We start from the raw sequence: 51,960 nt of genomic DNA on the forward strand, positions 1-51,960 counted from the left end.
GACCGCGTGGGTGGACGTGGCACCGAACAGGTGCGTCGGCAGTGGGTCTCGGCTCGCGTCGAACCGGCATACGGTCCCCGGTCTCCTGCCGCTGCGGACGGCGTCGATCACCACGACAGTCTCCGCGCCAGCGCAGCACTCCAGGATCTCCATGGGGTCGCCCTCGACCCGCACGACGCGGGTGCCTTCCGGCACACAGCCGCGCAGCCGCCGGGCGACGGTCAGCCCGACAGCGTCGTCCCGCCGGAAGAGGTTGCCGATACCGATCACGACCAGACCCATTCACGTGCGCTCCACGTCCACGCGCAGGAAGTGAGTGGCGCACGAGATGCAGGGGTCGTAGTTGCGAACGGCCTGCTCACACTGCCAGGTCAGAGCGTCGTGCGGAAGATCGAGGCGTGCCTGCACGAATCCGCGGAGATCCTCCTCGATGGACTTCTGATTCTGAGATGTCGGAGGCACGATCTTCGCGTCGAGGATCGTACCCGCGTCATCGATCGTGTAGCGGTGGTACAGAATGCCCCGCGGCGCCTCGGTGCATCCGTGGCCGGTAGCCGCCCGCGGCGGGACGTCCACCGCCGGGCGATCCGGTGGTTCGTAGCGGTCGATGAGCCGCAGCGCCTCGTCACATGCGTAGACGAGTTCCGCGGCGCGCACGACGATACTCTGAAAGGGGTTCCGGCAGACGGGCCCCAACCCGGCCTCCCGTGCCGCCTCCTGCGCGAGCGGCGAGAGGCGATCGAAGTTCAGAGCGTAGCGGGCCATCGGGCCCACGAGGTACGGACCGCGGCCCCGGATGGTCGCGTGCAGTGCGTTGGAGTGCGGGACCTGTTCTTCGACGACGTAGTCTCCGAACTCGCGAACAGCAGCGTCCAACCCCCGGGTGCTGGCCAGCCGCCCCTCGGTGATCGCATACTCATCGGGGTGACGCAGCGCCACCATCTCGTAGTCGCGCTCGAAGTCGGGAAACGGAAAGCCGGCCACCCAACGCACCGTCTCGACTGCGGCATCCCGCGCCCACTTCAACGGCTCCGCCAGGGCTCTCATTTCGGACTTGGTCGGGACGCGGTAGAATCCCCCCAACCGGACGTTGATCGGGTGAACCTCACGGCCGCCCAGCATCGTCATGACGGCGTTCCCGGCCTTCTTCAGCCGCAGGCCGCGCCGTACGGTCGACGCGTCATCCCGCGCCATGTGCACCGCGCTCTCGTAGCCCAAAAAGTCCGGCGCGTGCAGCAGATAGACGTGCAGGGCATGACTCTGGATCCACTCGCCGCAGTACAGGAGGCGTCGCAAATCACGCAAGGGCCCGTCCACCCGCACCCCGCAGGCGTCTTCCATCGCGTTCGTCGCGCTCATCTGGTAGGCAACGGGGCAGATGCCGCAGATGCGTGCGGTGATGTCCACCGCTTCGGTGAAGTGGCGACCTCGCAACAACGCCTCGAAGAAGCGCGGCGGCTCGTAGATCCTCAGCTGTACGTCCGCCACCCGATCGCCCACGACGCGCACGTACATCGCGCCCTCGCCCTCGACGCGAGCCAGGGCGTCGACCCGGATCGTCTTCGTACTGGGCTCAGGATTCATGGCTCTCCGCAGCCGCGCGGAATGCAGGCGCGCCGGCGTTGAAGGTGCGAAACACCCGCACCAGACTGGCGTCGGCCATCCCGAGCCTCCCCAACCACGTCGCGAGCGAAGCGGTGTTGGGAGTCTCCATCGGACCGAAACAGCCGTAGCAGCCGCGCGCGTGGCCCGGACAGAGGGCGCCGCAGCCGGCCTGCGTCACCGGACCCAGGCAGGGCACGCCCCGCGCCACCATCACGCAGACCACCCCGCGGCGCTTGCACTCCATGCAGACGCTGTGCGCAGGGACGTTGGGCCTCCGTCCGTGCAAAAACGCCGTCAGCACCTCCAGGAGCTGTCTGCGATCGATCGGGCAGCCTTGCAGTTCGAAGTCGACGCGCACGTGATTTGAGATCGGCGTCGACTGCGAAAGGGTCTCGATGTACTCGGGCTTTGCGTACACAATCGAGACGAACTCCCGCACGTCCTTGAAGTTGCGCAGCGCCTGGATCCCGCCCGCGGTGGCGCAGGCTCCGATCGTGACCAAGTAGCGGGACCGCTCCCGAATGCGCCGAATCCGCCGTGCGTCGTGAGGTGTGGTGATCGAGCCCTCCACCAGGGAAACGTCGTAGGGACCCCGCACCGTGGCCCGTGAGGCCTCCAGGAAGTGGGCGATCTCCACCGCACCGGCCAGCGCCAACAGTTCGTCCTCCAGGTTGAGCACGGTCAGCTGGCAGCCGTCGCAGGACGCGAACTTCCAGACGGCCAGCTTGGGCTTGCGTCTCCGGGAGCGCCGCATTATACCTCCTTGATCGTGAGCCATCGCTGGACGTCGGGGTACCGGAAGACCGGTCCCTCCCGGCAGAGGAGGTACGGCCCGTACTGACAGTGGCCGCACAGCCCCACCGCGCACTTCATGTTGCGTTCCATCGACAACGTGATGCGCTCTGCCGCCACGCGGAGCCTGAGCAGCTCGGCCACAGCGAAGCGCATCATGACCTCCGGCCCGCAGACCCATGCCACGCACTCCGCAAAGTCCACGGGCGCAGACTGGATCAGCGCCGTCACCACCCCCACCCCCCCGTTCCATCCCAGGACCGGAGCGTCCACGGTGACAGCCACGTGCAGGTCGAAGCGTCCGCGCCATCGTTCCAGGTCGCGGCGGAACAGGAGGTCGTGGGGCGTGCGCGCCCCGTACAGGAGGGCCACCCGGCCGTAGCGTTCCCGGTTCGCAAGGACGTGAAGCATCGCGGGCCTCAGCGGCGCCAGTCCGACGCCGCCGGCCACGATCAGGACGTCCATCCCCTCCGCCGCCTCGACCGGCCAGCTGCTGCCAAACGGCCCACGCAGACCCACGACGTCCCCCCGCCGCAGACCGCGGATCGCAGTCGTGATCGCGCCGACCGCGCGCACGGTGTGCGAGATGGGGACCGGTCGCTGCGGATTCCCACTGATCGAAATCGGCACTTCACCGATACCGAAGACGTACACCATGTTGAACTGGCCGGGCCGGAAGGAGAACCCCTGGCCGCGCGGGGAATCCAGATCGACCGTGCAGGTGTCCCGTGTCTGCCGGCGCACCCGACGGACGACGGCCGGCACCGGCACCATGGCATCACGCCCGAGTGTGTGCATGCCGCCCGGCCACGACCCCGTACACATCGAGCAGCTGCAGGCGGGTGGCCTGCAGACGACTGACGATGACCGGAACCAGTCGCATCAGCATCACGTATCCGAACGCCGGGTCCTGGTCGCACTTCTGCCGGATGCACGCGGCTTCGAACTCCACGGCGCGCACGAGTTCGACCGCGCGGGCATCGAAGATCCACCGGTACGGCGGAAACAACCACGACCACCCCACGACGTCATCCGCGCCGATCGTCTGGATCGTCACCGGTCCGTGCCCTGGCACGTGGGTTTCCAGGGCCACCCGGCCGTGACGGATGAGCAGGAACCGGATCGCCTCGTCGCCCTCGTGGAAGAGGTACTCTCCGGCGTTGAACCGAACGTTGCGTGCGCACCCTGCCAGGAAGGCGATCCACCGAGGATCCATCCCGCGGAAGAACGGCTGCCGTGCCAGCAGGGCCTCAAGGTCCTCCATGGCCACCTCCTCCTTCGGGCAGACCCGAGGCGGCGTCGCTGTGGCGGATCGCCCGAACCTCCTCGGTGATGTCGATGCCGACAGGGCACCAGGTGATGCAGCGCCCGCACCCGACGCACCCGGACGTACCGAACTGGTCGATCCAGGTCGCCAGCTTGTGGGTCATCCACTGCCGGTAGCGGGACCTCGCCGAGGCCCGCACGCTGCCCCCGTGGATGTAGGAGAAGTCCATGGTGAAACAGGAGTCCCACCGACGCCAGCGCTCCGCGTGGTCGCCGGTCAGGTCAGTGGTGTCCTCGACCGTCGAGCAGAAGCACGTGGGGCACACCATCGTGCAGTTTCCGCAGGTCAGACACCGCGCCGCGACCTCGTCCCAGCGCGGGTGTTCGTAGTTTCGGTACAGCAGATCCTTGATGCCGGCGACCTCCATCGTACGCCCCATCTGGGCCGCGGCGCGGGCGACGGTGCGCTCGGCGGCCTGAAGCGCCCTAGGTTCCGCGGGACGGCGCCGAACTTCGCTCAATACGGCCGCACCGACCTGGCTAGCGGCCTGCGCGACGAAGTAGTGCTCCTTCCCCTCGATGACCTCGGTCAGAGCCAGATCGTACCCCGAGGTGGCCTTCGGACCAGTGCCCATCGAGACACAGAAGCACGTCCCTCCGGCCTGCCCGCAGTTGACGGCGACGATGAAGCAGCGCTCCCGCACCGCCCTGTAGGTGGGGTCGGGATGAGGCCCCTCGAGGAAGACGCGATCCTGGATCGCGATGGCGTGCAGCTCACACGACCGCACCCCAACGAACGCGTACTGCGGGACGTCTGTGGCCTCGGGCTGAACGCAGAGGCCGCCGGAGCGCGTCGCCGTCCACAGACGCAGCTGGGGAGGAAACAGAAACTTCTTCCACGAATGGGGGCCGACCGCGTATCCGAACAGGGCGCCGTCGTTACGGTGCCGCAGGCGGTAGGTTCCACCGTCCTGCTCGTCGGTCCATCCGGCGGGCAGATCCGCGACCGACTCGACCCGATCGTACACGATGGCCCCGTCCCGCAGGACGGGGCCTACGATCGTGTAACCGCGGCGGCCGAACGCTTCGAAGAGGTCCTGGAGGTGGGCGACCTCCACAACGAACGAAACACCCACTTCGGCTGCCGGCATCGGTACCTCGCGGCACCTTCTCGCTCCTGGTGGGCAGTCTTCTTGCGCGCAGACTGCAAATCCTCTACGCGCGTAGCCCTATGCGGCCCGCCGGCGGCGGCTCTCGATCAGGTCCACCAGATCCAGCAGCCACCGGTTGGCCTCCAGAGCCTCTTTGTGCAGCCGGCGGTCGTGTGCGAGATCGTCGTGGATCCTCTCGATGACCGCGTGGTGCTGACTGGCCTCCGCATGCAGGCGAGCCCGCCGTTCCCGATCGCGCGCCCGCTCCCGCTCGAGCGCATCGCGGTGCTCGTGCGGCGCACGCCGATTCGTCTCCAGCGTTTCGGCTGCCGACCTTCTGGCCTTACGCAACGAGTTTCGGTGTTCGGGCTCGAGGGGCATGCTCATCGCCTCCTTCCGCGCGTTCGTCGGCCGGGCCGCGTCGATCGGCCCGATCCCAACGCCGGCATCCGCCGAGCACCCCGGCCTCCATACCGCACAAATCGCTGCAGGTGCCCCAGCAGGACCTCGTCGCCCAGCTCGAGCAGCGCACTGTGGATCTGTTCCGGGCGCAGGGCGTGACGGTCGCTGTTGTGCACGAGGTGGTACCAGACGACCTGCGCGTGCACGCTCAGCGCCCGGTAACGCGGGTCCTGCCACAACCGCGGATCGATCTGCGGGCAGCCCGCCGGCGTCCGGTCCGATCTGGCCATCCCCTCTCCCTCCGGCACCGGTAGCCTGCGGTCCGTCAGCTGGCCTTCGCCAGTTCGTCCACCAGGCCGAGGTACGCCCGCACGATGTCGCTCGCACTGACGATCCCAACGACGCGCCTGCCGCGCGTGATCGGGACGCGGCGCACCATCTCGTCGATCATCGTCTGCGCGAGCTCCGGCAGCGGCGTGTCTTCCATCGCGGAGATCGGGTCGGGCGTCATGATCTCGCGCACCGTTCCGCCGGGCTTGCCGACCAGGTCCACGAGGCTCACCATCCCGATCAGCCCGCCGTCCTCGCCGACTACCGGCGCTCCGTGGATGCGGTAGCGAACCAATACGTCCGCCGCCTCGCCGACCGTCATGTCGGGTGTCAGCGTGATGACTTCCTGGGTCATGACGTCGCGCGCTTCCATCCGCAGCCTCCTTCTGCCTGCTGCGCCCTACGCGGCCAACAGGCGGGACATCACCTTCAATCCGGCCTCCATCCATTTCCAGGCAAGGCCCGCGTGGAACGGCTCACCCGCGCCGAACCGCCACGGCAGGTACACACCCAGCAGCTTCTTGCCCAGCCGCCAGACCCGAGAAGAGCCCACGCGGTACAGATGCGGCGCCTCGCTGCGCACCTCGATCGGTCTTTCGGGCACGCCGGTCACCTGCAGGGGGACCTGGGCGAACGTCGCCTTGTCGAACTGCTCCATCACGCACATGCTCACCGGGTCGAACCGCACCGCCGGCTGCGTACCCAGGATCTCGGCTGCGACGTGCTCGGCGGCCGCATCCGCCTGCAGGAACGCCAGAAACGCCTGCTTGACGGGGAAGTCGCCGGTGTCGCCCACCGCGTAGATCCGTGGCGTGCCGACGACCTGCCGACTCGCCAGCTCGGTCCGGACGAAGCCGCGCTCGTCGGACGGCAGGTTCGCAAACGGCGTCGACGCGACGTATGGTGGGAAGGAGATCAGCACGTCGAACGGAAGGCGCTGGCCGTCCACCGCGAACGCTTCCCCGTGGCGGACGCGTTCCACCACGAAGCCGGTGTGTCCGTCGATCTTCCGCCTGCGGAACTCCCCGCTGACGACCTCGTGCAGCCTGGGGCCGAACGCCTGGATGTAGGTCTGCTCGTAGGTCGCCCAGGTGATCTGGACACCGTCCCTCGCCCCCACGCGGCGCAACCACGTATCGAGCATGAAGACCATCTCGTACAGAGGCCCCGAGCACTTGTTGTTCGGCGGCACCAAGAACAGCACGCGCTGGCGCTTGGCCGGGCCGCGCGCCAGGAACTCGAAGGTCGACCGCAGCCGCAGCATGTCCTCCGGCGTCCAGATCGTCTCCGCGTGCTCCGCCAGCCCCGGGATCTCCTCGGGTCGCATCCCTGCACCGGTGGCGAGGACCAGAAAGTCGTAGGAGATCACCGTCCCGTCGGTGTAGACGTGGCGCGTGATCGGGTCGACGTCGCGCACCCTCGCCTGGACGAACTCGATCCCCTTGCGGCGCGCAGGTACGGCCAGGGGGATCTTCAGGCTGTCGGGGTCGAGTCCGAACGGGATGTAGATCGTGTTCGGCTTGAACAGGAAATGGTCTTGATCGGACAGCAACGTGATCTGCGCCCGGTCACGCAGGCGCATCCTTAGGTAGAACGCCGCCTCCAGGCCGCCGAATCCACCTCCGATCACCGCGATCTTGGGCCCGCCGTCCCTCATGACACACCTCCGGGCGCGTCCCCCTCCAAGGGTAGGCGCGGGATGCGGGACGGGGCATCGGGCCGACACCCGATTTTGGTTGCCTACATCAGGCGGCAAGCAGACCGACGCCGGTGCCCAGCGAGTACAGCAGGAACGAGAGGAGGGTCTGCGCCTGGGCGGGGACGATCCGGGGGGTGTGCGTCGGAGCGGCCAGCAGCCGGCGTGCCGCCGTCGCCGCGGGCACCACGCCGAGCAGTCCGGCCAGGACGGTGGGTGGAGCGCCGGTCGCCGGGAGCGACGCCGCGATCGCGAAGGCGGCTGCGAGGATCGCAGCGAACACGTGCGCCGCGCGCTCGCGTCCGAGCCGTACGACCAGCGTCCGCTTGCCCGCTGCCAGGTCGGCGTCAAAGTCGGGGAACTCGTTGATCCACAGGAAGGCCGCGATCAGCAAACCGAGAGGAACGGACAGCAATGCGACGTGCAAGTCGAGTGCCTGCCGCTGTACCAGGTACGTCCCCGAGGCGATCAGCGGGCCGTAGGCCAATCCGACGGCGATCTCTCCCAGACCCCGGTAGGAAAGCCGAAGCGGCGCACCATGGTAGAAGTAGGCGAGGCCCACCCCGACGAGGCCGATCCACAGGACGCGTGGCTCCCTGGCGACGGCGACCCACAGGCCGGCGCCGGCCCCGAGCAGGTAGCTCGCCGCAGCGATCGCCGCAGTCTGTCGGCGGGTCAGCAGGCCGTCGACGAGCACCCGCTTGCCTCCTGAGAACGGGCTGCGGTCTCGGACGCCCACTCGGAGGTCGGCGCCCGAGTCGAAGTCCACGATCTCCCCCGATGCGTTCTTGGCCACCTCGATCGCGAAGACACCCCCGACCGTGAGCGAAAGCCATCCCCAATCGATGGGGCCGACGCGTGCGGCCGCCGCCGCACCGAGCAAGATCGAAGCCATCGAGGCCAAAGAAATCTTGGGATCCGCCAGCCGCCACAACCCCATCCACCACAGTCGGCGCATCTCGAACCTCCAGCCGGCCACGTCACCTGCGGGCCGGCAATGCCGATCCCCTCCGGCCGCGGTCTGGGCACCCCATACGGTACGGCCCGGGCGCGTCGCGCACGATCAGGCGCAGACCCGATACGCTTTCACTCCAACCCGGGCTACGCTGTGAGTGGAGGTGAGCGCGATGCGAAGCTTGGCGGATCGGCGCGTCTCGCACATGTGTCCGCGCTGTGGCCAGGTGTTCGTGCCCGCCAGAGGGAACGGTTGTCCTCGGTGCGGCTTCGGATTGACCGACGCGCTCCGATGCGAGGATCGCACCCGCCAGGTGCGGCGCGTCCGAGATGGCGCGGGGCGGCGCGCGCGGCCCCCCGGTTCGCCGTCGGCTGACGGAGGGGGGAGGTGGTGAGCCCGGAGTCGGCGCGAATCGCCGAGCGTGTCGCCCGCGCCTACACGCGCGCACACGGGTTGGCGGCCGTGCTGGAGGGCGCGACGGCCACGGAGGCCGGATGGCGCCCCGTGTCCGGGCAACCGACGATCGCAGAGATCGTCGGCGAGGTCGTCGATCGCTGCGCGTGGCTGACGCGCGCGCTGGCCCCGCCGGCTCATCTCGCCGGTCCACCCTTACCGACGGGGCCGTTGACCGCGCAGGCATGGGAGGAGTTGAGGACCGAACTCGCGCGCGCATTCGCCGCCTGCGCCGAAGCCGTGCGCGGTACCGACGTCTCCCGGTGGGACGAACCCGTCCCCGGACGCCCAGACCGGACATGGCGAGAGCTGGTGGACGATCTCGTGGTCGACGCCGCGCACGGTGCCGGTCAGATCACCGTGCTGCGCCGCTGGTACGCGACCCAGGACCTCGCGGTCTGAAGGCCGCGCGGCGGTTCACACGGAGCGGGCAGTCGATCCTCTCCACCGATCCGGCGCCCTGAACCCTAGACGTCACGCGCGGTCTCGCCCAGCGCTGCCTGCGCCGCGGCCAGACGCGCGATCGGCACCCGGTACGGCGAGCAGGAGACGTAGTCCAGACCGACCTCGTGGCAGAACCGGACGCTGATCGGCTCGCCCCCGTGCTCACCGCAGATCCCGACCTTGAGGTCCGCGCGTGCGGCGCGGCCGCGCTCGGTCCCCACACGTACCAGTTCGCCGACGCCATCGCGGTCCAGCACTTGGAAGGGGTCCTCGGGCAGGATCTTCTGATCCAGGTAGCGCGGCAGGAACCGTCCCGCGTCGTCGCGGCTCATGCCGAACACGAACTGCGTCAGGTCGTTGGTGCCGAAACTGAAGAACTCGGCAGCCTCCGCGATCTGCCCGGCCAGCACTGCGGCCCGCGGCACCTCGATCATCGTGCCGACGCGGTACCGGATCTGCTGGCCGGTCTTCTGCTGCACCTCCGCGGCCACCCGTCGGACGATGTCTGCCTGCAGCTGCAGCTCCTTGGGGTCGGACACCAGCGGGATCATCACCTCCGGCTCGACGCGGATGCCTTCCGCCTGGCAGGCGGCCGCCGCCTGGAAGATCGCACGCGCCTGCATCTCCGTGATCTCCGGATACAGGATGCCCAGCCGGCATCCGCGCAGACCCATCATCGGATTGAACTCGCGCAGCGCGCTGACCTTGTGCCGGAACACCTCCGGGGAGACCCCGATCCGCTTGGCCGTCTCCTCGATCGCTTCCTCGTCGGGAGGCAGAAACTCGTGCAGCGGCGGATCGAGCGTGCGGATCGTCACGGGGAAGCCGTCCATGACCCGGAAGATCTCGCTGAAGTCCTGACGCTGTAGGGGCTCGATCTTCGCCAGGGCGGTGCGCCGCTCTTCGGCCGTGGCGGCGACGATCATCTCCCGCATCGCGTAGATTCGATCGCCCTCGAAGAACATGTGCTCGGTACGGCACAGCCCGATGCCCTCCGCCCCGAACGCGCGCGCCACCCGCGCATCGCTCGGCGTGTCGGCGTTGGCCCGTACTCCCATCTTCCGGTAGGCGTCGGCCCAGCTCATGAACGTGGCGAACTCGCCCGCCAGCGCCGGTTCGCGCGTCGGCAGGACGCCGACGAAGACCTCGCCGGCGGTACCGTCCACGGTGACCCACTCACCGACCCGCACGGTGCGCCCGTCCACGCCCATCGTCCCGGCCTCCGCCTCGATGACCAGCGCTCCGGCACCGACGACGCACGGCTTGCCCATCCCGCGTGCGACGACCGCAGCGTGCGAGGTCATGCCGCCGCGCGCGGTCAGGATCGCCCGCGCTGCCACCATGCCGTGGAAGTCTTCGGGCGACGTCTCCATGCGCGCGAGGATCACCGGCTCACCCTCGGCGGACTGGCGCTGTGCCTCGTCCGGGTCGAAGACCAGGCGCCCGCTGGCCGCCCCCGGCGACGCCGGCAGACCGCTGGTGAGGTACCGCCCTTCCTCGCGCGCCCGGCGCTTGGCCTCGTCGTCCACCGTGGGGTGAAGAAGCTGGATCAGCAGGCTCGGGTCCACCCTCCGCACGGCCGTCTGAGTGTCGATCAAGCCTTCTCCGACCATGTCCACGGCGATCCGTACCGCAGCCGCGCCGGTCCGCTTGGCGGCGCGGGTCTGCAGCAGCCAAAGCCGCCCGCGCTCCACTGTGAATTCCACGTCCTGGACGTCCCGGTAGTGAAGCTCCAGCTGCTTTGCCACGGACGCCAACTCCGCGTAGACGTCCGGCATCTGCTGCGCGAGTTCGGACAGCGGTCTGGGTGTGCGGGTTCCGGCCACCACGTCCTCGCCCTGGGCTTCCGTGAGGTACTCCCCGTACAGTTCCGGTTGGCCCGTGGCCGGGTTGCGGGTGAACGCCACACCGGTCGCCGAGTCCGGGCCGAGGTTGCCGAACACCATCGCCTGGACGTTGACGGCCGTCCCGAGCGTGTCGGGGATCCGATGCACGCGCCGGTAGTCCACCGCGCGCCGCCCCATCCAGGAGTCGAACACCGCGGCGATCGCCATCTGCAACTGCTCCCAGGGATCGTCGGGGAACGGGCGGTCGCTGTGACCCCGGATCATCGCCTTGAAGCGGCCGCAGATCTCGCGCAACTCGTCGGCGCCGAGATCGGTGTCCTGCCGTCCCGGCCCACCCCGCTGCTTGGTCTCCTCGAGGACCTGCTCGAACGGCTCGGCAGGAAGGCGAAGGACAATCTTGCCGAACAGCTGCAGCAACCGGCGATACGCGTCGTAGGCGAACCGGGCGTTGCCGGTGGTGCGCGCGAGACCTTCTGTGATTCGGTCGTTGAGGCCCAGGTTCAGCACGGTGTCCATCATCCCGGGCATCGAGAACTTGGCGCCGGACCGCACCGACAGTAGCAGCGGGTTACCGGGATCGCCGAACCGCTTGCCGATGCGGTCCTCCAGGTCGCGCAACGCCTCGGCCACCTGCTCCCACAAGCCCTCCGGGAACCGCCTGCCCGCCTCGTAGTAGGCGTTGCACGCCTCGGTCGTGATCACGAATCCCGGCGGGACCGGCAGGCCGATGCGCGTCATCTCCGCGATGCCCGCGCCCTTCCCGCCCAGCAGGTCGCGCATGGCGGCGTTCCCCTCGGAGAACGCGTACACCCACTTCCGGTTCATTGGTCTCCTCCTGCGTCGAACCCAGAGTATGCCCGCGCGTATCGGTGTGCCATCCGGTGCTGCGAGCAGCCCGGGATCGGTTGCGCACCCGATGCCTGCCCGGGGGTGGCCGCTGTAAGCTCGACCCGAAGGCCGCCCCGCGCGCCCCGTTTACAGCAGAGTGTAGCGCCGGCGGCGGGCCGGTCGGAATCCACGACAGAGAATCGGAGGTCCCCGTGGAGTCTCCAAGCGTCCAAGGCCCGCACCGCGTCGAGCGCATCCTGGCTCCGACGGACTTCTCGGCTTCCGCCGCCCGCGCGGCCCGGTGGGCGTCGGTCATCGCCGGACGGCTGGGGGCCGAACTCGTCCTCCTCCACGTCGTGGAAGCCAACCCCTCTGCGCTCATGGGTCCTCCCAGCGCGGTCGTCGACGTCTACGACCTGCTGCGCCGCGACGTCACGGACGCGGCGCACAAGGCGATGGCGGATTTCGCGGCGCCGTTTGCCGGCGCCCGCACGGAGATCCGCGAGGGGTCTGCGAGATTCGAGATCGTCCAAGCGGCGGCAGCCCTGGACGCCGACCTCATCGTGATGGGGACCCATGGCCGCACCGGCCTGCCGCGGATCTGGTTCGGCAGCGTCGCCGAGCACGTGGTCCGCCACAGCCCCATACCGGTGATGACCGTGCGTCACCGGGAAGGCGACGACCGCGGTCCGTCGATCGACCATGTGCTCGCGCCCGTGGACTTCTCCGACGCCTCGCGCGCCGCGCTTTCGTGGGCCCACCTGTTGGCCGGGGCGTTCGGTGCCCGCCTCACGTTGCTGCACGTGCTGGAGATCACCCGCGAGGCGCTGTTCGATCTCCCGTGGGAGGTCGGATCGGCGGCGACAGGAGAGCTGATCCAAGCCTACCTGGAGCGGAGGGCACGCCTTGAACTGGATGCGCTGGCGACCGAATTCCCGGGGTGTGAGACGGTTCTGCGGGCCGACCTGTCTTGCGGCCTGGCGCGGGAGGAAATCCTGCGCGCCGGCGCCGAGCTGGGCGCCAGCGTGATCGTCATGGGAACCCACGGGCGCACCGGCCTGTTGCGCATCGCGTTCGGCAGCGTGGCCGAACACGTCGTTCGGCACAGCCCCATCCCCGTCCTCACGGTGCGCCAGCCGGCACAGCGGTGAGGCCCCCGACCATCGCCCGAACCGGTGCGCGCGAGGCGCTCGCCGACGCCCTGGCGCTTTTGCTGTTCGCGGTGCTGGGGGCCCGCTTCCACTCGCTGCCGCTGGCAGCCGACGTGGTGTTGCGCACCGCGCTGCCGCTGTGGGTCACCTGGTTCTTCGCGGCGACGTGGCTGCGGACTTACCGGATGCGAAGCGGGCGCACCTGGCTGGTCAACTGGGCGCTGGCGGTCCCCGCGGGTCTGCTGTTGCGGCAGGTGCTGCTCGGGCGGGGCCTGGACGCGGCGACGGGCGTCTTCGTCGGCGTGGGCACGTTGGCGACGCTTCTGCTCCTCGTCGCGGTCCGCGCCCTCGCCGCCTTGTTCCCTCGCTGACGCGCCCGCGGCGAAGCAGTGACCGCGCCGCCTTCAACGCCGGCGGCCGATACGGGGGGCAGGCGTGTACGGTTCCACGCGTACGCGGGCGTCGACGATCGAAGCCCCCTGTCGGTGCACGATCACCGGGTTGCAGTCCATCTCCGCGATCTGCGGAATGTCCTCCACCAGTGCGCCGACGCGCAGCACCACGTCGCGCAGCGCCGCGAGGTCGTACACCTCCCTGCCCCGATAACCCGTGAGCAGGGGATAGGTCCGCAGGCCCTCGATCATCTCGGAGGCCTCGGCCTCCGTCAGCGGTGCGATCCTAACCGAGACGTCGTGCAGCAGCTCCACCAGCACGCCTCCCGCCCCGCAGGCGACGACCGGACCGAACTGCCGGTCCCACACCACGCCGACGATCATCTCGACGCCTGGGGGAGCCATCCGCTGCACGAGAAACGACACCTCCGGGTATCCCGCGGACCGGACGCGCTCGGCCATCTCCGCCGCCGCGGCTGCGACGGCCCGTCGGCCGGCCAGGTGCAGTCGTACGCCACCCACCTCGGTTTTGTGGAGCAGGCCCGGGGCGACCGCCTTCAGAGCCACCTCGTCGGCGATCTCCTCCGCGGCCTGACCCGCCTGTTCCGGGTCGGCCGCGGTACGCTGCGGGAGCACCGGCAGGCCGTAGCAGGACAGCAGCATCTGGACCTCGTCTGCGGTCAGCCACCCCTCGCCGCGCTGGAGCGCCGCGGCCACGACCGCGGCGGCCTGGTCGCGGCGGATGTCCGGCAGCTGCGGCGGGGCAGACATCGGGCGGGCGCGCCACTCCCCGTAGCGCGCCGCGCGCGCCAGGGCGATCGCAGCGGCCTCAGGAAAGGCATAGGAGGGGATGCGGACGCCCGCCGCCCCCAGTTCGGGGGGGACGCCGCGCGCCGACATGAACACCGCTAGCACCGGCTTGTGCCCGGCCAGAGATCGCGCGCCTTCCACGATCGCCCGCGCTACGTCCTCCGGACGCGTCGCCAGGGGCGGGATGAAGATGACGACGAGCGCATCCACGTTCGCGTCCTCACCGACCAGCTCGATCGCCGCCCGGTAGTGGTCGGCGGTCGCCGACGCGATCATGTCCACCGGGTTGGCGACGCTCGCCTCCGGCGGGAGCAGAGCGCGGAGCCGGGACCGCGTCGACTCCTCGAGCACCGGAACCTGCAGTCCCTCGGCCTCGCAGGCGTCGGCGCACAGGATACCTGGGCCCCCGGCGTTGGTCACGATGCCGACGCGGCGGCCCCTCGGTGGCGGCTGGTTCGCCAGCAGCGCGGCCACGTCAAACATCTCCTCCAGCGTATCCGTGCGGATCACGCCGGCCTGCCGGAACAGAGCATCGACTGTGACATCGGAAGCGGCCACGAGCGCACCGGTATGGGACGAAGTTGCCCGCGCCCCGGCGGACGAGCGCCCGCTCTTCACCGCGACGATCGGCTTGCTGCGTCCCACGCGCCGGGCGATCCGTGAGAACTTGCGCGGGTTGCCGAACGACTCCAAATACAGGAGGATCACATCCGTCCGCTCGTCCGTCTCCCAGTACTGCAGCAAGTCGTTGCCGGAGATGTCGGCCTTGTTGCCGACCGAGACGAACGTCGACAGCCCCAGCCCCAGCGCGCTTGCGTAGTCCATCACCGCCAGACCCAGTGCGCCGCTTTGTGACATGAATCCCACCCGCCCCGGCGGCGGGGGGACCGGCGCGAAGGTCGCGTTCAGCCGCACGCGAGGATCGGTGTTGACGATCCCCATGCAGTTCGGCCCGATCAGACGCATGCCGGCCCCGCGGCAGACCGCCAGCAGTTCGTCCTGCAGGGCCCGTCCGTCGTCGCCCACCTCTGCGAAGCCCGACGAGATCACGACCAGGGCCCGGATGCCCTTGCGGGCACACTGGCGTGCCACGTCGACGACCTGTGCGGCGGGCACGACGACCACCGCCAGGTCGACCGGCCCCGGGATCGCCTCCACCGTCGGATACGCGACCACACCCTGAACGTAGGGGGCGGCGGGGTTCACGGGATAGACCGGGCCCTCGAACCCGTAGCTGAGCAAATTGCGGAACACCTCGCCGCCGATCGTGCCGCGCCGCCGCGAGGCCCCGATCACGGCCACCCCGCGCGGCGCGAAGAACGTCCGCATCGCGTTCGCCGCGGCAACCTGCTCGCGTTGCTCGTAGCGGCGCAGGGCTTCATCTCCCATCTCGGTCGGGAACTCCACGTGCAGCTGCCCGACGGTCGCGCGCACCGTCACCACGAACCCGGAGTCGCGGAAGACGTCGATCATGCGGTGGTTAGCGGGAAGGACCTCTGCTTCGAACACGCGGATGCCGTTGGCTGAGGCCACCTCCGCGAGCTGACCGAGGAGGATGGTTCCCAGCCCCCGACCCTGGTAGTCGTCGGCGATCGCGAACGCCACCTCCGCGCGGTCGCCGTCGGTGGCTGCGTACATCGCGTGCGCGACGATGCGCTCGTCCGCTCCGGCCGTGGCGACCATGCCGAAGTCACGTACGTAGTCCACCTGGACCAGCCGCCCTGCTTCCTCGGCCAAGAAGTGGTCGGTCACCGGAGCGAAGAAGCGCATGGCCAGCGAATCGGCCGATAGGGCGCGGAAGAAGGCCACGAGATCCCCTTCGTCGTCTGGCCGTACAGGGCGGATCCGAACCGTGGAGCCATCGCGCAGCACGACGTCCGCTTCGAGGTGCGACGGGTAGTGCGGTGACGTCTGAGGGATGTGCACGGTCTTGTTCCTCCGTCTTCGCGCCAACCGCCCGGCAGTCGGATGGATGTCAGGGGCGGCGCGCGGTCTGCCCGTTGCATCGGGCGCAGTCGGGTTCGCAGGGCTCGACGTGGATGGTGACGTCGCTGCCGGGTAGGGTCTCCCGGATGTGCGATTCCAGGCGGTCCGCCAAGTCGTGTGCTGTGCCGACGGACACCGTCCGGTGCACCACCAGGTGGACGTCCACGAACCGATCGCGACCGGCTCGCCGCGTCCTCAACGCATGGTAGTCTACGAACGAATCGCGGTGTGCGTCGAAGACCGCTCGGATCGTGCGCTCCTCCGTCTCAGGGAGGCGGATGTCCATCAGCCCCTGGAGTGCGTCTCGGTATACGCGCCATCCCATCGCGACGATGTACAGACCCAGCAAGCCGCCGATCAGGGGATCGAGCCACAGCTGTCCCGTCGCATGCTGCAGCCCCACGCCGGCGAGCACGGCCACAGAGGTTGCCACGTCCGCGTAGAGGTGTTGCGCGTCGGCCGCCAGTGCGGGCGATCGATGTTCGCGGGCCACGTGCTGCAGGAAGCGAGCCGCGAGCAGGTTGGCGGCCGCTGCGACGGCCACGAGCAGGAGGCCGAGCGGCACATGGTCCAGGGGTGTGGGCCGAAGGAGCCGGCGTGCCGCGTACACGGTCACCAGGGCTCCGGCGACCATGATCATGGCGCCCTCGGTCGCACCGCTGAGGTGCTCTGCCTTGCCGTGACCGTACTGGTGGAGGTCGTCCGGCGGCCGAGCGGCCACGGCTAGGCCGACGAGGGCGACGTTGGCGGCGACGACGTTCACCACCGACTCCGCCGCATCCGACAGGATCGCCGCCGATCCCGTGACGGCGTAGGCTATCCCCTTGAGCCCGAGCAGCCCCACACCGGTGACCACCGAAACCATGGCGGCGCGCACCGTGACGCGGGCGGCCTGTTGCTCACTCGTCATCTTCGTCCGACGAACCTGTGTAGACACCGCGGCAGGAACCCTACGTCCCGCCGCCCGTGGGGGTGCTCTCGTCGTCACGAGCGCGCTCGTGTTCCGACGCGGACCCGTCACGGTCCGAGGACGTCTGGATGCCGCGCAACAGACGGATCACGCGCCGTCCTGCATCGGTCAGTTCCCGCGGCGCCGTGGCGATGTTGTCCTTCAGCGCCTCCAGCGAAGCTGAGGCGACAGACTCCGCCCTGGGCATGAGGGCCGCCAGCAGCAGATAGAGCAGAATCCCCGCGCCGCTGCCGAAGGCGAGCAGGATGAACACGACGCGGAACACCAGCGGGTCGACGTTGAAGTACTCCCCCAAACCGCCGGCCACGCCCAACAGCAACCGGTTGGTCCCGCTCTTTCGGAGTCGCCGTGCCACAGGGACACCTCCCAGACCGTGTTGCGGCTCACACCGCGACCGCCCCTTCAATATAGACCTCCAGCCCTTCGGCCACACGGCGGACCTGCGTGCCGAGGGCCGCGCACCGGGCTGCCATGCGTGCGCAGATCGCCTCGAAGGTCGGTCCGCGGGCCAGGGCGACACGTGCGAACTCGAGCTGGACGGGCACCATCCGCATGCGCTGCAATCCCTGCAGGGGATGGACGTCCACGAGGAACACGAACGACCAGTCATTCCGCAGGTGTGGATCCACCGCGTAGTCGTCCAGGAAGTCACCAGTGTCGTAGAGGATCAGGCCGCCGCCATACACCTCCACTCCGTGAAACACGTGCGCGGAGTGGCCATAGATCATCTCGACGCCCCCGTCCACGGCCGCGCGCGCGAACCTCCGGAACGCCCGCGGCGGGGCGGTGGTCATGTTCGGGCCCCAGTGCAGAGACAGGACGATCGGGAACGCCCCCGCCTCCCGCAGCGCCCTCACCCGGTACCCGATGCGCCCTGCGGCCTGAGGGTCCCGCTCGATGTCGAGATAGTGCGTGCCGGGGCGGCACGGCCCGGCCGCGAAGGGCGGCTCGTTGTCCGTGGCTGCGAGCACCGCACATCGCAGCCCCGCCACCTCCACGAAAGCGGCAGCGGCGGCTTCCTCTTCGTCCCGGCCGGCACCGGCATGCGCGATGCCCGCCTCATCGAGATGGCGCAGCGTATCCAGCAGCCCTTCCTCTTCGAAGTCCAAGACGTGGTTGTTGGCCAGGCTCACGAATCGGACGTTCGCCGCGCGGAGGACGTCCACGGCTTGTGGGTTGGCCCGGAAGTGGAAGACCTTAGGCGTCCGCGTCCAGGGTCGGCGGTGGCGGGTGATCGCGCACTCGAGGTTGGCGAACACCGCGCCCGCCGACCGAAGTACCGGTAGGACGTCTCCCCAAAACCATTCGGGGGGGTGCCGTCCGATCTGCTCGTTCACCCCCCGGCCCAGCATCACATCGCCGACGAACGCCAGCGTGACCATCCCGATTCCCATTTTGACGCCGTCCGCCGGCCGGGCGTAGCGGGCGGAAACTTTTACAGCGGAGAAGGGGATCGCGGTCCGAGCCATGAACTCTAAAGGTTTTGTGGACGCAACCATCGAACTCGTCGCTGCGGCAACCATCCTGCTCCTGGTCCTGGTCCTCCCTCTTCTGTCGCACCGCATCGAGTACAACCTGGAGATCTTCCTGTTCGTCATGGGGGTTCTGGCGGCGGCGGCATCCGGCGTCTTGCGGCAGCCGCTGCTGCGCGAGGCCCTCACGCACCCCGTGCCCATCACCCTGGCGGTGCTGGTGGCGGGGTTGCTCTTCAAGTCCTTCCGTGACCGGATCGACGACGCGGTCGTACGGCTGCGCCTGCTGCTGCCGATGAAGGCGGTCATCGCTATCCTGATCGTCGTCCTGGGGCTGCTCAGCAGCGTCATCACCGCGATCATCGCCTCGCTCGTGCTCGTCGAGGTCATCAGCGCGATGAGCTTTCGCCGGCAGGACGAGACACGGATCGTCGTGATCGCGTGCATGGCGATCGGCTTGGGGGCGGCCCTGACCCCCATCGGAGAGCCGCTGGCCACGATCGCCACGGGTAAGCTGCGGGCCGACTTCTGGTTCCTGGGGCGCCTGCTGGGGCCGTGGCTGGTCCCGGCGATCCTGGCGCTGGGCGTGTGGGGAGCCGTCCAACCCCTGCGCTACGAGGGCGAGACGCTGGCCGGCCCGACGCAGCTGGAGACGTACCGCGGCGTGGCCGAGCGGGCCGCCCGGGTCTACGTCTTCGTGGCCGGCCTCACCCTGCTGGGCGCCGGATTCGAACCGGTCGTCAACCGGTTCGTCGTTCCGCTCGACCCCAGGCTGTTGTACTGGGTGAACACGGTGTCGGCCGTCCTCGACAACGCTACGCTCACGGCTGCCGAGGTCAGCCCTCGGATGAACGCCGATCAGCTCCGCAGCGTCCTGATCGCGCTGCTGATCAGCGGGGGGGCGCTGGTGCCCGGCAACATCCCCAACATCATCGCCTCAGGGCGCCTGCGAATCGGCAGCCGCGAGTGGGCACGCACCGGGGTGCCTCTCGCGCTGGTGATGCTGGCGGTGTACTTCGTGCTGCTGTTCGGGTGGTAGCGGCGCGGGCGGGCACGCAAGACGGCCCGCGCCGACCTATCCCACCCGCACCGACCTCTCGCCGACCGCTAACGGAGCAGGATCTGGCCTCGGATCTCCCCCGCCGGGAACGCGGTCGTGTGCAGGTTCACGTAGGTGTTCATGTTGCGCATCTGCGTGATGAGGGCGCTCAGCGGTTGCCCCTGCAACGGCCCCATCAGGTTGGCGGCCGTGATCGTGCCACCGGCGAGCTGACCGCTAAAGACGCCCGGCCTCAGCACCGGGGGCGGGGCCGGCGGGTACAGCCAGACCACGATGGGCCCGTTCGCCCCGGGTGCCGCCAGGTGGATGTGGCCCATCTGCACGTTGTTGAGGTTGTTAACGGTCAGCTCGTAGCGGATGCTGTTACCGTCGGCGCTGACCACGAACGTCGCGACGCCCGTTGCCCGTGTGGGGTTCGTCGGCACGACCTCGCGTCCCCACAGGTGCGCCACGAACGTGACCTCCTGCTGCGCACCGACCTGCGCTCCGGCCGCCGCCAGGATCGCCAGCAGCGCGACCAGCGTGAGCACGATCCAGCTCCTTCGCATCGGTGAAGCCTCCCGAGTAGGGGATGGGATCTGCCCAAAGGGTGAAGGGTCTACGTCACGGCGCGGTAACGGAGCCCGTGCGGCCGGGTCTGCCCAAAACGCAGCGGGAGCCCCGGCCATCGCCGGGGCCCCCAACCGGACCTGGTAGCGGGGGCAGGATTTGAACCTGCGACCTTCGGGTTATGAGCCCGACGAGCTACCTGGCTGCTCCACCCCGCGTCGCAACCCACAGTATACCACAGCCGGCAAGGCACCTTCGGCAGGTCCGTCGCGCAGAGGGCCTTCCACACAGTCCCCACACCCCACAGCGGGGGAACAGATCGATGGCGTGCAGATTTTCCGGATTGCGCAGCCGTCGATTTGCTGCTAGCGTGGATGTCGCCGGCGGGAACGCGGCACCGAGACGGAAGGAGGCGCCCCGCAAGGGGTGGCCCCGGTCTGACTCGGAGCGAGCGGCCCGCTGGTTTTTTGCCCCGCAACGTCGCTGTTGCCTACGGCATTGTCCGGTGCAGTGAGCTCATCGCCAGCCGCTCATGCACGCGGGCATCCTTCTCCCCCCACCCGGCGCCGTCGACGACCGGGGTGACGGGATCCAGCGCCGGAGCCGGCATCCCGTGGTCGGTCTTCAACCACTCCACCTGACCGGTCACGATGCTGCGGACGTAGCGCGCCACCGCCCACGGCGTCGCCACCAACTGGTGGGCGGTGAACAGGAGGTAGGTGACGACCACCCTCAGTGCCCGCAACGGATTCCAGCCGCCCTGCGAGGCGGCCGATAGCAGCAGCGCGGCGCTGAAGGCGCCGAACGCACCGGCCGTCAGCTCCGGCGGCAGGGAGCGTCCCATCGGCAGCAGGTACAACGGTTCCAGGACACCGCGCAGCAACACCACGGCGCCGTAGACGTTGCTGGCGAAGATGGCGGCCGGGACCACCATCGACCCCGTCAGGAAGAACAGCATGTCCGTCTTCTGGAATGCGGTCATCCGGCCCGAGACGATCGCTCCCAGGTGCTCGACGAGCGCCCGCAGCACCCCCTCCGCCCACCGCGTGCGTTGCCGCACGAGACCCGGCCAATCCGGCACGGACTCCTCCCAGACGACCGCCTCCTCGCAGTACCGGACCTTCCACCCGACGACCTGAAACCGGATGGCGAGGTCGATGTCTTCGGTCAAAGCCGACGGGTTCCAGCCGCCGACCGCCTCCAGCGCGCGCCGGTTCACCGCAAGGCCGTTCCCGTTGAGCAGGACGTGCGCGCCAAACCGATCGCGGGCGCGCTGCATGACGGTCTGGAACACGGAGAACTCGTGCTCCTGCCCTCGCGCGGCCAGCGTCTCCGCACGGTGCTGGCACAGCCTGCGGCCCTGCACGGCGGCCACCCCTGGTTCCAGCAGGCACGCCACCGCCCGCAGCAGAAACTCGGGGTCAGCCCGGGAATCGGCATCGAGGACCGCGAGGACGTCTCCCTGCGCGGCGTGGGCGCCCACGTTGAGCACCGCGGCCTTGCCGTGGGCGTCATCGGCCGCCAGACGGACGACCCGCACCGGCACCGGCAGGGCGGGGGCCAAGCGGCGCACGACGTCACCGGTGCCATCGCCGGAGCGGTCGTCGAGCACGATGACCTCGAAGCGGGGCTGCCCCTCGCGATCGTGATAGCGCATCGCACACGCGGATCGGACGCTGTCTGCGATCACCCGCGCCTCGTTACGCGCGGGGATCAGCACGCTGACGAACGGGAGCCGGACCGGCACCGGTACGCTGCGGGTGCGGCCGCGCGCCAACACGCCCAGCACCTGCATGCCGATCCCGTACACCGAGTAGACGAGGAAGGTGATCTGGAGCCATCGGATGTCGTGGCTGCGCACGCTGTAGGCGACCAGGACGACCCACGCAAGCGCGAACGCCACCATCCAGACGAGGACGCGGGGGTTGTGGGCGCTCTTCACGCCGACCCCTCACTCCGAGCGCGCCGCAGACGGCCCCCGCCCTCCAGCAGCCCGCGCAGGGAACGGTCGTAGGGCGGTTCGGCGATCCCGGCCTCGGTGACGATCGCGGAGATCAGCTCGGCCGGCGTGACGTCGAACGCGTAGTTGAGGGCGGGTGTCCCTTCGGGGGCCACAGGTGTGCCGTGGAAGTGGGTCACCTCCTTGGGGTCCCGCTCCTCGATCGGGATCGCCTCGCCGCTGCGGGTATGCGGGTCCACGGTGGACAGCGGCGCCGCGACCCAGAAGGGGATCCCGTGGTGCCGTGCGAGCACCGCCAGGGTGTACGTGCCGATCTTGTTGGCCACGTCCCCGTTGGCGGCGACCCGGTCGGCACCGGTGATCACTCGGTCCACGAACCCTCGCGCCATCAACCACCCCGCCGCACCGTCCGTGATGAGGTGGAACGGGATGCCGTGCGCCAGCAACTCCCAGGCCGTCAGCCGGCTACCCTGCAGGAACGGCCGCGTCTCGCATGCGAAGACGTGGATGCCCTTGCCCGCTTCGTGCGCCGACCGGAGGATACCGATAGCGGTCCCGACGTCGACCGTCGCCAGAGTCCCGGTGTTGCAGATCGTGAGGATGCGCTCACCCCTGCGGATGCGCTCAGCCCCGATCGCTGCCAGCCGCCGATTCGCCTCGGCGTCCTCTTCGGCGATTCGGTGCGCTTCCTGCAGGAGCCGGTCGGCCACGACCGCGGGGTTGGTCCCTTCGTCGACGAGGGCCATCACGCGATCCACGGCCCAGGCCAGGTTGACCGCGGTCGGCCGGGCGGCGCGAATGCGCGAGGCGGCCTCGCGCAGGCTCTGGACAAAGGAGTCTGGTTGCGACAGGGCTTCCCGCGCGGCCAGCGCCACGGCGTAGGCGCCCGCCGCACCGATCGCGGGTGCACCCCGGATCCGCATCGCCGCGATCGCGTCCACGACCTGGCGCCAGTCGCCCAGCCTCAGGACGCGTACCTCGTGCGGCAGGACCGTCTGGTCCAGGAGTTGGACCGCGTCGTCCTGCCAGGCGATGCTGCGCACCGTCATCTCGACGCCCGCAGATCTCACGCCGGCCCGACGCACGCCGGGCTGCCCTCCTGGGGGACGGTCACGAGATCGGAAAGACCGTCTCGTCCCGGCGCGCCGGTCGGGCCGATTCCGAGGTGATGACGATGTTGCTGGGCGTGAACAGGAAGATCTCCTCGGCGATCCGCTGCAGGTGACCGTCCACCGCGTAGTCGACACCGCACAGGAAGTCGACGATCCGCTGCGCGACGTCCCGATCCGCCTCGCGCAGGTTAACGACGATCGGACGCCGTCCCTTTAGGTACTCCGCGGCGCTGCGCGCGTCGTCGAAGGTCCGCGGCTGCACGACGACGATGTCCTGCTGCCTGGGGCTGTGCAGGCGCAGGATCGGCGCCCGCCTTCGCGGCTCGTCGTCCTGACTCAACTCCTCGTAGGGCTCCTCTTCCTCGTCGAAACCCAGCAAGCCCATCAGGCGCTGAATGGCTCCCACGGTATCACCCCCGGTGCGTTCGGTACTGCGTGCCGCCCCGGCTGCCACCGCCGGAGCTGGTGCTGCGTTCCATCCTGCGTGGCGGGTCCCCGCGCCCAGCGCGGGTGTCCGATTCGCCCGTGAGTCCAAGGACGGCTGCCCCAAGGTTACGGACGCCCGTTCCCTCCTTCCGGGAGAGGGCTCGGATGAACGTCGCCGAACAGAGCGCGGCCGATCCGCACCATCGTCGCGCCCTCTTCCACCGCGACCTCGAAGTCGTCCGTCATCCCCATCGACAGTTCGTCGAGCGGGATGCCCCGCTCCGCCCGTATTCTATCACGCAGCTCTCTCAGCTCCTGAAACACCCAGCGCACTTGCTCCGGGTCGGCCGCCATTGGGGCGATGGTCATGAGGCCACGCAACCGCAGGCCCGCAAGTCCGGTCAGGGCGTCGGCCAGCGCCGACGCCTCCTCCGGCCGGGCGCCGTGCTTTTGCGGTTCTGCGGCGACGTTCACCTGCAGCAGGACGTTCACCTGCCGGCCGGCCGCGACAGCCCGCCGCGCGATCTCGTGGCCCAGCGGCAGCGAGTCCACCGAGTGGATCCAGTCGAACAGCGTCACCGCGTGATGCGCCTTGTTGCGCTGGAGGTGACCGACCAGGTGCCAGACCGGACGGACGTCCGGGTTGGGCGATCGCTGTCCTGGCACCTCAGCGCGCCCCAGCAGCGCATCCACCGCCGGGATCTTGTCGCGGGCTTCCTGCACGCGGTTCTCGCCCAGGTCGCGCACGCCCGCTGCCACCGCCGCGGCCGCCACCTCCGGGCCAAAGCCCTTGGTCACGCCCACCAGGCGGACCTCGGACGGTTCGCGGCCGGCGCGATGGCACGCGGCCGCGATGCGGCCACACACGGACGATACCCTGGCGCGAATCCGGTCCGCGCTCAGTCGCTGGCGGTCCAGGGTCGTGAGTTCCCCCTCAGGACGCGCCATTCCCGTTCGCTCGCCGCAGGGCGATCAGCGCCTCCATCCGCCCGGTACGGCCGTCTCGCCTGTAGGAAAAGAACCACTCCGGGTGACAGGCGGTGCAGGCGGGGCACACCGCGATACGCTCGGCAGGCACACCCGCCTGGCGGAGTTGCGCGACGGCGACGGCGCGCAGATCCGCCATCCAGTGACCCGCACGGCCCGGCCAAAGCGCGTGCGCCCAGGCCCCCAGCGCCCGCCGTACTGGCGCGTCGACCTCATAGCAGCACGGTCCGATCGACGGTCCGATCGCACAGACCACCCGGGACGCCCGCGCGCCCCGACGTTCCATCGCACCCACCGCAGCACCCACCACGCCCGCGCCCAATCCGCGCCACCCCGCGTGTACGGCGCCGACGACACCGGCATTGGGATCCACAAGCAGCAGGGGCACGCAGTCCGCGGTGTGTACGCTCAGCGGGACGTCCGCTTCTGCCGTGACGACCGCGTCGGCCGGCCCGAGCTTCGACCCGGCGTCCGCCGCGCGGGCCTCGACGACGGCCGCACCGTGGACCTGCATGATCTGGACGACGCGCTCGGGAGCGAACCCCAGCCCCCGCAGCACCCGCCGGCGCCGGGCCGGATCCGCTAGGGGATCGTCGCCGTCACCCCTGCGCGTCGTGAAAGCGTGCCGGACCTCCCCGAGGCCCTCGACCAAACGGCTTCGAATGCACGCGACGCCCGCGGCGTCGACCGCGTGGAAATCTGGCCCCAGGTCGGCGCGCACGATCAGATGACCCGTTCGCGCACCTTCGCGCTGAGGTAGTCCATGGCCGCCACGACGATCGTGATCGCCCAGACGGCTGTGGCGGCGCGCGTCCACTGCAGGAGGTTGATGAACTGCGCCAGCAGGAATCCGATCCCCCCGCCGCCTACGAATCCGATGACCGTGGACATGCGGACGTTGATGTCCCAGCGGTAGATGGTGAACGCCACGAACTGCGGCACGATCTGGGGGATGACCGCGTAGCGGATCACCTGCAACCGGGTTGCCCCCGTGGCCTCGACCGCTTCGATCGGTCCGGGGTCGATCGCCTCGATCTGCTCGGAATACAGCTTGCCCAAAGATGCGATCGAGTGCACACCCAGCGCGAGCACCCCCGCGAACGGTCCGATGCCGACCCACACGGCGAATACCGTCGCCAGGATCAACGGCTCGATCGACCGCAGGATGTTCATGATCGTCCGAGTGACGAAGTAGACGCCCCCGCCCACCACGCCGTGGGCCAGGTTCTTCGCACCGAGAAAGCTCAGCGGCACCGCGAAGGCGACGCCCATCGCCGTCCCCATCAGGGCCAAAAACACCGTCTCGATCATCCGCTCGGTGACCAAGCGCAGCGTCTCACTGGGCTGCCAGGTCATCTCAGGCAGGATCACGACCGCGACGATCGACCCGCGCGTCCCCAGCGTGTCGGGGATCTCGATCGCGTGCTCGAATCGACCCGCCCCGTCCGTTCGGAACTCCCCAATCCGCGCCGGTGCCCCGGTCTGATCGCGCCAGATCACCTCGCCCGGACGGTCGGGGGCAAATCCCTCCCCGCGCAGCGTCACCCGCTGACCGATCTGGACCTCCCGTTGGGAGACCTCCAGACGCGGACCGGGCCGGACCGGTTCGTCGGGCGGCGGCCCCTCCAGGGATATCGAGACCGCCACCTCCTGCCGCCGCGGCACGCGCTCTAGGACCTCGGGGTTCAACAGGTCTCGGACGATGGGCCGGATCAGGCCGGCCTTCGTGAACAGCTCGCCGAGGTCGATGCGGGTGACCCGCCAGCCGTACACGAACGCGGCAGCGGTCACCGCCAGCAGGAGGACCGTCCGCCACGATCGCCACCACACCGGCCGCGTCGGTACGGATTGCGGCGGCTTGGCCAACCGGGCTTCGGCTTCGATCTGCGCTTTCTCAAGGCTCATGGGCGCACTCCGCAGAGGGAGTTCATGCGATCTCCACCTCGACTGCGTCTTCGCCGTAGATCTCGCGGAAGCGGCGCTCGTCGATCTCTCCGGGAGATCCTCGGAACACGATACGGCCTTCCTTGAGCGCGATGACGCGGGTGCCGTAGCGGCGTGCGAGGCTGAGGAAGTGCAGACTGCACAGCACCGTGATCCCTTCCTTGCGGTTGAGCTCCTCGACGTATCGCAGCACCGAGTGACTCGTGGCAGGGTCCAGGCTGGCGACCGGCTCGTCGGCCAGGATGATCTTCGGCTCCTGCATCAGCGCGCGCGCGATCCCCACGCGCTGCTGCTGTCCGCCAGACAGCTGGTCGGCGCGCACGTACGCCTTGTCGCGGATCCCCACGCGCTCGAGATTCGCCATCGCCTTCTCGACGAGGTCGCGCGGCCAGTAATTGTACAGAGCCCAGGTCGGGGGGACGTAGCCCAGGCGGCCCGTCAGCACGTTGTGCAGGACCGACAGCCGCTTGACCAGGTTGAACTGCTGGAAGATCATTCCGATTTCCCGGCGCAACCGGCGCACACCCTCCCGGTCCAGGGCGGTGACGTCCACGCCGTCCAGGTAGATCTTGCCGGATGTCGGTTCGATCAGGCGGTTGATGCAGCGCAGCAGCGTCGACTTGCCGGATCCGGAAAGGCCGATGATCACGAGGAACTCGCCGCGCTCGACCTCGAACGACACGTCATCCAGGGCGCGCACTCCGCTTGGGTAGATCTTCGTCAGATGCTCCACGCGCAGCAGCGGACCGCCCATGCGTAGACCTCCCGACACGGCTTTTGCTCCCATGATTCCGCGAAACGCCGCTGGACTCCTTGAAGCTGGAGGTCACCGGAGGGGGTGGACCAGCCGGCGGTTGTGGAGGCACTCGTGGGAAAGCAACAGGCGGGAGAGGGCATCGCCTCTCCCGCCTGTACGTTCACTCCCGGCGGCGACCTACTCTCCCACGCCGTTGCCAGCGCAGTACCATCGGCCCTGGAGGGCTTAACTTCCGTGTTCGGGATGGGAACGGGTGTGGCCCCTCCGGCATTGCCACCGGGAAACGTCCCGACCACCGTGCTTGTTCGGCGCCGAGAGCGAGGAGTCTCAGCGGACGTTGCCTTGTTAGAACCTGCACCCGCCCTCAGCGTCGAAACCGTATCGCGCGGCACGGCCGCGCACCGCATGCGAGAGCCTCAAAAGCTCCTTCCAGCTGCCCCCGAGAGGAAGCATCAAGCCCTCGACCGATTAGTACCGGTAGGCTCCACGCGTTGCCGCGCTTCCACTCCCGGCCTATCGACCAGGTGGTCTACCTGGGGTCTTACCCGGTTTGCCCGGTGGGTGACCTCATCTTGGGGCGTGCTTCGCGCTTAGATGCTTTCAGCGCTTATCACAACCGCACATGACTACCCGGCGCGTGCCCCTGGCGGGACAACCGGTACATCAGAGGTGCGTCCACTCCGGTCCTCTCGTACTAGGAGCAGCCCCCCTCAAGTCACCTACGCCCGCAGTGGATAGGGACCGAACTGTCTCACGACGTTCTGAACCCAGCTCACGTACCTCTTTAATGGGCGAACAGCCCAACCCTTGGGAGGTACTACCCCCCCAGGATGAGATGAGCCGACATCGAGGTGCCAAACAGGGCCGTCGATGTGGACTCTTGGGCCCTATTAGCCTGTTATCCCCGGGGTAGCTTTTATCCGTTAAGCCACGGCGCTTCCACTTGCCGCCGTAGGATCACTAGACCCGACTTTCGTCCCTGCTCGACTTGTAGGTCTCGCAGTCAAGCCCCCTTATACTCTTGCGCTCGCCGCACGGTTTCCAACCGTGCTGAGGGGACCTTTGGGCGCCTCCGTTACCGTTTGGGAGGCGACCGCCCCAGTCAAACTGCCCACCTGACACTGTCTCGAAACCCGATCCAGGGCCCCGGTTAGGACGTAGTTCCAACGAGGGTGGTATTCCAAGGACGGCTCCACCGAGGCTGGCGCCCCGGCTTCTCAGCCTCCCACCTATCCTATACACGCTAAAACCACATCCAATATCAGGCTGCAGTAAAGCTCCACGGGGTCTTTCCGTCCAGCTGCGGGAAACCCGTATCTTCACGGGTGGTACACCTTCGCCGAGTCTCTCCTCGAGACAGCGCCCAAGTCGTTACGCCATTCGTGCAGGTCGGAACTTACCCGACAAGGAATTTCGCTACCTTAGGACGGTTATAGTTACCGCCGCCGTTCACCGGGGCTTCGGTTCAGGGCTTCGCACGGCCCGGAGGCCGCACTGACCCCTCCCCTTTACCTTCCGGCACTGGGCAGGCGTCAGCCCCTATACATCGCCTTACGGCTTAGCAGAGACCTGTGTTTTTGTTAAACAGTCGCTTGGGCCTATTGTCTGCGACCCCCTCGGGCTCCCGCTGTGCGCGGTCACCCTACCGGGGCACCCCTTATCCCGAAGTTACGGGGTCATTTTGCAGAGTTCCTTGAGGAGAGTTCTCTCGCGCCCCTTGGCACCTTGAGTGCCTGCCTACCTGTGTCGGTTTGCGGTACGGGCGCTTGGGGGTCTGGCCGCGAAGCTTTTCTCGGCAGCGTGGGATCACTCACTTCGCGAACGTTTCAAGTTCGCTCGCACTCCCGTCTCGGCCTTGCTGAGGTCCCGGGTTTGCCTGGGGCCTCGGCCTACGCGGTTGGCCCGGCACGACCGATCGCCGGTAGAGCTACCCTTCTGCGTCCCTCCGCGGCTCGTAGCGAGCCCCAAGCGGGGCCGGAATGTCGACCGGCTGTGCATCGGCTACGCCTTTCGGCCTCACCTTAGCTCCCGCCTAACCTTACGAGGACGAACCTTCCGTAAGAAACCTCAGGCTTACGGGGGGCGGGATTCTCACCCGCCTTTTCGCTACTCATGCCTGCATTCTCACTTCTGCCTCGTCCAGCGGTCCTCGCGGTCCGCCTTCACCCTACTGCAGAACGCTCCCCTACCGCCCCGCAGGAGACGACACTCCTGCGAGACCCGTGGCTTCGGTGCCCAGCTTGAGCCCCGTTATATCTTCGGCGCAGCACCACTCGACCAGTGAGCTGTTACGCACTCTTTCAAGGATGGCTGCTTCTAAGCCAACCTCCTGGCTGTCTGAGCAATGCCACTTCCTTCTCCACTTAGCTGGGACTTCGGGACCTTAGCCGACGGTCTGGGTTGTTCCCCTCTCGACGACGAAGCTTATCCCCCGCCGTCTCACTCCCGGCAAGCACGGCACGGCATTCGGAGTTTGATTGGGTTCGGTACGGCTTCTGCCGCCCTAGCCCATTCAGTGCTCTACCACCGCGACGCTCGATACCGGGGCTGCACCTCAATGCATTTCGGGGAGAACCAGCTATCTCCGGGTTCGATTGGCATATCACCCCTACCCACAGCTCATCCCCCGTTTTTTCAACAACGGTGGGTTCGGGCCTCCACGCGGGTTTAGCCGCGTTTCACCCTGGCCATGGGTAGCTCACCCGGTTTCGGGTCTGCCGCGTGCGACTCGGTCGCCCTGTTCGGACTCGGTTTCCCTACGCCTCCGGCTCTTCACCTTAAGCTCGCCACACGCGACAACTCACAGGCTCATTCTTCAATAGGCACGCCGTCAGGCTCTTCCGCCCGGAGGCGGCATAGCCCTCCGACTGCTTGTGGGCACACGGTTTCAGGTTCTGTTTCACTCCCCTCCCGGGGTTCTTTTCACCTTTCCCTCACGGTACTCGTTCGCTATCGGTCGCCAGGAGTATTTAGCCTTGGAGAGTGGTCTCCCCGGCTTCCCACGGGGTTCCTCGTGTCCCGTGGTACTCAGGGATGCGACCCAGGGAGTCCTCCCCCTTTCGACTACGGGGCTGTCACCCTCTTCGGCTCGCCGTTCCAGGGCGATTCGTCTAGAGAGAGGATTGGTAACTCCCCGACCGGTCCGCAGCCCGGTCCGATCGCACCCTACAACCCCGCGCCGGCAACGCCTGCAGGCTATGGCACCGGCGCGGTTTGGGCTGTTCCCCTTTCGCTCGCCACTACTCAGGGAATCTCGGTGATTTCTTTTCCTCCGGGTACTGAGATGTTTCAGTTCCCCGACTTACCTCCTCGCCCCCTATGGATTCAGGGGCGGGTGACGGGGCATGACCCCCGCCGGGTTTCCCCATTCGGACACGTCCGGATCGAAGCTTGCTAGGCAGCTCCCCGGACCTTTCGCCGCCGGCAGCGTCCTTCATCGGCTCCTGACGCCAAGGCATCCACCGTGCGCCCTTTGTAGCTTGATGGGTTTCCCCTCAGGAGCAGCTGGAAAGAGCTTGTGTGGCTTGGCTCTCGCTATGCGGTTGTCAAGGTTCACGTTCCCCCAGCAGCCGCAGAGGAGGCGGCAGTGCCTCCGCCTCCTCCACGACGGCCTTGGAAACTGAATAGTGGCAGGAACGTCCGACCCCACAAGGAGGCCGGTGCGGTTGGTCGGTTCTCCCTAGAAAGGAGGTGATCCAGCCGCACGTTCCCGTACGGCTACCTTGTTACGACTTCGTCCCAGTCACCGACCCCACCTTCGACGGCTCCCTCCTTGCGGTTGGGCCACCGGCTTCGGGTGGAGCCGGCTTCCATGACGTGACGGGCGGTGTGTACAAGACCCGGGAACGTATTCACCGCCGTGTGGCTGACCGGCGGTTACTAGCGATTCCAGCTTCATGCAGGCGGGTTGCAGCCTGCAATCCGAACTGGGACCGGGTTTTTGGGATTGGCTCACCCTCGCGGGCTCGCAGCCCATTGTCCCGGCCATTGTAGCATGTTTGTCGCCCAGGGCATAAGGGGCATGATGACTTGACGTCATCCCCACCTTCCTCCGGCTCGTCGCCGGCAGTCTCTCTAGAGTGCCCAGCCGAACTGGTGGCAACTAGAGACGGGGGTTGCGCTCGTTGCGGGACTTAACCCAACACCTCACGGCACGAGCTGACGACAGCCATGCACCACCTGTGCCGGCCCCCGATTTTACGGGTCCCTTCCCTTTCGGGTCGGTACTTCCGGCATGTCAAGCCCTGGTAAGGTTCTTCGCTTTGCATCGAATTAAACAACATGCTCCACCGCTTGTGCGGGTCCCCGTCAATTCCTTTGAGTTTTAGCCTTGCGGCCGTAGTCCCCAGGCGGCTCACTTAATGCGTTAGCTTCGGCACCGAGGGAGTGACCCCCCAACACCTAGTGAGCATCGTTTACGGCTAGGACTACCGGGGTATCTAATCCCGTTCGCTCCCCTAGCTTTCGCGTCTCAGCGTCAGGGACAGCCCAGGTGGCCGTCTTCACCACTGGCGTTCCTCCCGATATCTACGCATTTCACCGCTACACCGGGAATTCCACCACCCTCTGCTGCCCTCAAGCCCGCCAGTTTGGCGCGACCTCCCACGGTTGAGCCGTGGGCTTTCACACGCCACTTAACGAGCCACCTACACGCGCTTTACGCCCAGTAAATCCGGACAACGCTCGCCCCCTACGTCTTACCGCGGCTGCTGGCACGTAGTTAGCCGGGGCTTCCTCTGGAGGTACCGTCACCCACCCGCCAGGGCGGGCTTCGTCCCTCCTGACAGGGGTTTACAACCCGAAGGCCTTCATCCCCCACGCGGCGTCGCTGGTTCAGGCTTTCGCCCATTGACCAAGATTCCCAACTGCTGCCTCCCGTAGGAGTCTGGGCCGTGTCTCAGTCCCAGTGTGGCTGACCACCCTCTCAGGCCAGCTACCCGTCGCAGCCTTGGTGGGCCGTTACCCCGCCAACAAGCTGATAGGCCGCGGGCCCATCCCGAAGCGGAACCTTGCGGAACCCTTTCCTTCGCCAGGGGATGCCCCCTGGCGAGGGTATCGGGTATTAGCCCCGGTTTCCCGAGGTTATCCCCGTCTTCGGGGCAGGTTGCCCACGTGTTACTCACCCGTTCGCCGCTAGAGTTGGACCCGGGAGCAAGCTCCCGAACAACCCTCGCTCGACTTGCATGTTTGAGGCACGCCGCCAGCGTTCGTCCTGAGCCAGGATCAAACTCTCCGTTGGCACACCGTAGATGTGGCTCGAACCTTACCGCTCGTTCCTGCCACTATTCGGTTTTCAAGGTCCGCCGGATCGCCGGCTACGTCCCGCCGGCAAAAACTTATCTTACCACCGACCCCGCTTTCCGTCAACCGAAGGCCACACCGCGGCTTTGGGCCGAAGCCCGCACCAGATGGGCATTTGCGCTGCGTCGGTTGTCGGCGTGATGGGGTTTTCAAACTGCTCTGCGCGCTGCACCGCAAGCGCGGCCGTCCACGCAGCCAAACGCTATCCTACCATGGGACCGGGGCCTGTCAAGCGCCTGCGGGGTCATCTGCGCGACGGCGCTGGGCTCCGGAGGTGGGTGTGGGCACCGCCTGGGTCGCCGCGTTCGTTCTCGCCGCCGCCTTCTCCCTCGCCGCGCGGCGCGCCGGTGCGCTGTCCGCAAGCGGGGCGGCAGCGGCCGCGGCGGTGGGGACCCTCGTCGCAGCCTCCGGTCGGGTGTCGTGGGCGGCGGTGCTCTTGTTCTTCTTCCTGTCGGCTTCTGCGCTGACCGCTCTGCCCGGAGGTCGGAGCCGGGATGCAGGCGGCCGCAACGCCCGGCAGGTGGTGGCCAACGGTGGAGTGGCCGCCGTCGCTGCGGTGCTCCACCTAGCTGGCGTCCCCTGGGCGGCAGGGGCGTTCTGCGGTGCGCTGGGGGCGGCGTGCGCCGACACGTGGGCGACGGAGGTCGGCGTGCGGTACGGCGGGCCGCCACGCCGCCTCTTCGGCGGGAGCGCGTCTGTGGGCGACTCCGGGGCGGTGAGCGCTGTGGGAACGGCCGCGGGCGTCGCCGGTGCGGTGGCGGTCGGTTTCCTGGCGGCCGCGTTCGAGATGGCCCCGCTCGGTGCGGTCGCCCTGGCGGGAGTGTCCGGGATGCTCGCAGACAGCGCGCTGGGCGCGACGGCTCAGGCGACCTTTCGCTGTCCGAGCTGCGCCGCGCAGGGAGAGGCTCGGCGGTGCGGGTGCGGGCAGCAGCGCGTCGCGTGCGCCGGAATCCGGTGGGTGGACAACGACGCGGTGAACCTAGCGGCCACGTCGTGCGGCGGGCTGGTGGCGGTCCTCCTGTCTTGACCCGTGTGGGTCACCGATCCGCGGCCGCATACCTGTGGGGATTGCGCCGTGCCCACTCCCGGTACAGCCCCGGAAAGACCCGGGCGTACAGGTCCGGGCGCAGCAGTTCGGCAGGCGGCGCGCGGCGGCGCAGGCGTCGGAGCGCGTCGAGGTCGAGGGCACCGACCACGACCTCCTCCCGGTCGTGGGTCACGGCCTCCGCGACCACACCGGATCCGTCGGGCGTGCACTCCAACGGGGCGAACAGCGCCGACCGTCCGGTCAACGGCATCCCGAAGACCCGGCCGACCAGGCAGGCGTGGACGGTGTAGACCCAGCTCTCCTGAGTTCGGGGCCAGGGGCCGCGCCGCGCCTTCCAGGGATTGTACGGCTGGGGGTCGGCGGTGGGCACGCACACGATCTCCGCGCCCTGCAGCGCCAGGATCCGGTAGGTCTCGAAGTAGGTGGCATCCATGCAGATGGGCAACGCCATGTTGCCGATCCGTGTCGTGTGAACGACCAGTTCGGCGCCCCTGGCCAGGCCCCAATCCTGTTCCATCGCGAGCAGGTGGCACTTGCGGTGCCGGCCGATCTCCCGTCCGTCGGGGCCGAACAAGAACGCGGTGTTGAACACTCGGCCTTCGCGCGGCACAAGCGCGCTCCCGGCCACGACGTGCGCGCGCGTCAGACGTGCGACCTCGGAGAACGCGGCAGTTACGACCCGCTCCACGTACGGGCCGACCAGAGTCAGCACGTCCGCGGCCCGGGCGTCCGCACCGGCCATCTCGCGTACGGTCTCGTCCAGGGTTTGCGATGTGGCCGCCTCTGCCATCCCCGGGAGCATCCCGAGCAACGCGGAGCCGGCATCCTCCGGGAAGACGATCAACTGGGCCTCCTGTTCTGCAGCGCGCCGCACGAGGTGTGCAATGTGGACGACGAACGCCTCGGGACCGCACAGGGCGAGTTCCATCTGGATGGCCGCAACGCGCACCGTGCCCCCGTCGTGCTCGCGCACCCTCGGCAGCCGTTGACGCCGTACGAGGGAGCGGATGCGTTCGGGTCGCGACGACCGCCATAGCATGGCGCGCAAGAGTTCGCGGCGCAACCGTCCGATCCACGGACCCCTCGGGCGGTGCGCAGGGCCCGGACGCGGCTCAACAACGGACGGCGGCGGCGCCGGTGCATGCGGCGTGCGCGACGCCGCCGGGCCGAAATACACGGCCGGCAGGTAGCGTTCGTACAGCGGCAGGTTGAACTGGGCGAAGATGTCGAACCGCGCGATCGCCTCAGACAGCCGCTGACAGTCCAGCTCCGCCGTCACGAGCTCGACGCCCGGATCGGCCCGGGCCCACCAGCCGCTCTCGTCGGGTGTGCCCTCGCAAGGCGCGCACACCGCCGGCCGGGAGACGTACGTCACCCCCAGCAGGGTGCCGTGCAACCCGCACTCGACGCCGAACGTCTGGTTCTGCTGCACCTGCTGCCACAGACCCCGAACCTGGTGCGCCGGGGGATAGGGCGCGGGTACGGCCACCGGCGCGAGCACCACCGCCGCGCCGCGCAGTGCGAGGATGCGGAAGGCTTCGGGGACCCACAGGTCGGTGTGGACGAGGACCCCCAGGTTGCCCAGCGGTGTCGGAAAGACCCGCAGGTCGTCGTCTCCGACCAGGCCGAGCGCGCGTTCCTGGTGCGTCAGGTGGGTCTGGGCCTGCTCGCCCACCACCTCGCCCCGCGGCCCGATGAGCCACGCCTCGTGCCGAAGTCCGACGGGCGACGAGACGAGCACCGTCCCGGCCAGCAGGTGGCAGCGGCAGCGCCGTGCGAGGCCGCACAGCGCAAGACGCAGCTTCCCCGGGAGGTCAGGTTGAGCCCGGGCCGCTGCGCGGACGGCCTGCCAGGTGCGGACGCCCGTGGCCGCGGCCAGCGCCGCAGTACCGACGTGCGCGGGCAGGACGACCAGGTCTGCGCGCTCCGCCGCCCCGCGCACGGCGCGGGCCACCCACTCGTACCAGTGCTCAAGCCCATCGAGATCGCCCACCACCGGTGACGCCAAGCCGACGCGCACACGGATCGGCCGGCTCATCCCACCGGCGACCGCATCGTGTCGGGGAGGAGGACGGCGACGACTTCGCCACGCGCGGTCGGCGTGCTGTCCGCCGACACCGTCACCTCCACGGTGACCTTGCGCTGGGCAACGTCCTTGGCGCGGCCGCGAATCCGCAGCGGTACGCCCAGAGGCGTCGGCCGCAGGTAGTCGACGCGCAGCGAAGCGGTGACGAACCGCGGCGCGCGTCCGCCGGCGGCGCGTTCGTAGGCGTGGGCGGCGGTGGCCATCGCGTGGCAATCGATCAGGGAAGCAATGAGGCCACCGTAGACGAACCCCGGCACGGCCACGTGGTGCGCGCCCGGCACGAATGTGGCCACGACCTCCTCGCCCTCTGCGTAGCTCTTGAGCCCGAGGCCGTGCTCGTTCAGGCGGCCACAGCCGTAGCAGTGGCTGAACTCGTCCGGATAGCGATCCTGGATGGCCGGCCGATCGCGTGCCTCAGACATCGGGAAGCACAGCCTTGAAGATCGGTAGGATCCCCATGTGGTGCACGTCCGGGCGGTCGTCTCCTTCCAGCAGCAGGGCGGCCCGCGTGGTCACCTCGCCCCCGGCCATCCGGACCAGCTCCTCCATGGCCTGCAGCGTCTCGCCGGTGCTGACGACGTCGTCGACGATGCCCACCCGCCGGCCTCGCACTTTCATCGCGTCGCGACCGTCCATGTACAGCTCCTGTTCGGTCTTCGCGGTGATGGGCTTGTAGCGGACCACCAGCGGCGAGAGCATGAACGGCCGGATCTCCTTCCGACACACCACGTACGGTCGCAGGCCCAGGTACGTGGCGATGGCATGCGTCAGGGGAATCCCCTTCGTCTCGGTGGTCACAAACATCTCGCACCCGTCGAGTCGCTGTGCAAGGGCCCGCGCTGCCCGGTCGATGACCTCGGTGTCGCCCAGGCTGAAGTAGTAAGCGATCCAGGTGTCGGGGGACACCTGGATGAGCGGCAGGCTCCGCACTGTGCCGGCGATCTCCAGCTCGTAGGTCAGCTGGCCGGTGAACGGCAGGACATGTCCCATCGAACACCTCAGTACAATGGCGTTGGCCGGGCGGCGTCCACCCAACCAGATGTACACCGACTTGGCCGGGAAGGCAACGACGGCCTTTAGTGTCGGAAGTGGCGCACCCCCGTGAGGACCATCGCGCACCCTGCCCGCTCGGCGGCGGCGATCACCTCCGCGTCGCGCACCGATCCGCCGGGCTGCACGATCCCCACCACCCCGGAGCGCACCGCCTCCTCCACCCCGTCGGGGAACGGAAAGAAGCCATCCGAGGCGAGCACGGCGCCGCGCGCCCGTTCACCCGCCTTTGCCGTCGCCAAGCGGACACTGTCGACGCGGCTCATCTGCCCCGCACCCACGCCGACCACCTCGCGCCCCCGTGCGAGCACGATCGCGTTGGACTTGGTGTGCTTGCACACTGCCCAGGCAAAGTGCAGATCCTCCCACTCCGAGGACGTCGGGTGGCGTGACGTCACGACCCGCAGCGCGGCCGGGTCTAGCAGCCGGGCGTCGGGTTCCTGGACGAGGACGCCCCCTCCGACGCTGCGGATCTGCAGGCCCGCAGACGAAGACAGCTCGCCGACGGCGAGCAGCCTCAGGTTCTTCTTCGCACGAAGCACCTCCAACGCCTCGGCCTCGAAGGCCGGCGCCACGACGACCTCCAAGAACACCTCTCGCATGGCCTGCGCGGTGGCGGCGTCGACAGGACGGTTGCAGGCGACCACCCCGCCGAACGCCGACACCGGGTCGCCCCGCAGGGCTCCCTTGAACGCCTCTACGAGGCTGGCAGCGACGGCGCACCCGCAGGGGTTGGTGTGTTTGACGACGACGCAGGCGGGTTCGCCGAACTCGCTCACCGCGCCCAGCGCGGCGTCGGCGTCGAGGATGTTGTTGTAAGACAATGGCTTGCCGCTTAGCTGGTCGGCGGTCGCGAGCCCGCCGCGTTCGTGGGGATCGCGATAGAATGCCGCCGCCTGGTGGGGGTTTTCGCCATACCACAAATCCGCGACCTTCGTCCAGCCCACGACCAGCGCGGGCGGAAACGGCCCCAGATCCAGCCGATCCGCCAACGCCCGCGCGATGGCTGTGTCGTAGAGCGCGGTGCGCGAGAACGCTTCCGCGGCGAGGCGGTAGCGGGTCTGCTGGCTCGTCGTGCCGTGGGCTCGGATCTCGGCGAGCACCGTCGGGTACTGCGATGGGTCGGTGACCACGGTGACCCGCTCGCAGTTCTTCGCCGCGGCCCGGATCATCGCGGGCCCGCCGACGTCGATTTGCTCGACCATCTCCTCCCACGGAACGCCCCGGCGCGCCGCACCCTCGAAGTCGTACAGATTGACCGCCACCAGGTCGATCGTCTCGATGCCGTGCGCGGCGAGCTGGCTCAGGTGGCCGTCGGTCGGCCTGGCCAGGATGCCGGCGTGGATGGCGGGATGGAGCGTCTTGACCCGGCCTTCGAGGATCTCAGGGAAGTTCGTGACGTCACAGACCTGCCTGACGGGGAGCCCGGCGTGGCGGAGCGCAGCCGCGGTCCCGCCCGTGGATACGATCTCGAACTCCACATCGACCAACCCTTGGGCGAACTCCACCAGACCGGTCTTGTCGGTGACGCTGATCAGCGCGCGTCTGCTCAAGGCAAAACCCTCCGCTGCGTGACGATTTCAGGTGGTCGCCGCGCGCACTCGCCGCGCGACGATCCGAATCGCCTCCGGGTAGATCCGGTGCTCCTGGGCGGCCACGCGCCGGGCGAGGCTGGCCGCGGTGTCGTCCGGCAGCACCGGAACCGTCGCCTGGAGGATTACGGGACCGGCATCGACGTCGGCGGTGACGAAGTGAACGGTGCAGCCGCTGTGGGTGACACCGGATGCGAGCACCGCGCGGTGCACACGCTCGCCGTACATCCCCTTTCCCCCGAAAGTTGGCAGCAAAGCAGGGTGGATGTTCAGGATGCGGCCGCAGAACCGCTCGACGAACACCGGCGACAGGATGCGCAGGAAGCCCGCCAGGCAGACGACTTCGACCGCGTGCCGCTCCAGGATCTCGGTGATTCGCTCCTCGAACGACGCCCGATCCGAGAAAGCCTCCCGTGGGACGACGTACGCGCCGACGCCTGCGCGGCGCGCCCTCGTCAACGCGTAGGCACCCGGACGGTCGGAGACGACGACGACCACCTCCGCCGGAAAGTCCGGGTCGGTCGAGGCGTCCAGGATCGCCTGCAGGTTGGTCCCGTTGCCGGAAACCAGCACGCCCAGGCGAACGCGACCTTCGGGCTCTTCGGGACGGCGGTCCTGCGTGAAAGGTTCGGGGGCGGTACGGTCCACCGCGTCACCCCGCGTCGTACGGGTGGAAGATCTCGACGCCTCGGACGCCTCTTCTCACCTCGCCGATGGGAAACGGCCGCTCGCCGTGGGCGGCGAAGAATTCCGCGACGGTGTCCGCGTCCGCCGGTCGCACCACCACCACGAGCCCGACGCCCATGTTGAACGTGCGGAACATCTCGTCCCTACCGACCGGGCCTGCTCGTGCGATCAACCCGAACAGCGGTGGCACGTCCCACGAAGCACAAACGTGCGCCCGACACCCCTTTGGCAGAATCCGGAAGAGGTTGCCTGGGATGCCGCCTCCCGTGATGTGGGCGGCGCCGGTCAGCGCGCCGCTGAACTCCGCCAAGGCCGCCAGCAGTGCCGGCGCGTAGCAGCGGTGCGGGCGCATCAGCGCTTCGCCCCGCGTCGCGCCCAGCGTCGGCTCGAAGGTGCGCGCATCGCCCTCCTCGCGCAGCAACGCCGCGCGGGCGAGAGTGTACCCGTTCGTGTGCGCCCCGTCAGATGCCAGCCCGATGAGCACGTCGTCGGGGCGGATCGCCCGCCCGTCGAGGATCCGGTCCCGCTCCACGACCCCCACCGCCGTCCCGACGACGTCGTAGGCCCCGGGTTCGTACACTCCGGGCATCTGGGCGGTCTCGCCCCCGACCAGCGCGGCGCCGTAGCGACGGCAAGCATCCGTCATGCCGGCCATCAAGGCCTCGAAGACCTCCGGGAGAAGGTGCGACGCCGCTACGTAGTCGAGGAAAAGCAGCGGCGCGGCGCCCGCGACGGCGAGATCGTTCAGGCAGTGGCTGACGACGTCGTGCCCGATCGTGGCGTGGTCTCCTGTAAGCGTCGCCACTCGCGTCTTGGTCCCCACGCCGTCGATGGAAGCCACCAGCACCGGATCGCGCGCGCTGGGCATCCGGACGAAGCCGCCGAAGTGGCCGATGTCCCCGACGACGTAAGGCGTGAAGGTGGCGCGGATTCGGGAGAGGACCCGCCGGAGGAGTTCCGACTTCTCCTCCGGGTCCACACCGGTCTGTCGGTAGGTCAGTTCCTGCATGAGATGGCACCGGCCCTTGCGATCACCCCGGTTCGGCGGCGGCTGGCTGCTCCAGCGCGGCTCGACCGGCTTCCGCCTCCAGCGGAACGCGGGTGGGGTAGTGGCCGTCCAGGCACGCCATGCACAGCCTGTCGTCGGGCAGGGCCAGCGCGGCCACCAGGCCCCGCTGGCTCAGGTAACCTAGGGAGTCGGCGCCGATCTCGTCCCGGATCGCGTCGACCGAAAGCCGCGAGGCGATGAGCTGCCGGCGGCTGCTCGTGTCCACCCCGTAAAAGCAGGGCCAACGGATGGGCGGCGAGGAGATCCGGACGTGCACCTCACGGGCGCCCGCTTCCCTCAGCGTCCGCACGATCTTCCCGCTGGTCGTCCCCCGCACGATGCTGTCGTCCACCAGGACGACCCGGCGCCCGCGCACCCGCTCCCGAACGGGGTTCAGCTTGACGCGCACGCCCTGGTCCCGCTGGCGTGGGTCGGGGTCGATGAACGTCCGGCCGACGTAACGGTTCTTCACCAGACCCAGCTCAAACGGCAGGCCAGCCCCCTCCGCGTAGCCCAGCGCCGCCGACGTCCCAGAGTCGGGCACGGGGATCACGACGTCGGCTTCGGCGGGATGTTCGCGTGCGAGGATCCGGCCCATCCGAAGCCGGGTCTCGTGCACGTTGCGCCCGGCGATCACCGTGTCCGGCCGGGCGAAGTAGATGTACTCGAACACGCAATGGGCGACCCGGTCCGCAGGCAGGACGGCCTCCGCCCAGAGGTCTTCCCCGGACGCTGCCACCAGTTCGCCGGGCTCGATCTCGCGCACGAAGCTGGCACCGATGTGGTCGAACGCGCACGTCTCCGACGCGATCGCCCAGCCGCCCTCCATCCGCCCCAGGACCAGTGGTCGGATCGCCCGCGCGTCGCGAAATCCGAACAGCACACCGCCGCCGAGCATCACCACCGTGTAGGCACCCTCCAACCGCCGCATCGCGTACCGGATCGCGTCCCGCAACGTCTCCTCAGGCGCCGTGGCGATGGACTGCGCGAGCACCTCGGTGTCGCTGGTGGCAAAGAAGGGCACGCCCCGCGCTTCAAGATCCGCGCGCAGGGCAGCCGCGTTGGTGAGGTTGCCGTTGTGTGCGACGGCGATCGCGCCCCACCGTGACGGCACGACGATCGGCTGCGCGTTGGCGAGGACGGCGGATCCCATCGTGGAGTAACGGACGTGGCCCACCCCGAACGACCCGGGCATCGCCCCGAGGCGGGCTTCGTCGAAGACCTGCGCCACCAGCCCCATCCCCTTGTGGACGTGCATCCCGCCGGCATCGCAAGTGGCGATGCCGGCGCTTTCCTGCCCGCGGTGCTGCAACGCCAGCAGCCCGAGGTGGACGTAGGGGGCGGCCTGCCGTCCCGGCACGCTGATGCCGAAGACGCCGCACTCCTCGCGGGGCTTGTCGACACCCCCGATGTTCGCCACGCGGCAGAAGGAGGTCACGACGACGGCTCCCAGGCAGCTCGGAGGTCACCCACCGTCAGGTCCACGACTGCACCCGGCGCCTCGATGCGCAGACGGTCTCCGCCCGTCCACCCGATCGAACGGATCGGCACGCCGTGGGCGGCGCAACACTCGCAGAACGCCTTGTACCGGTCGGGCGCCACCGACACCAGCACGCGCGACGGGCCCTCCGAGAACAGGACGTCGTCCGCCCGGCGGCCCTCGTCGGCCAGCGCACACACCGCACCCACGCCACCGTGCATGCACGCCTCGGCCAGCGCCACGGCGAGCCCGCCGTCGCTGACGTCGTGCGCGGAACGGAGCAGACCGGCCTGTGCGCAGTCGACGAGGAGGTTCACCAGCCGCGCGTGCAGTTCCAGATCCGGCCGCTGCGGGGCGCCGGCCAGTCGTCCGTGCACGACGCGCAGGTACTCGCTCGCGCCCAGACAGACCGCGTGCGAGCCGACCAGGACGATCCAGTCGCCAGGAGCCTGAAACCCCGTCGGCACGGCCTTCGCGACGTCTGCCAGCACGCCCAAGACGGCCACGATCGGCGTCGGGTGGATCGGCTTTTCGCCGGACTCGTTGTACAGGCTGACGTTGCCGCTCACCACCGGCAGGCCGAGCGCACCGCAGGCGTCGGCGATCCCGCGCACCACGCCGTGCATCTCCCACGCTACCTCCGGCCGGCGCGGGCTGCCGAAGTTCAGACCGTCGGTGACGGCGACCGGTCGCGCGCCCGCGCATGCAACGTTGAGAGCGGCCTCGCAGACCGCACGCGCACCACCGGCCCAGGGGTCCAGATGGGCTACCCTGCCGCACCCGTCGACGCTGATCCCAACCCCCAGGGGCGGCGCTTCCTTGATGCGCAGCACGGCGGCGTCCGACCCCGGACCCACCACCGTGTTGATCTGGACCATGTGGTCGTACTGCGTGTACACGGTACGCTTCGAGGCGATGCCCGGCGAGCGCAGCAGCGCCGTCAGCGCCTCGCCTGGATCCGAAGGCGGCAGCGCGTCCAGATCGGCCTCCCGCAGCCGCCGGCGCACTTGGGGCTCGCGCTCCGGCACCGCGTAGGTCGGTGCGTCGGCCAGCGCGGTCGGAGGGATTTCGGCGACGAGCTCGTCGCGGTCGTACACGCGCAGCACCGGTTCGGCGCTCACCTCGCCGATCGTCTCGGCAACGAGCCCCCACCGCCGGTAGATGGCGGCCACCTCTTCCGAGCGGCTGCGTTGGACCACCAGGAGCATGCGCTCCTGAGACTCCGAGAGCATCACCTCCTCGGGGGTCATCCCGGCCTCACGGCGCGGGACGCGATCCACCCAAATCGTCATCCCCACCGCGCCGCGCGCGGCCATCTCCGCGGCGGCGCAGGTCAGGCCTGCGGCGCCCATGTCCTGCAGTGCGACCACGGCGCCGGTCTCCAGCGCTTCGAGGGTCGCCTCGATCAGCAGCTTGCCGGCGAACGGATCGCCGATCTGCACCGCCGCGCGGTCGTCTTGCGCTGCCTGCGCGCCGAGTTCGTCCGATGCGAAGGCCGCGCCCCCGATCCCGTCTCGCCCGGTGCGCGCGCCGACGTACACCACGGCGTTGCCGGGTCCTGCCGCGGCCGATCGCTGCAGCCGGTGCGTGGGCAGCACCCCCACGCACGCAACGTTGACGAGCGGGTTTTCCGTGTAGGCGGGGTCGCAGTGGGTCTCCCCGCCCACCGTCGGAACGCCGATCGCGTTGCCGTAGTGCGCGATCCCGGCCACCACACCGTCGCGCAGCCTGCGGGTGCGCACGTCGTCGAGCGGTCCGAAACGCAGCGAATCCAGCAGCGCCACCGGTCGCGCCCCCATGGCGAGGACGTCTCGGACGATGCCGCCCACACCGGTCGCCGCACCGTGGAACGGGTCCACGGCGCTGGGGTGGTTGTGGCTCTCGATCTTCAGCGCCACGGCGATCCCCGGCGCGATCTCGACCACGCCGGCGTTTCCCCCTGGGCCCTGGAGGACGCGAGGCCCACCCCACGCTCCGGTCGGGGATCCCCCTCCCTGAGGCCCGGGCCCCTGCGGTGCGGCGACAATCCCGAACAGACGCAGGTAGGGCCGCGAGTGCTTGTAGCCGCAGTGCTCCGACCACATCGCTCCGAACATCCACAGTTCCAGCCGGTTGGGGTGACGGCCCAGCCTGCGGACGACCTCCTCGTACTCCGCATCCGACAGCGCCGCGGCGGCGATCGCCTCCTGCGCCCGGTGGCCGGCAAGCACGCGGCTCATCGAGCCTTCTCCCGCCGCGTCCCCGATGCAGCCACCGCGGGCCGAGGAGCACAATCCCCGGAGGCCGTCAGCCACCGCACCATGCTCTCGAAGACCGCGCGGCCGTCTTCGGATCCTAAGACGGCCTCCGTGCACCGCTCGGGGTGCGGCATCAGACCGAGCACGTTCCCTGCGGCGCTGCAGACGCCGGCGATGTTGTGCAGCGCGCCATTCGGGTTGGCGGCCTCCGAGGCGCGCCCGTTTGCATCGACGTAGCGGAAGACGACGCCGCGCCGCGCCTCAAGCGCGGTGAGCGTTAGGGGGTCGGCGAAGTAGTTGCCCTCGCCGTGGGCGATCGGCATCCGGACAACCTGGCCCTCTCCATAATTTAGCGTGAACGGGGTGTCGGATCGCTCCACGCGCACATGCACCCACTCACACCGAAAGGTCGCGGTATGGTTGGGCAGCATCGCACCCGGCAACAATCCCGCTTCCAGCAAAATCTGAAAGCCGTTGCAGATCCCCAGCACCAGGCCGCCGCCCGCGGCGAACGCCCGGACCGCGGACACGATCGGGCTCACCGACGCGATCGCACCGGCCCGGAGGTAGTCGCCGTACGAGAACCCCCCGGGGAGGACGACGGCGTCGAAGTCGGACAGGTCCGTCTCCTCGTGCCAGACACTGCGCACCGGGATCTTTACGACGTCGCGCAGCACGTACTCGCAGTCGCGGTCGCAGTTCGAACCCGGGAACGTGATCACCGCGAACGTCGGTCGTCCGAAGTTCATCCCTTCGTCTCCGCCCGCTGCGGCACGGACCCATCGTGCATCGGGGCGCGAACCGGCACGATCTCGTACTCCTCGGTCAGCGGGTTGGCGAGGAAGCGTTCGCACGCCCGCTCAATCGAACGTTGCCATCCGTCTGTGGGCAGCGTGACGTCGATCGCTCTCCCCACCCGGACCTCGCCGACCTCGAACCCCAGCGTCCGCAACCCGGACGCCACGGCCTGCCCCTGGGCGTCCAGCACGCCGGGCTTGACGAAGATCGTGACCCGAACCGTGATCACGGCCGCCCGCCTTCCCCCAGCGACCGTCCGGTGATGCGCCGGTAGGCCTCCAGGTATCGGTCACGTGTCGCCGTGACCACCTCCGCGGGCAGGGCGGGCGCTGGGGGCTCCTTGTTCCATCCGATCCGCTCCAGGTAGTCGCGGACGAACTGCTTGTCGAACGACGCCATTGAGCCGTCGGCCTCGTAGGCCGCGCGGTCCCAGTACCGCGAGGAGTCCGGAGTGCCGGCTTCGTCGATCAGGACGATCTCGTCGCCGACCCAGCCGAACTCGAACTTCGTATCGGCGCAGATCAGGCCGCGCGCGAACGCCCAGGTGGCGATGAACCGGTACAGCGCGAGGCTCAGGTCGCGAAGCCGCGATGCGACCTCCGCGCCCAGCGAGGCGACCATCGCCGCGAAGGGGACGTTCTCGTCGTGGCCCCGGTCGTTCTTCGTGGCCGGGGTGAAGATCGGCTCGGGCAGGCGGGCGCCCTCGACCAGGCCGGGGGGCAGCGCCACGCCGCACACCGCGCCCGAACGCCGGTAGTCCTTCCAACCCGATCCGGCCAAATAGCCCCGGACCACGCACTCGAAGTCGATCCGCCGTGCCCTGCGCACCAGCATGGCCCGCCCGTCCATCGCCCCGAGGGCGACAGCGCCATCCCCCACGATGCGGGCGATCTCTCCGGGGTCGGCGGTGAGCATGTGGTTGGGGACGATGGGCCGCGTGCGCTCGAACCAGAACGCCGACAGCTGCGTGAGCACCCTCCCGCGGTCGGGGATGGGGGTCGGCAGCACGACGTCGAACGCGCTGAGGCGGTCGGTCGCGGCGATCAGCAGGCGGTCGCCTAGATCGTAGATGTCCCGGACCTTGCCGCGGGCGAACAGGGGCATCGGGCGGTCGGCGGCCTCCGTGCGGGGCTGGCTGTTCATGGCGTTGCTTCCTCCTTCTTCGGGATGCCGATGCGCTCCAAGATCCGATCGACGTGCGCCAGGTAGGGGGCCGGATCCAAGCAGGCCGCCAGGTCCGTCTGGTGGATCGCCCCGCGCACTTGCGGGTCGTCTTGCAGCCGCCGCAACAGCGCGTCCGGCGGGCGGTGGGGCTGCTGCCAGACGTCCAGGGCGGCCGACTGCACGGCGCGGTAGGCGTCCTCCCGGGACATGCCGTGTTCGATGAGCGCCAGCAGGACGCGGTGCGAGTACACCAAGCCCCCCGAGCCTTCCAGGTTCGCACGCATGCGATCCGGGTAGACGTTGAGGTGGGCCAGCACGAAACGCATCTTGCGCAGCATGTAGTGCAACAGGGCGGTGCTGCCGGGCAGCGTGATCCGCTCGTTGGAGGAGTGGCTGATGTCGCGTTCCCCCCACAGCGCCTGGTTCTCCAGCGCCGCCAACGCGTTGGCCCGCAACATCCGCGCCAGTCCGACGATCCGCTCGCAGACGACGGGGTTGCGCTTGTGTGGCATCGCCGAAGACCCGGTCTGGCCCGCTGCGAAGGGTTCTTCGACCTCGAGAATCTCGGTGCGCTGCAGCGAACGGATCTCTGTCGCGATCTTCTCCAGAGTGCCGCCCACCACGGCGATCGCGCAGAGGTAGTCGGCATGCCGATCCCGCTGCAGGATCTGCGAGGAGACCGGCGCCGGGACCAGACCCAGCCGTTCGCAGACGTACGCCTCAGCCCACGGGGGCAGGTGGGCGTAGTTGCCGACCTCGCCGGAGATCTTGCCGACGCGGACCGTCTCGCGCGCTCGCTGCAGACGATCGCGGTTGCGCTGCATCTCCGCGACCCACACCGCCACTTTCAGACCGAAGGTGGTGGGCTCGGCCTGCACGCCGTGGGTGCGCCCGGCCATCAGCGTGTAGCGGTGCCGGTCGGCGAGTGCGGTCAGCACCCGGATCGTCTCTTCGACTTCGGCCAGCAGCAGGTCGGCGGCGCGCACGAGCAACACCGCCGTGGCCGTGTCAACCACGTCGGATGAACCCAACCCCATGTGCAGGTAGCGGGCGTCTTCGCCCAGCGTCTCGCCCACCACCCGCAGGAACGCGACGACGTCGTGGTGCGTCTCCGTCCGTTCGACTTCGTGGATGCGCTCGACGTCCGGCACGTAGGCGCGCTCGCGGATCCGGCGTGCGGCGTCGGCGGGGATCATGCCGTGCTGCGCCTGCACCTCGGCGGCGAGTTTTTCAATCTCCAGCCACAGATCAAACTTCGAACCGTCGGACCACAGCTCGGCCATCTCCGAGGTCGTGTAACGGGCGATCACAGCACACCCCCCGGCGTGTGGATCGCCTGCTCGCGCCGCGGCCCGGTTCCGATCATCGTCACCGGCGCGCCGCACAGCTCCTGCACCCGCTCGACGAAGCGGCGCGCGCCCTCGGGCAGATCGCGGTACCGGGTGACGCCCGCGATCGACCGGCGCCAGCCGGGCATCTCGTCGTAGACGGGCCGCACCCGCCGCAACACGGGCGTCGTCGGCATGGTCGTCAAGGATCGTCCGCCGTCGTCGTACGCCACGCAGATGCGCACCGGATCGAACGCGCTCAGCACGTCGAGCTTCATCAGGGCGAGCTCGGTGCAGCCGTTCAGGCGCGACGCAAAACTGGCGGCCACCCCGTCGAACCACCCGCAGCGCCGCGGCCTCCCGGTGGTCGCGCCGTACTCCTCGCCGATCTGGCGCATGCGCGCACCGATCTCACCGGTCTCCTCCGTGGGCATCGGGCCCGCTCCGACCGCGGTCGTGTAGGCCTTGACGACGCCGACGATGCGCGTGATGCGGTGGGGAGGGATCCCCGTACCAGAACACGCTCCGCCGGCCAGCGTCGTCGACGACGTGACGTAGGGGTAAACCCCCCAGTCGACGTCGCGCATCGCGCCGAGGTGTCCTTCCAAGAGTACGTCCTCCCCGGCGGCCAGGGCTTCGGAGACAACCTGCAGGCCGTCGGCGACGTACGGGCGCAGCGCGTCGGCCCACCGCCGGCACCGTTCCCGCAGGCTGCCCAGCTCCAGCGGCGGCCCACCGTACAGTGCACCCAGCAGCGGACCGCGCCGCCGGACGACGGTTTCGAGTTGCTCTTCGAGGAACTCCCTGTCGAAGAGGTCGCCCACCCGTATGCCCACGCGCGCGACCTTGTCGGTGTACGACGGCCAGATCCCCTGGCGCGTGGTCCCGTGTGCGGCCTCACCCCTGGCCCGTTCTTCCAGTTCGTCGATCGCGACGTGATGGGGAAAGGTGAGGTGCGCACGATCCGACACCAGCAGCGTGCCGCGCAGCAGACCGCGTCGCTCCAGGTCGGCCACCTCACCGAGCAGGACGTCCGGGTTGACCACGCACCCGGGGCCGATCAGGTTGCGACATCCGGGGTTGAAGATCCCCGATGGGATCAGGTGCAGCCGGAACGTGCCCCACTCGTTGACGATCGTGTGGCCGGCGTTGGCGCCGCCGTTGAAGCGCACGACCAGCCGCGCCTGCTGGGCGAGGGCATCGATGACCTTGCCCTTGCCCTCGTCGCCCCAGTGGAGGCCGACCACCGCGGTGACCGCCCCCTGCGCCGGTCGGGGTCCACCTGGCATCACAGCGCTTCCGTCACTCGGCGCGCCTTGTCTTCGACCGCCCTCGCCATCGCGGCCTTGTGCTCCTGCAGGCGCGAGGCCAGGGCGGGGTCGGACAGCGCCAGCACCTGCGCGGCGAACCATCCGGCGTTCTGTGCACCCCACCCGCCGATCGCCATCGTCCCCACCGGGACCCCCGGGGGCATCTGGGCGGTCGACAGCAGCGCGTCCAGTCCGCCCAGGGTCGGACCTGCGAGCGGGACGCCCACGACAGGCAGGGTGGTGTGGGCGGCCATCACACCGGCCAGGTGCGCGGCCCCGCCTGCCGCGGCGACGATGACCCGCAGTCCTCGGGCGGCGGCGGTGCGCGCGTACTCCGCGGCGCGTTCGGGCGAGCGGTGCGCAGAGGCGACCGTGATCTCAAACGGCACGTCCAGACGTTGCAGCACCGCGGCGGTCTCCCGCATGACCGGAAGATCGGAGTCGCTGCCCATCACGATGCCCACGACCGGTCGACTCATCGCGCACGCTCCCACGCGGGCACGCCGACCGTCGAGGGTCGGGCGCTCACCCCGATGTCCTGGCGGCAGTGCATTCCGTCGAAGTGGATCAGGACCATCGCACGGTACGCGGCCTCACGGGCGGCCGCCAGGTCGTCGCCTAGCCCCACGACGTCGACGACCCGTCCGCCCGCGGTGACGATCCGGTCGTCGCGGCAGGCCGTCGCTGCGTGGAAGACGAGCACGTCGGGCAGCGCGCGGGCTTCGGCCAGTCCGTGGATGGGGCGGCCACAGACCGGCTCGTCCGGATACCCCTCGGAGGCCGCGACCACGCAGACGGCGGATCGGCCCGACCAGGAAGGCCGCTGCGCGTCCAGACGCCCTTCGCACGACGCCCACAACGCCTCGAACAGGTCGGTTTCGAGCAGGGGTAGCAGCGCCTGCGCTTCCGGATCGCCCCACCGCGCGTTGAACTCCAACACCTTGGGGCCGTCGGCGGTCAACATCAACCCGGCATACAGCACGCCGCGGAACGGGCAGCCCTCGGCCACCAGCGCCCCCGCAGCCGGCTCCAGCACTTCCCGGACGATGCGCCGGTGGAGGTCCGGACTCACATCCGGCACCGGCGTCATCGCGCCCATGCCGCCGGTGTTGGGCCCACAGTCGCCGTCCAACAGCCTCTTGTGGTCGCGCGCCGGCGGCATCGGCAGGACGCACTCGCCGTCCACGAACGCCAGCGCCGACAGCTCTTGGCCTTCGAGGAACTCCTCGATCACCACGCGGCGCCCCGCGTCACCGAAACGCCGCTCGACCATGATGGCCCGCACCGCTGCACCGGCCTCCTCGGCCGTGGCGCAGACCACCGCGCCCTTTCCCGCAGCCAGGCCGTCAGCCTTCACGACACATGGAGCGTTGCGCCGGCGGATCCACGCGAGCGCTTCCTCCGGGCGGTCGAACGACCGGAACTCGGCTTGCGGGATACGGTGGCGCGCGAGGAGTTGCTTGGCGAAAACCTTGGATGACTCGATGCGGGCTGCAGCGCGCGTGGGGCCGAACGCGCGCAGCCCGGCCCCCTCGAGGGCGTCCACCACACCGGCTGCCAGCGGTCCTTCCGGCCCGATCACCGTGAGATCGGCGCGGACCGACCGCGCGGCCGCCACGACGGCGACGACGTCGGCGACGTCGACCGGCACCGTCGTCGCGACGTCGGCGATGCCGGCGTTGCCCGGCGCGCAGAAGACCTCCGAGACGTGCGGACTGCGGCGCAGCGCCCACGCGATCGCGTGCTCGCGCCCGCCGGACCCGACGATCAGGACTCGCAACGCCCTCCCCGGAAGAGATCGTGATTTCCGAACAATCTTCTCAGAGCCCGCGATACTGAGTTGACTTTACCCGCTCAGTAGGAGTAGGGTCAAACGCTATGGCCACGATCGTCCATGTTATACGTACAAAAGACGGGGACGCGCTTGTCGGGGTGATGTGGGCGCAGGACCCAGGCTGGGAAGGACGGAAAGACGGAGTCGTGGGTTCGAAGGCCGAGTTCGCGCGGGACCTCTTTGACGGTGCTGCTCGGGGCTATGATCGCCTGGCGGCCTGGTTGAGCTACGGCCAGTACCGACGTTGGCACATGTTCCTTACATCGCGCCTGCCGGTGGGCCGCAACGCCCTGGTGCTCGACGTCGCGACGGGGACCTGCGCCGTCGCCATCGATCTGGCGGAGCGCTACGGATGCCGCGTCGTGGGAGTGGACCTCGCAGCCCGGATGCTCGAGTCCGGACGCCGCCGCGTGGCGCGCGCCGGACTGTCCGACCGCATCCGGCTGGTCCGCGCCACCGCAGAGCGGCTGCCGTTTCGGTCGGCGGCGTTCGACGCGCTCACCGTCACCTACCTGCTGCGGTACGTCGACAGCCCCGCCGACGTCGTCGCGGAGATGGGACGCGTCGTCAGGCCCGGCGGGTGGATGGCCTCGCTGGAGTTCGACTTGCCAAGGGGCATGTGGTACGCGCTGTGGAAGGCGCACACACGCATCGTCCTGCCCCTGGCGGGCCGGGTGGTCTCGCCCGGATGGCGCGCGATCGGCGAGTTCCTGGGGCCGAGCATCGAGACGTTCGCGCGGCGCCATCCGCCCCACCAGGTGGCGTCGTGGTGGGAAGCCGCCGGATTCCGCGACATCCGCTGGCGGCGCCTCAGCCTCGGCGGCGCGATCGTGCTGTGGGGACAGAAGCGTGACGGCTGACTCGACCGGCGGGGGAGAGGCTCGGGGCGAGGGGCTTCCCGCCTTCTACGCCCTCACGCGGGGAGGGTGGCGCGACTACGTCACGTTGCTGCACCTGCCGTACACGCTGTGGCACCTCGGCTACGTCGCGCTCGGAGCTGCCGTCTCGTCGGCGTTCTACTGCGACCGAACGCTGAAGGCGCTGGCAGCGTTCGCCCTGGCTCTGGGGGTTGCCGCCCACGCGCTCGACGAGTATCGGGGCCGACCCCTGCGCAGCGCGATTCCGGACTCCGTCCTGCTCGCGATGGCCGCCGTCTCGCTGACGGGCGCCGCAGCCCTGGGGATCCACGGCGCGCTGACGATCTCACCGACGATCCTGCCGTGGGTGGCGGTGGGTGTGTTTTTGGTCGTGGCCTACAACCTGGAACTGTTCGGCGGCCGCTTCCACACCGATGCCTGGTTCGCGCTGGCCTGGGGTACCTTCCCGGCCCTCGTCGGACACTGGGCGAACGCCCTGCGCCTGGAGCCCGCAGGACTCGCCGTCGCGGCCGCGGCGTACTTCCTCAGCCGCGCGCAGAGGACCCTGAGCCTGCGCGCCCGCCAACTCCGCCGCCAGGCGCGCAGTGTCGAGGGCACGGTGGAGCGCCACGACGGGACCAGCGAACCGATCACCGTGGAGTATCTGCGCTCCCCTGTCGAGCAGGCCCTGCGTGCGCTCTCCTACGCCGTCCCCCTACTCGCCGCCGGTGCGCTGCTGGCGCTGGCCTCCCTTTGACCGAACGCCAGGGGCCTGCCGTCGCCCTTGATGCCTTA

The 51,960-nt window shown here is 69.1% G+C and carries 46 protein-coding genes, 1 tRNA gene and 3 rRNA genes; 7 read left to right on the forward strand and 43 right to left on the reverse strand.

The genetic code is table 11. The features are described 5' to 3' along the window. The 11 genes from QN163_09825 to QN163_09875 form a co-directional block, all read right to left on the reverse strand. Positions 1–282 (reverse strand): hydrogenase maturation protease (locus QN163_09825; protein ID MDR5684306.1); only part of this gene is annotated, 282 nt, incomplete at its 3' end. Further along, a complete protein-coding gene (locus tag QN163_09830) occupies positions 283–1,584 on the reverse strand; it encodes a Ni/Fe hydrogenase subunit alpha (protein MDR5684307.1) in 1,302 nt (433 codons plus the stop codon). It abuts the gene before it with no gap. Continuing rightward, a complete protein-coding gene (locus QN163_09835; protein ID MDR5684308.1) occupies positions 1,574–2,359 on the reverse strand; it encodes an oxidoreductase in 786 nt (261 codons plus the stop codon). The genes QN163_09830 and QN163_09835 overlap by 11 nt, the downstream gene beginning before the upstream one ends. Continuing rightward, complete coding sequence (locus tag QN163_09840; protein MDR5684309.1) at positions 2,359–3,195, reverse strand: FAD/NAD(P)-binding protein; 837 nt, start codon at positions 3,193–3,195, stop codon at positions 2,359–2,361. Before QN163_09840 ends, QN163_09835 begins: the two co-directional genes overlap by 1 nt. Continuing rightward, the gene (locus QN163_09845) at positions 3,176–3,661 is read right to left on the reverse strand and encodes a cyclic nucleotide-binding domain-containing protein (GenBank protein MDR5684310.1); all 486 of its coding nucleotides are present in this window, start codon (positions 3,659–3,661) and stop codon (positions 3,176–3,178) included. Before QN163_09845 ends, QN163_09840 begins: the two co-directional genes overlap by 20 nt. Then, positions 3,648–4,814 (reverse strand): 4Fe-4S dicluster domain-containing protein, encoded by a 1,167-nt coding sequence (locus tag QN163_09850; protein ID MDR5684311.1) that lies wholly within the window; start codon positions 4,812–4,814, stop codon positions 3,648–3,650. The genes QN163_09845 and QN163_09850 overlap by 14 nt, the downstream gene beginning before the upstream one ends. A gap of 78 nt (positions 4,815–4,892) precedes the next feature. Beyond that, on the reverse strand, positions 4,893–5,201 hold the full coding sequence (locus QN163_09855; GenBank protein ID MDR5684312.1) for a hypothetical protein: 309 nt from the start codon (positions 5,199–5,201) through the stop codon (positions 4,893–4,895). After that, on the reverse strand, positions 5,198–5,506 hold the full coding sequence (locus QN163_09860; GenBank protein MDR5684313.1) for a hypothetical protein: 309 nt from the start codon (positions 5,504–5,506) through the stop codon (positions 5,198–5,200). The genes QN163_09855 and QN163_09860 overlap by 4 nt, the downstream gene beginning before the upstream one ends. 35 nt (positions 5,507–5,541) lie before the next feature. After that, a complete protein-coding gene (locus QN163_09865; GenBank protein MDR5684314.1) occupies positions 5,542–5,919 on the reverse strand; it encodes a CBS domain-containing protein in 378 nt (125 codons plus the stop codon). A gap of 27 nt (positions 5,920–5,946) precedes the next feature. Then, entirely contained in the window at positions 5,947–7,203 is a 1,257-nt protein-coding gene (locus QN163_09870; GenBank protein ID MDR5684315.1) for an FAD-dependent oxidoreductase, read from the reverse strand. An 88-nt stretch (positions 7,204–7,291) separates the two neighbouring features. Further along, complete coding sequence (locus QN163_09875; protein ID MDR5684316.1) at positions 7,292–8,200, reverse strand: prenyltransferase; 909 nt, start codon at positions 8,198–8,200, stop codon at positions 7,292–7,294. Positions 8,201–8,587: 387 nt separating this feature from the next. Between QN163_09875 and QN163_09880 the strand changes: the two genes are divergently transcribed. After that, a complete protein-coding gene (locus QN163_09880) occupies positions 8,588–9,052 on the forward strand; it encodes a DinB family protein (protein ID MDR5684317.1) in 465 nt (154 codons plus the stop codon). A gap of 65 nt (positions 9,053–9,117) precedes the next feature. On the opposite strand, the gene ppdK is transcribed toward QN163_09880, so the two are convergent. Continuing rightward, the gene (gene ppdK / locus QN163_09885) at positions 9,118–11,766 is read right to left on the reverse strand and encodes a pyruvate, phosphate dikinase (GenBank protein MDR5684318.1); all 2,649 of its coding nucleotides are present in this window, start codon (positions 11,764–11,766) and stop codon (positions 9,118–9,120) included. A 215-nt stretch (positions 11,767–11,981) separates the two neighbouring features. On the opposite strand from ppdK, the gene QN163_09890 reads away from it, so the two are divergent. Then, the gene (locus QN163_09890) at positions 11,982–12,920 is read left to right on the forward strand and encodes a universal stress protein (GenBank protein MDR5684319.1); all 939 of its coding nucleotides are present in this window, start codon (positions 11,982–11,984) and stop codon (positions 12,918–12,920) included. Further along, positions 12,917–13,291, forward strand: a complete 375-nt coding sequence (locus QN163_09895; protein MDR5684320.1) for a DUF3054 family protein — start codon at positions 12,917–12,919, stop codon at positions 13,289–13,291. The genes QN163_09890 and QN163_09895 overlap by 4 nt, the downstream gene beginning before the upstream one ends. A gap of 33 nt (positions 13,292–13,324) precedes the next feature. On the opposite strand, the gene QN163_09900 is transcribed toward QN163_09895, so the two are convergent. Genes QN163_09900 through QN163_09915 form a run of 4 tightly spaced genes read right to left on the reverse strand, consistent with a single transcriptional unit; the run spans position 13,325 to position 18,472 of the window. Continuing rightward, complete coding sequence (locus QN163_09900; protein MDR5684321.1) at positions 13,325–16,048, reverse strand: GNAT family N-acetyltransferase; 2,724 nt, start codon at positions 16,046–16,048, stop codon at positions 13,325–13,327. A gap of 49 nt (positions 16,049–16,097) precedes the next feature. After that, positions 16,098–17,018: a cation diffusion facilitator family transporter gene (locus QN163_09905; protein MDR5684322.1), complete on the reverse strand. Its 921-nt coding sequence runs from the start codon at positions 17,016–17,018 to the stop codon at positions 16,098–16,100. A gap of 40 nt (positions 17,019–17,058) precedes the next feature. Beyond that, positions 17,059–17,433, reverse strand: a complete 375-nt coding sequence (locus tag QN163_09910) for a PspC domain-containing protein (GenBank protein MDR5684323.1) — start codon at positions 17,431–17,433, stop codon at positions 17,059–17,061. A 28-nt stretch (positions 17,434–17,461) separates the two neighbouring features. Further along, positions 17,462–18,472 carry a CapA family protein gene (locus tag QN163_09915; protein ID MDR5684324.1) on the reverse strand — a complete coding sequence of 337 codons (1,011 nt, stop codon included), beginning with the start codon at positions 18,470–18,472 and terminating at the stop codon, positions 17,462–17,464. A gap of 73 nt (positions 18,473–18,545) precedes the next feature. Here QN163_09915 and QN163_09920 point away from each other — a divergent pair, with 73 nt between their 5' ends. Further along, complete coding sequence (locus QN163_09920) at positions 18,546–19,589, forward strand: DUF1646 family protein (protein MDR5684325.1); 1,044 nt, start codon at positions 18,546–18,548, stop codon at positions 19,587–19,589. 68 nt (positions 19,590–19,657) lie between these two features. Here the strand turns inward: QN163_09920 and QN163_09925 are convergent, their stop codons facing one another. The 12 genes from QN163_09925 to QN163_09980 all read right to left on the reverse strand — a co-directional run bounded on the left by QN163_09925 (position 19,658) and on the right by QN163_09980 (position 32,584). Further along, positions 19,658–20,158 carry a CHRD domain-containing protein gene (locus QN163_09925; protein MDR5684326.1) on the reverse strand — a complete coding sequence of 167 codons (501 nt, stop codon included), beginning with the start codon at positions 20,156–20,158 and terminating at the stop codon, positions 19,658–19,660. A gap of 142 nt (positions 20,159–20,300) precedes the next feature. After that, positions 20,301–20,377: transfer RNA gene (locus QN163_09930), tRNA-Met, on the reverse strand. 272 nt (positions 20,378–20,649) lie between these two features. Further along, a complete protein-coding gene (locus tag QN163_09935) occupies positions 20,650–22,101 on the reverse strand; it encodes a glycosyltransferase family 2 protein (GenBank protein MDR5684327.1) in 1,452 nt (483 codons plus the stop codon). Next, positions 22,098–23,162, reverse strand: a complete 1,065-nt coding sequence (gene mtnA, locus QN163_09940) for an S-methyl-5-thioribose-1-phosphate isomerase (GenBank protein ID MDR5684328.1) — start codon at positions 23,160–23,162, stop codon at positions 22,098–22,100. The genes QN163_09935 and mtnA overlap by 4 nt, the downstream gene beginning before the upstream one ends. 67 nt (positions 23,163–23,229) lie before the next feature. Continuing rightward, on the reverse strand, positions 23,230–23,637 hold the full coding sequence (gene sepF, locus QN163_09945) for a cell division protein SepF (GenBank protein MDR5684329.1): 408 nt from the start codon (positions 23,635–23,637) through the stop codon (positions 23,230–23,232). 146 nt (positions 23,638–23,783) lie between these two features. Then, on the reverse strand, positions 23,784–24,605 hold the full coding sequence (locus QN163_09950) for a YggS family pyridoxal phosphate-dependent enzyme (protein MDR5684330.1): 822 nt from the start codon (positions 24,603–24,605) through the stop codon (positions 23,784–23,786). Beyond that, positions 24,592–25,365, reverse strand: a complete 774-nt coding sequence (gene pgeF / locus QN163_09955; GenBank protein ID MDR5684331.1) for a peptidoglycan editing factor PgeF — start codon at positions 25,363–25,365, stop codon at positions 24,592–24,594. The genes QN163_09950 and pgeF overlap by 14 nt, the downstream gene beginning before the upstream one ends. 2 nt (positions 25,366–25,367) lie before the next feature. After that, positions 25,368–26,549: a phosphonate ABC transporter, permease protein PhnE gene (gene phnE / locus QN163_09960; protein MDR5684332.1), complete on the reverse strand. Its 1,182-nt coding sequence runs from the start codon at positions 26,547–26,549 to the stop codon at positions 25,368–25,370. 22 nt (positions 26,550–26,571) lie between these two features. Beyond that, positions 26,572–27,342, reverse strand: a complete 771-nt coding sequence (phnC, locus tag QN163_09965) for a phosphonate ABC transporter ATP-binding protein (GenBank protein ID MDR5684333.1) — start codon at positions 27,340–27,342, stop codon at positions 26,572–26,574. Positions 27,343–27,509: 167 nt separating this feature from the next. Then, a 5S ribosomal RNA gene (gene rrf, locus QN163_09970) occupies positions 27,510–27,626 on the reverse strand. Between the two features lie 167 nt (positions 27,627–27,793). Further along, positions 27,794–30,830: ribosomal RNA gene (locus QN163_09975) — 23S ribosomal RNA — on the reverse strand. 198 nt (positions 30,831–31,028) lie between these two features. Continuing rightward, positions 31,029–32,584 (reverse strand): 16S ribosomal RNA (locus QN163_09980). Together the 16S, 23S and 5S rRNA genes form the textbook arrangement of a ribosomal RNA operon. A gap of 342 nt (positions 32,585–32,926) precedes the next feature. Between QN163_09980 and QN163_09985 the strand changes: the two genes are divergently transcribed. Then, entirely contained in the window at positions 32,927–33,673 is a 747-nt protein-coding gene (locus QN163_09985) for a DUF92 domain-containing protein (GenBank protein MDR5684334.1), read from the forward strand. Between the two features lie 10 nt (positions 33,674–33,683). Here the strand turns inward: QN163_09985 and QN163_09990 are convergent, their stop codons facing one another. The 15 genes from QN163_09990 to purD all read right to left on the reverse strand — a co-directional run bounded on the left by QN163_09990 (position 33,684) and on the right by purD (position 50,254). Beyond that, on the reverse strand, positions 33,684–35,732 hold the full coding sequence (locus QN163_09990) for a nitrilase-related carbon-nitrogen hydrolase (protein ID MDR5684335.1): 2,049 nt from the start codon (positions 35,730–35,732) through the stop codon (positions 33,684–33,686). Continuing rightward, on the reverse strand, positions 35,729–36,202 hold the full coding sequence (locus QN163_09995) for a PaaI family thioesterase (GenBank protein ID MDR5684336.1): 474 nt from the start codon (positions 36,200–36,202) through the stop codon (positions 35,729–35,731). The genes QN163_09990 and QN163_09995 overlap by 4 nt, the downstream gene beginning before the upstream one ends. Then, positions 36,195–36,770, reverse strand: coding sequence for a phosphoribosyltransferase family protein (locus QN163_10000; GenBank protein ID MDR5684337.1), 576 nt, complete (start codon positions 36,768–36,770; stop codon positions 36,195–36,197). Before QN163_10000 ends, QN163_09995 begins: the two co-directional genes overlap by 8 nt. A gap of 86 nt (positions 36,771–36,856) precedes the next feature. After that, a complete protein-coding gene (gene purH / locus QN163_10005) occupies positions 36,857–38,383 on the reverse strand; it encodes a bifunctional phosphoribosylaminoimidazolecarboxamide formyltransferase/IMP cyclohydrolase (protein MDR5684338.1) in 1,527 nt (508 codons plus the stop codon). Between the two features lie 27 nt (positions 38,384–38,410). Then, positions 38,411–39,070, reverse strand: a complete 660-nt coding sequence (gene purN / locus QN163_10010; GenBank protein ID MDR5684339.1) for a phosphoribosylglycinamide formyltransferase — start codon at positions 39,068–39,070, stop codon at positions 38,411–38,413. A 4-nt stretch (positions 39,071–39,074) separates the two neighbouring features. After that, positions 39,075–40,118 (reverse strand): phosphoribosylformylglycinamidine cyclo-ligase, encoded by a 1,044-nt coding sequence (purM, locus tag QN163_10015; protein ID MDR5684340.1) that lies wholly within the window; start codon positions 40,116–40,118, stop codon positions 39,075–39,077. Positions 40,119–40,140: 22 nt separating this feature from the next. Further along, entirely contained in the window at positions 40,141–41,595 is a 1,455-nt protein-coding gene (purF, locus tag QN163_10020; GenBank protein MDR5684341.1) for an amidophosphoribosyltransferase, read from the reverse strand. Then, positions 41,592–43,856 carry a phosphoribosylformylglycinamidine synthase subunit PurL gene (gene purL / locus QN163_10025; GenBank protein ID MDR5684342.1) on the reverse strand — a complete coding sequence of 755 codons (2,265 nt, stop codon included), beginning with the start codon at positions 43,854–43,856 and terminating at the stop codon, positions 41,592–41,594. The genes purF and purL overlap by 4 nt, the downstream gene beginning before the upstream one ends. Beyond that, entirely contained in the window at positions 43,853–44,623 is a 771-nt protein-coding gene (purQ, locus tag QN163_10030) for a phosphoribosylformylglycinamidine synthase subunit PurQ (protein MDR5684343.1), read from the reverse strand. The genes purL and purQ overlap by 4 nt, the downstream gene beginning before the upstream one ends. After that, positions 44,620–44,901, reverse strand: a complete 282-nt coding sequence (purS, locus tag QN163_10035) for a phosphoribosylformylglycinamidine synthase subunit PurS (GenBank protein MDR5684344.1) — start codon at positions 44,899–44,901, stop codon at positions 44,620–44,622. The genes purQ and purS overlap by 4 nt, the downstream gene beginning before the upstream one ends. Next, positions 44,898–45,815, reverse strand: a complete 918-nt coding sequence (locus tag QN163_10040) for a phosphoribosylaminoimidazolesuccinocarboxamide synthase (protein MDR5684345.1) — start codon at positions 45,813–45,815, stop codon at positions 44,898–44,900. Before QN163_10040 ends, purS begins: the two co-directional genes overlap by 4 nt. Next, entirely contained in the window at positions 45,812–47,146 is a 1,335-nt protein-coding gene (gene purB / locus QN163_10045; GenBank protein MDR5684346.1) for an adenylosuccinate lyase, read from the reverse strand. Before purB ends, QN163_10040 begins: the two co-directional genes overlap by 4 nt. Further along, the gene (locus QN163_10050; protein ID MDR5684347.1) at positions 47,143–48,453 is read right to left on the reverse strand and encodes an adenylosuccinate synthase; all 1,311 of its coding nucleotides are present in this window, start codon (positions 48,451–48,453) and stop codon (positions 47,143–47,145) included. The genes purB and QN163_10050 overlap by 4 nt, the downstream gene beginning before the upstream one ends. Further along, on the reverse strand, positions 48,453–48,953 hold the full coding sequence (gene purE, locus QN163_10055) for a 5-(carboxyamino)imidazole ribonucleotide mutase (GenBank protein ID MDR5684348.1): 501 nt from the start codon (positions 48,951–48,953) through the stop codon (positions 48,453–48,455). Before purE ends, QN163_10050 begins: the two co-directional genes overlap by 1 nt. Beyond that, complete coding sequence (gene purD, locus QN163_10060; GenBank protein MDR5684349.1) at positions 48,950–50,254, reverse strand: phosphoribosylamine--glycine ligase; 1,305 nt, start codon at positions 50,252–50,254, stop codon at positions 48,950–48,952. The genes purE and purD overlap by 4 nt, the downstream gene beginning before the upstream one ends. A 98-nt stretch (positions 50,255–50,352) precedes the next feature. Between purD and QN163_10065 the strand changes: the two genes are divergently transcribed. Both QN163_10065 and QN163_10070 read left to right on the forward strand, forming a co-directional pair. Then, positions 50,353–51,168, forward strand: coding sequence for a class I SAM-dependent methyltransferase (locus QN163_10065; protein MDR5684350.1), 816 nt, complete (start codon positions 50,353–50,355; stop codon positions 51,166–51,168). After that, complete coding sequence (locus QN163_10070; GenBank protein MDR5684351.1) at positions 51,158–51,922, forward strand: hypothetical protein; 765 nt, start codon at positions 51,158–51,160, stop codon at positions 51,920–51,922. The genes QN163_10065 and QN163_10070 overlap by 11 nt, the downstream gene beginning before the upstream one ends. Positions 51,923–51,960 lie beyond the last annotated feature (38 nt).

This window comes from Armatimonadota bacterium (genome assembly GCA_031432545.1).
GTDB lineage: Bacteria > Sysuimicrobiota > Sysuimicrobiia > Sysuimicrobiales > Sysuimicrobiaceae > Caldifonticola > Caldifonticola tengchongensis.

Coding starts and splice junctions, on each gene's coding strand:
- QN163_09830 (MDR5684307.1), bottom strand. CDS start 1,584: ATGAATCCTGAGCCCAGTACGAAGACGATCCGGGTCGACGCCCTGGCT.
- QN163_09835 (MDR5684308.1), bottom strand. CDS start 2,359: ATGCGGCGCTCCCGGAGACGCAAGCCCAAGCTGGCCGTCTGGAAGTTC.
- QN163_09840 (MDR5684309.1), bottom strand. CDS start 3,195: ATGCACACACTCGGGCGTGATGCCATGGTGCCGGTGCCGGCCGTCGTC.
- QN163_09845 (MDR5684310.1), bottom strand. CDS start 3,661: ATGGAGGACCTTGAGGCCCTGCTGGCACGGCAGCCGTTCTTCCGCGGG.
- QN163_09850 (MDR5684311.1), bottom strand. CDS start 4,814: ATGCCGGCAGCCGAAGTGGGTGTTTCGTTCGTTGTGGAGGTCGCCCAC.
- QN163_09855 (MDR5684312.1), bottom strand. CDS start 5,201: ATGAGCATGCCCCTCGAGCCCGAACACCGAAACTCGTTGCGTAAGGCC.
- QN163_09860 (MDR5684313.1), bottom strand. CDS start 5,506: ATGGCCAGATCGGACCGGACGCCGGCGGGCTGCCCGCAGATCGATCCG.
- QN163_09865 (MDR5684314.1), bottom strand. CDS start 5,919: ATGGAAGCGCGCGACGTCATGACCCAGGAAGTCATCACGCTGACACCC.
- QN163_09870 (MDR5684315.1), bottom strand. CDS start 7,203: ATGAGGGACGGCGGGCCCAAGATCGCGGTGATCGGAGGTGGATTCGGC.
- QN163_09875 (MDR5684316.1), bottom strand. CDS start 8,200: ATGCGCCGACTGTGGTGGATGGGGTTGTGGCGGCTGGCGGATCCCAAG.
- ppdK (MDR5684318.1), bottom strand. CDS start 11,766: ATGAACCGGAAGTGGGTGTACGCGTTCTCCGAGGGGAACGCCGCCATG.
- QN163_09905 (MDR5684322.1), bottom strand. CDS start 17,018: ATGACGAGTGAGCAACAGGCCGCCCGCGTCACGGTGCGCGCCGCCATG.
- QN163_09915 (MDR5684324.1), bottom strand. CDS start 18,472: ATGGGAATCGGGATGGTCACGCTGGCGTTCGTCGGCGATGTGATGCTG.
- QN163_09920 (MDR5684325.1), top strand. CDS start 18,546: ATGAACTCTAAAGGTTTTGTGGACGCAACCATCGAACTCGTCGCTGCG.
- QN163_09925 (MDR5684326.1), bottom strand. CDS start 20,158: ATGCGAAGGAGCTGGATCGTGCTCACGCTGGTCGCGCTGCTGGCGATC.
- QN163_09950 (MDR5684330.1), bottom strand. CDS start 24,605: ATGGCGCGTCCTGAGGGGGAACTCACGACCCTGGACCGCCAGCGACTG.
- phnE (MDR5684332.1), bottom strand. CDS start 26,549: ATGAGCCTTGAGAAAGCGCAGATCGAAGCCGAAGCCCGGTTGGCCAAG.
- phnC (MDR5684333.1), bottom strand. CDS start 27,342: ATGGGCGGTCCGCTGCTGCGCGTGGAGCATCTGACGAAGATCTACCCA.
- QN163_09990 (MDR5684335.1), bottom strand. CDS start 35,732: ATGAGCCGGCCGATCCGTGTGCGCGTCGGCTTGGCGTCACCGGTGGTG.
- QN163_09995 (MDR5684336.1), bottom strand. CDS start 36,202: ATGTCTGAGGCACGCGATCGGCCGGCCATCCAGGATCGCTATCCGGAC.
- QN163_10000 (MDR5684337.1), bottom strand. CDS start 36,770: ATGGGACATGTCCTGCCGTTCACCGGCCAGCTGACCTACGAGCTGGAG.
- purM (MDR5684340.1), bottom strand. CDS start 40,118: ATGCAGGAACTGACCTACCGACAGACCGGTGTGGACCCGGAGGAGAAG.
- purL (MDR5684342.1), bottom strand. CDS start 43,856: ATGAGCCGCGTGCTTGCCGGCCACCGGGCGCAGGAGGCGATCGCCGCC.
- purQ (MDR5684343.1), bottom strand. CDS start 44,623: ATGAACTTCGGACGACCGACGTTCGCGGTGATCACGTTCCCGGGTTCG.
- QN163_10040 (MDR5684345.1), bottom strand. CDS start 45,815: ATGAACAGCCAGCCCCGCACGGAGGCCGCCGACCGCCCGATGCCCCTG.
- QN163_10050 (MDR5684347.1), bottom strand. CDS start 48,453: ATGCCAGGTGGACCCCGACCGGCGCAGGGGGCGGTCACCGCGGTGGTC.
- purE (MDR5684348.1), bottom strand. CDS start 48,953: ATGAGTCGACCGGTCGTGGGCATCGTGATGGGCAGCGACTCCGATCTT.
- QN163_10065 (MDR5684350.1), top strand. CDS start 50,353: ATGGCCACGATCGTCCATGTTATACGTACAAAAGACGGGGACGCGCTT.